Here is a 56,695-nt window from a genome sequence, read left to right on the forward strand (position 1 = left end):
GGCGATCAATCTGAGCATGATGGCTTCCGCAGCGCACAGAGAAATTCGAAAATTTGTCGCTGATTACGATTACATCGTCATAGACTGCCCGCCTGCAATCCAGTCGGTTGCACCGTCTGTGGCCCTGCTTGTTTCCGACCTTGCCTTGATTCCGGTCGGTGGTTCTGGAGGGAATTTGTGGGCTATCGAAGAAGCAAAGAAACTTGCAGCAACGGCAATGGCGAACAATGAATCTTTGAAGGTTCGCACACTTCCTAACATGTACCAGAACATCTCGATCGTCAAACAGGTCTTCCAGCACTTATCCGAAGACCCCAGTGTTCCCATGCTGAAAAGCCGGCTTGGACTGAGGGCGGCATTCAAAGAGGCAGAGACTACTGGGCAATCGGTACATACCATTTCTGGCGGGAAAGACGCAGTGCGCGAAGTCAATTCGCTTGTCGACGAAGTTCTGGCACTTATCTAAGGAAAATTGGAATGGCTGGAAAAAAGAACTTTTCTGGATCGCTTGTAAAAGGGATCAACCGTGATGGTGCCATGCGCGCGTCGCTTGACGACCGCTTCTCGCGTGCCGAGGAATTGATCAGCGAAAAACCGAATGGCTTGCTATCGAGCAGTCCATCGAATCCCAATGATGCTGTGAATAGCGAAGGGCGTATCCATAACGACGCCGCACCACTGACGCTCATATCTTCCGCGGCGACAGCGTCACCTACGCCGGCACATCCCACTGCACTAGCGGACAGCCTCGACAACCTGGCAGCAAAGGGTGTCCGACAGCGGTTTGCCGCTTTGCCGATTGAAGCTATTCAAAGTAACCCTTTGAACAGTCGAAGCTATTACAATCCGGAGGCAATTGAAGCGAGGGCAGTCTCGATTCAGAAAGAGGGGCAGTTGGTTCCTGTCCTTGTGACACCGGATGCGCATCGCCCTGGCAAATATCTGCTAATTGATGGCCACTATCGACGCCTGGCAATGCAGTCGATCGGGCGCAAACAGATGGACTGCTGCATTCTTGAAGATTTACAGCCAGTGGATTTCTACCGCTTGTCCAAAGCGTTGAACCACGAACGTGAAGGTGAAACCGTTCTAGACGTTGCATTAGGCTTGCAGAAATTGAAAGACAACCAGATCGCAATGACGGACGAAGATCTGGTATCAATTGCCGGCGAGAACGCCACGAAAATCAGTAAACTGCTGTCGTTGCTAGAGTTGCCGTCTCCCGTCAAGGAAACTATCCAAGAGCATCCTCACCATTTTGGAATCAACACGGCCTACGAACTGACCCTATATCAAAAGGCAACAGATGGGCGAATGACCGAGCAACTGGCTCGTCGTATTGTCGACGAATCATTGACGTTTCGAAAAGTGGAGTCGATCCGAAAAAATGCGGAGCTTGGCAAGCGTCCAAAGAAACAACTGTCGCGACAATACAAGATTGTCGCGAGCGACGGGAGAGAGCTCGGTACGTTGAAAGAATGGGATTCGGGACGCGTCGTCCTCGACGTCAAGTTTAACGACCAGAAACAGCGGGACGCACTTCTGACCGATATCAAGTCGCAGTTTGGTCTCGACGGCGCCTCACTCATCGCCTGATTCCTCTGACCGAACTCAGTCGCAGCAGTTGGACATTATCCTAGGCCCAGTACCATAACCTGCTACCTTTTCACTCGTCGATATCGTCCGGCGTGGGCGAGTCTGACCGCGACGCGGCGGCCGCCGCGCCACTCAGCAGAAACTGCAACAAGTCCCCGTCGCTTGGTTCACCCCACGTAACGTGAGCGAGCCAGTTAAAAAAACTTTTTTCGGCAACCACAGACGGCTTGCGCGACTTCGAGATCTTTAACTGTTTCAAAGAAACGCTGTCGTTATAGTCTGCCAGCAATTGTGTCTGATCTTCTACGGCAAGTTCGTTGAAATACGATTTCGCAAGCGGCAGTCGATGGGCAATAAAGCGTTCTTTCAGTTCCTTAGGGGAAAGCCCAGCGGCACCGGCCATATTGCCAGTCGCGTCCGCGCCGCGAGATTTACCATTGACGTTCACCTCAGTGGCTTTTGGTGCTCTTCCTGCGGTAACACTTCCCCATCCTTGAGACAGTGCACGACGGAAATAGGCGCCAACATTATCGACAGGCGGCGCGTTCCGCTTGCCCATTCGTTCTTTTAGATAAGCGATCGCCTGCTGCACTCGGTCGACGCCATATTCGTTAATAAGCTTGCGTGCTTCCGATGGAAGAACGCCAAGTTTGGTCACTGCTTGGAGCACTGCCGGGTCCACATCCTCTTCGGACTTCGCTTCGGGTTTTCTGGTGATCGTGAACTGCACTTCCGCTACCGATCGACCATTTTTGTATTCGATCAACTCCACGGTATGGTCAGTAACTTCGTTGACCTCCTTCATGGCCGGAATCAGGATTCGACTCTTGAAGATTTTATATTCGCGATAGGAGCTCTTGTTCGAATCCTGCCCCAGAAAAAGCTCGCGAAACGTCTTCACCGGAATCTTGCCTGTACGGCCAATTCCCTCATAGCGCACAACGTTTTCCCATAGCGTCAGCGAATGACCGCGTTTGAATTGCCGGGTGATCCGCATGTCGATCATTGCGTACATCACTGGATTCAACAGCAATTCACGAATCTGGTCGGAGAAGTTGTAGCGTAGTCGCGATCCATCAATTTCCGCTCCGGATAACAGGCCCGATGCTTTCCAGATGCTGCGACTGTCGGGCATCAAATGATCCCAATTGACGACCGTACCGACGAGCGAGTTAATCGTCGCCTTGACGTAATTGCGGTTGTTGCTGTTCAGCCCAACGTCGTCGATAAGATTGCGCAGTGAGTACTCAAACGTCAACCGCTGATCTTCCGCATTTTGTGCGATTGCATTTTTGATCAACGCGTTGAACATCTTTGCTTGTTGCAACGTGATGGCGCCCGACTTCGGTGCGATATGAACCGCCTGGACCGCTTTCTTGAACGGTTCCGGTGGCTCCGCCGCCTGAAACAATGCGATCTGCGTTTCTTTGCTCGCTCGACTGCCGCTTGCCATGAACTCAACCTCGATATGCGCCGCCACGCATCTTTTGGCGCGGCCAAGGTGACATTATCGCCGATATCGTGCACCAATTGGAATGAATCAGCGGCGCGATTCTCGAACCATAGCCGTTCACCTCAAACGGGAAAACCAGCTGGCGAATTCTTGTAGGTAATTGATATTGTTCTACTATTTTAAAAATGAGATATCACGCGCTGCGAGGCATTCTAACAAGACACGAACCATAGATATGTACCTCAAGCACACGCAAGTGGATTCACGTTATTGTTCGGCGGGCGCTCTTCCACTGCGGTTTCCGCCAAGCGCTTGTTTGATTGACCATAAACCTTCACCTAAGTGCTACGGGTATCCCGTTCGACCGCCGTACCACTTGGCAAAACGAAAAGCAGAACGGGATAAGGAGCAAACAAGCGCACCGATCCAACTGCGACTTTGTGAACCATAGATATTCACCTTTCCATTGGAACGCTGCTCTCTGGAAGCACAGCGGCGTTATCCAAGTAACGCTGTCCTGCAAAGCATCTAAGCGAATCTGTGGTTTTTTCCAGTGGAAGCGACCAAAGTAGTACCCGTAAAGTGATGCGATTTGACGAGTGTCGCTTAAGAATCCATTCGCACAGTCCCTCTAAGCCTGTCGCAAAACGTGATTTCTACTATTTTTTGAGAGGAAATGATCTTAGCCTCGCGGTCCTTTGGCTATAGCGGTAGTGTCGGCCGCTTTACCATAACAATGCACCTTTTGTTCGTACCATAGACATGTACCTTTAGATGGCGAATGCCCATGAAATCGAAGATGTCACGTCTTAGCCCTTTAATTTGAAGGGGAGTAGTCGCCTGTGAGGGACCATAAACGTTCACCTTTACGTTATCCCATAGCTGTTCACCTGTGAGACCCCTTTCAAACCTAGAAATAACATCAAATTTATTTCTTATTACTATGTTTTTATACAATATTTTTCGTCTTACGGCACAGAAATACATCTCCGCAGAGGAAACACACCATAGCTATGCACCTTCGCTACACGGGCTACTTTTGCCGGGGTCATGAAACCAACGTGAACTTTCCCTGCTAAGTAGCTGTTTTTAATTCATTTTTGGAATGCAAGCACATGAGGGTGAAGGGTTATGGTTCTGTACAAATGCACACGTTGGGTTGTGTTTACCTAAGACACTTTACTAGTTTAGTAAACCTTTAGCGCCAATAAGGCATTGAATTTAAAACGGTAATCGTGCTAAAGGTGAACGTCGTTGGTATGGCAGGTTACCTTCGATGGGTGAAAAGAGCTGTGGATATGGTAAATAGGTGCACGGCACTGGTCCGGAGGGGGGTGTGTATATGGTTAATACGTATATCTCTATGGTAGGCACTCGGATCGTGAAGATCCGTTAGGTGAATAGGGAAGTGACAGGGCTGCTGGAATCATCGCGTGCAAAAAGTGGCTGCTCGCACAGTTTTGAACCATAGACATGTACCTATCAATAACCGACGGGAAGACGGTTCACGGCCGCTCGTACTAAGAGGTAGAATAACGCGCTTGCTTTACTGTAAGTGAACGAGTCCCAGGCGGCATGGGATATGATCGCGATGCGGGTAAGTTGGTTGAGCGGCGGCAATGAACAAGGATGGATGGGAATGACAGACACAATCAAACCGACGCGCGAGGAAGCCGAGAAGGCGGTGCGGACATTGATTCGCTGGGCCGGTGATGATCCGGATCGCGAGGGCTTGTTGGATACGCCGTCACGCGTCGTTCGTTCCTACGACGAATTTTTTGCCGGCTACGCTATTGATCCTGCCACTCTGCTTTCCACGACCTTTTCCGAAGTTGATGGGTATGACGAAATGGTCGTGCTGAAGGACATCCGCTTTGAGAGCTATTGCGAACACCATATGGTGCCTATCATCGGCAAGGCACATGTCGCCTACCTGCCAAATCAGCGCGTTGTGGGCTTATCGAAGCTAGCGCGCTTGGTGGATGCTTATGCCAAACGTTTGCAGATCCAGGAAAAGATGACGGTGCAGATTGCCGATACCTTGAATGCGACGTTGGAACCAAAAGGGGTCGCTGTCATTTTGGAAGCTGCGCACCAATGCATGTCAACGCGTGGTGTACACAAAGCGGGATCGACGATGGTTACCAGTCGAATGCTCGGCGCTTTTCGCGAGGATGCTTCCACACGCCGCGAGTTTCTCTCCATCGTGGGGAAAAACGCATCAATACTGGCTCCATACGCTTGATCGTTTTCGGAGTCGGCATCTATTGATGCCGGTATAAAGGATGGCAGAGTCCTATACCATCGGCATCATCTCCGATACCCACGGCCTGCTTCGTCCTGAGGCGGAATTTGCGCTGGGCGGCGTCGACCACATTCTTCATGCCGGCGATATCGGGAATGCGGAAATTCTGCAACGGTTGTCGCGCATCGCGCCCGTCACTGCGATTCGCGGTAATAACGATATTGGTCTTGACTGGGCGGACGCTATCCCCGATGTGCTGGAATGCACATTTGGTCGTCACACTGTCTATCTGATCCACAGTGATAAAGATTTGCCATTTGATCCCGCAGACGCCGGAGTGCACGTGGTTGTATCAGGGCATTCACACAAGCCCCTTATTCGAGAGCAAGCAGGAGTTCTGTTCTTAAATCCTGGTAGCGCCGGCCCACGCCGCTTCAACTTGCCCATCAGCATCGCGCGACTGTCGCTTTCCAACCGCGGCGCTCAAGCCGACATCGTCCTGCTCGACATCCCCCGAACCGGCACTTCCATTACATCGACTGCAACGCGCCGTACGTCGGGCTCGTCTCGGCGTACGACGTCCTCCTGAGCAAGATACAAGACTGCCCAGGTATTCGTGTTACGAATAGCAGGGTCCGGTTGCGCACGTTTTGCCTACGTGCGTTGATCCTGTGCAGAGTTATTTCGGTACAGGTGAACGTCAATGGTACGACTTCATTAAATATCCCTCAGTCTGCCAACCATAGATGTTCACCTTCGATGCACTAGTGACTTTTGCAATAACCGGTCTCGCTAAGAATGGTGCATGGGACACTGACTTTGACAATGTCGCCCAAACGGCTTTAACGCATAGATCGTCTGAAAATGGGTGCGGTACTGGCGTGGTATCGGCACGCTTTTGTTGTCATTGGGCATCGCGACCCGTAAAACTTGATAGGTGTAAACCCTTTGTTAAATTGTTTGGTCAATTACACAAATTTATATGTTAACCGCAAAAACACGCCCCAAAAACGGTAAAAATCGACTAGTCGTTCTTGGCATCCAGGAAGATCACCAGCTAAATTGTTAAATATCTTTTCTGGAATATCAGTTATTTTTTTTCAAGTCATTGTTCTTAAATAATTTTTCGTTATTTCTCGTTTGCGAAATTATGTATTTCATTTTTGTACCCAATCGTGTATCCAATCGGCGACACGGTTTTTTTTTAGTTTCCGTAATTGCAGTGGCAAGCTATCTTCTCATCCGGATTCAACACTATGCCGTTTGGAGAGATACGGAAAATGAAAAACAAGCTCCTGATGTCGACTCTGTCGCTCGCAGTGCTCGGTGCAGCTGGCGCCGCACACGCACAGAGCAGCGTGACGTTGTATGGCGTGATCGACGAGTCGCTCACGTACGTGCACCACGCGTCGGGAAGTAACAATCTCTGGGCGCTGGGTAATTCCAGCGGCGGTAACCTGTCGGGTAGCCGTTGGGGTTTGAAGGGTACTGAAGACCTGGGTGGTGGCCTGAAGGCACTGTTCACGTTGGAAAACGGCTTCAACCCACAGAATGGCACGCTGGGTCAAGGTGGCGCAGAGTTTGGCCGTCAGGCATTCGTCGGTCTGCAAAGCGATACGACTGGCACCATCACGCTCGGTCGCCAATATGATCCGGTGATTGACCTGGTGCAAGGCATCACGGCCGACAATTACTTCGGTTCGGCTTTCGCAACCGCAGGTGACGTCGACAACTACGACAACAGCTTCCGTGTGAACAATGCGATCAAGTACACGTCGGCTGTGTACTCGGGTCTGCAGTTCTCGGGTATGTACGCGTTCGGTAACGTTGCCGGTAGCCAAAGCTCGAAGCAGTCGTACTCGGGTGCCGTGTCGTACGCGAACGGCCCGTTCTCGATCGCCGCTGGTTACATCAAGTCGTTCAACACGGCGTCGACGGCCCGTTCGGGCTGGTCGAGTTCGTCGGACGGTCCGTTTGACAGCTCGATCAACACGGGCTATTCGGCAGCGCATTCGATCGGTATCGCACGTATTGCTGGTCAGTATGTGTTTGGCCCGTTCACGGCCGGCCTGGGTTACAGCAACGCGAAGTACTCGAACGACGCATCGTCGGGCTTCACGACCTCAGAGAAGTACAACACCGGGCAAGGTTTCCTGAACTATCAGGCAACGCCGGCCATGTTGGTGGGCGTGGGCTACAGCTACACGAAGTCAAGCGGCGATACGTCGGCGACGTACCATCAAGTCTCGCTGGGCGCGGACTACAACCTGTCCAAGCGTACCGACGTGTACATGACGGCTGCCTACCAGCACGCCAGCGGCGAGACGCGTTTGAACGCAACGACCGTGACGTCGGCTGTTGCGTCGATCGGTTCGTACGGCTACAACGGTACCAGCTCGCAAACGCTGGTCAACGTCGGCCTGCGTCACAAGTTCTAAGTTTGTAATCCGACAAACCGCGGCGTCGACGATGCCGCGGTACTGTAGGCATCGCGTACCAAGATGTGTCCTTGTGCGCTGTTGCCACAGCTCTGAAGCGCTCGTGTTCAGTTCGAACCGGGCGCTTTTTTATCGACGTTTCAAAGATTTCGATGTTTCATGGGAGGGCCCGCGGCAGCGATAAGAACGCACAAACACAGCATGAGGCGGATAGTATTATTCGCCAGGTCTGCCGGATACCATAGCAGTTCACCTATCGCGCCACGTTACGCGAAAAGAGGTCAGCCAACGCGCAATGCGCTGGCAAGGGCCGGTTCCCACAGGAAACGCGTTGTATGTTCCAGCATGTTTTCCGGGCGCGTTGGCAGATGTGCCTGTAAAGCACGCAGCGTTGATGTCTGCACTGCTTGTGCGAGAACGTCGTTTGCCAGTGCTTCGACGTCGGCACTGTCTGTGGTGACCGCCTCCACAACCGCACCGAAGTGAATGATCAAGTCCTTGATCGTCATGCCGGGGCGTAACAGCAATTCGGATAGCATCGACACCATGTTCTGATTGCCGATCGTGCCCGGCAGCGCATTGAAAAACACTCGTGAACGCCACAACGCCTCATCCCGTGGTACGGTGGGAACGCTGCGAATAAACGTCTCGTCGAACCGTCGGCAAATGCCGCGATATTGATCGCACAGAAACGCACGAATCGGAGTAGACGGGTCCGAGCTGATTCTCAGGAAAAATGCTATGCGATTTGCCGTTTGATCTTTGCGCGTGAACTCTCTCGCCAACGGCAAAATGATTGCCGCGATGACGTGAGTCGGACGGATGTGTTCACCGTTGACTTCTTCCAGCGTGTCCAGGAGCGCACCACGCTCGGCGTAGAGCGGATCCAGTACCCGCGCCAGCATCGCCTGACAGAGCGCCTCCTTTATTCCAAAATGGTAATTGATGGAGGCGAGATTAACCCCTGCGCGCTCTGTGATTGCACGTAACGTCAAGCCTTCCGAGCCTTCTTCAGCGTAGACTTCCTCCGCAGCATCGAGGATTTTATGTTTTGTGGACGACTGGTCCCGAACAGACATGCCTGCCACCTCCGGAAGCGCACCATTATAAAAAATGTTTAAGCAATTATTATTCCAACAATATCAGAAATGCGCAAACAACTTAATCAGGCGTACGTTTGTACACATTGGAAAAAGCCGTTTAATTATCAGTTAATCGCGGTGATCTTGATGGATCACCGCATGGTCTCTCACTGCGGGAATGGCGCATATCGAAAGAGGCGCGGTATCCATAAACAGGAGGATTTTTTTGAACGACGGCAGCGTGGCGTTCAATGCTCATGCCCTCGATATCTCAAGCGTGTGTCGCGTTGAAGCTGGTCCGGCCGATTCGCGCGCGAGTCCGCCAATAGTGGGCTTTTGTCAGGAGAGGTGAGCACAAACAACGGTACAATTCCGAAGGTCTGTACCGTTTGCTCGGTTGCCGCTTTTTACGCCATTTTGGCGCCCGTGGCCGACGCACATCGCCGCTCTGACTCAACCACTGCCTCCGTGATGCCTGTCAACTCGTCTACATCCGACTCTCCCAATAACGCGTCCGCCGTATCGTCGGCAACCATTTTTCACAATAGTCGCTGCAGCACGTCGCGCAAGACGCTGGCGTTGTTGCAGGAGCGAGGTATCGCACCGGTTATTGTCGATTACCTGAAAACTCCGCCGACACGCGCGGCCTTGAAGTCGATGATCGAAAAAGCCGGATTGTCCGTCCGTGGAGCGATACGCGACAAGGAAGTCCTCTTTGGGGAGTTGGGGCTCGCGGACGCCAGTGACGGGGCGTTGCTGGATGCAATGGTGGCACATCCTATTTTGATCAACCGGCCGTTCGTCGTGACGTCGAAGGGTGTTCGTTTGTGTCGTCCGGTGGAATCCGTACTTGAGATCCTCCCTTGATGCACGGGCATCGACGCGCAGCGAAGGTGTTGCATGCCGCAACGCCACTGCTGTATACGTCGCCATTTTCAGGCTTTTCAAGCCCTTGTTTCTACGTCTTTTCTAGATAATCCTCTCATGTCCGATACCCAACATGCTGTAGCGACGCTGAGCCGCTTGCTCGCGGATGCGCGTCAGTCTCACCAACAGATTCCCGCTGATACGGTGCTGCCTACCTTGGACGATGATGCGGCATGCTATGCGGTTCAACAGGCCGTCTTTGCACTGACCGGTGAGAAGATTGCCGGCTGGAAAATTGGCGCCAAATCACCGGACGCGGCACCGGGCGGTGCGCCGCTGGCGTCGCACGGCGTGCACGGACCCGGTGTGGCCCTCGCGTTCGACGATTTTCCGCCGGTGGGGCTTGAGTTGGAGATTGGCTTTCGGCTTGGCAAGACCTTCGCCGCGCGCAAGGCGCCGTATTCGGACGACGAAGTACGCGCGGCTATCGCGGAAATGGGTGCGACTATCGAATTGGTGGCCACCCGTTTCGCGGGTTGGCCCGACGTGGACAAGCGGGCTACCAGCGCTGACTTCAGCACGCACGGCGCACTGATCGTAGGCAACTTCGTGCCTTATCGCGACGATTTCCCCTTTGTATCACCGCAGGCGCACTTCCGAATCGGGAGCACCGATATCGTGGCCGCGCAAGTGCAAGGCAAGATCAGCAATTCCGCTGGCGATCCGCGGCGCCTCCTGTCGTGGGCGGTGAATTACTGCACGGCACAACTCGGCCTGGATCTGACGCCAGACATGGTATTGACCACGGGGACGTTTACCGGAATGTACCTTGCGCAACAGAAAGGTGAAGTCCGTGGCGAGATTGTCGGACTGCCCCCGGTCGGTTTCGAGTTGGTGTGATAGCTACGCGTGGGCGACGATGCGACAGGTGAACGCCCATGGTGCCCACTTGTTTATACACGGGCCAGTGTTCAACCGTCGAGTGCCGCAAGGTGCAGCGTATGAGAGCGGCCAATCCACATTGGACTGTCGCGATGATCGCGTAGGGCATCGCCGGTGTTAGGATGCACGAATACATCCAATTCGCCATGGTGCAGTGTCAACCAACTCACGATGGCGGCCATGTGGTCTGGGGCAAATGCCAACTGATAGCTCCACTTCGGGTGTGGGCCGACCGTCTTTTCATGGAACCGTCCCATCTCCAGTTGGTTACCAAGGTGCTTCAGGATTTTTTCTCGTAAATGCCAGGCCGTATCCCGGCTGGTTTCATCGAAATAGACATGTGCATGCCAGCTCTTGATGACTTGGATGGCGGAATCGGAGAGGGCGCTTGATGAGAGGTCGTTCATAGTGGGTGAAGAAGCGTGATGCGCCACAATGCAAGAGGCAACGCCATGAGATCCGCCAATAAGCGTAGACGACAATCCTGGCGGCCACGACGCGTTGCTACGGTTTTTCCCATTATCCCAGGAAGCCTTGGAACGGTATTAAGTACGAAAGCGGTCGGGAGCGGGGTAAGTCGTATTGCCCAGCTCCGTGTGCGTCTGCGGCTGGCGGCGCAATGCCTCGCATTGTTGCCGCTGCTTGCTGCGTCATTTGCGGCCAAAGCGTCCGATGTCACGGCGGCCTCCGGCTTGCCCGCGCCCGACGTGGTCGAAACCATCGTAATGGTGCGCCATGGTGAGAAACCGATGCAAGGGTTGGGGCAATTGAACTGCCAAGGGCTGAACCGTTCACTGGCGTTACCAAAAGTATTACAAAGACTGTATGGTAAGCCCGATGTGATCATCGCGCCGAACCCGGCCATATTGAAATCGGACCTGGGTCGTTCGTATGCCTACGTGCGGCCGCTGGCGACCATCGAGCCGACGGCCATCGTCAACGGCATGCCGGTGGAGGTAACACTTGGCTATGACGACCGGGACGGGCTTGTGGACCGATTGCTGGCGTCAGACCTGCAAGGTAAGACGGTCTATGTCGCCTGGGAGCATCGCATCGCCGAACAGGTCGCCAAGACGTTGATGAAGCGGTTAGGGACTTCCGAGGACGTTGTGCCACGCTGGGGCGGGGGAGACTATGACAGCATCTACGTGGTACGTGTGACCGGCGTGACGGGGCAGACCCGGACCGCGCGGTTCGCGCATGACCATCAGCACCTAGACGGCGTGTCGACGCGTTGTCCGTGACGCTCCTCGGACGAGAGGTCGCGGTATTTATCTTCGGGTGAATGGGTCTGCCAGCGCGTGTCACGGGTCATTGACGTATAGTCGGGATATGAACAAACGTCTCGCCAGTCTGGCCGCCATCCCGTCGTTCATGCCGTTGGCCGGTGCGGTCCTGCTGCTCGGCATTGCGATGTCATTCACCGCGCCTTATCTGTCGCTTTTCAGCATTGAGCGCGCAGGAATGACCCCGCTCCAGTTGGGCATCTTCATGACCGTCAATGCCGCTAGCGGCGTGGTCGCCAGTACCATTGCCAGCAGATGGTCCGATCGGCGGGGAGGACATCGTGCATTGCTGATAGGGGCATTACTCGCCGCGGCATTGGGCTATGTGTTCCTTTGCTTTATGACCAACTATATCGGCTTGCTGGTGATTGGCGTTGCATTCCTCGGCACGGGTGGATCCGCGATTGCGCTGGTGTTTTCATTCAGCCGTGTCGGCCTGCCTTTTCGTAGTGACGCAGAACGGGCGTTTACAACCGCATCGTTGCGGACAGTCTTATCGATGGCATGGGTATTCGGGCCGTCCGTTGGCGCGTTGATTCTTGCCGCTACCAATTTCTACGGCCTTTTCCTTTTTGCAGCCGCGAGTTTTGCCGGATGTGCGGCTATTGTCTATCGCATGCGACCGGTCTCCGTATCGATATCAAAGGGTGCATCCCAGGGATTTCAGGCCACGCGGGCCGCGATGCCCGCAGCTGCTGATCGACCTGATCATGCCGCGATGATCCGCCCTGGTGCGGCGGCGATCGATATGCCCAGTCGTAGCGGGGCGACTGGCGAGAACCCCATGGATGCAACCTCTGTTTTCGCTGCGGGGAAGGTGGACGATATCGGAGGAACCTTGGAAGCGCCTGCCACGGCGGTAGCAGGCCGCGTGGACAAGGCAGCATTGTGGCGCGCGATCGTGGCGCTGACGCTGTTAGGGCTTGTAGCGAACGCGACGATCATCGTGCTGCCGCTGTACATCGTTCAGGGCATGCACGGCACGCGCATCGACGTTTCCGTGATGCTTGGCCTGGGCGCGCTGTTGGAAATACCGATGATGTTGGCCTTGGGAGCCCGTAGTGATCGCTTGAACAAGTTGAAGTGGCTGGCGGCCTGTGCGGCGGTGCATACGGTGTACTTCATTGCCGTCGCACTGGCCTGGCGCATCGGCATCTTGATTCCCATGCAGGCATTGAGCGCGTTCGTCGTGGCGGTGACGTCCTGCCTGGGCATGGTGTATATCCAGGATCTGATGCCCGCGACCCCGGCAGCGGCAACCGCCTTGTTCTTCAACGCTGCGCGGGTCGGTTCGATCATGTCAGGGATTCTGTCGGGTGTAATGGTCGGCACATTCGGCTATCAGGGCACCTTCCTCGGATGTGGGGTACTGGCGTTCATTGCGCTGTGGCTGTTCCTCAATCCGTCCTGGTTCAAGGACGTCTTGCGTGCCTGGCGTCGAGACGGCTGGCAGGGTATTGCTGGCCAATGCGAAGCATGGTGGGGACGCATCAGGCATGCACTTCGCGGTTTAGCGCACCGCCGGCGGCGTTAAAGCGGTGCCTGACGCGGACCGTGACGGGGCCCTGGTATGCAACTCGTCCGGCGCCCATGGTTCGAGTACTGTCCCGGCGATGCGTTCGACGGCACTGCTGAGACGTTGTAACACCGGCGAACGCAACGCCCATCGCTGCCAATACAATGGCACATCAACACCATCATCGCGCCCTGAGCGCGTGATTTGGCGCAAGATACCGTCCGCGATCAGGGGCGCCGCCATTTGTATCGGCAACATGCCCCAGCCCAGGCCGAGTCGGAGTGCCTCGATGAAACTGCTCGTGGTAGGGATGCGATAGCAGGGCGCAGCGCGGCTTCCAGGAGTGCTGTGTTTCAGGCGACTTGCCATGGCGCCAGCGGCATCACGGGTCTGGTCGGCAGATTTTCTCAGCATATCCGCGGCTACGGACATCGCGTCCCCGGGGGCGGCGGGTACCCAGGAGGTAAGGAAGCGCGCGTGCAGCGCATCCTTCTTGTTGAACTGGATAAACGGCGCGCATGACAGGGCGGCCCAGGAATCGATATCCGGCCCGGGTGTTTCCAACACAGTCAGCCAGCGCCGGTGAAATTCGGGTGCCGCAACCGCGATGTAGCGCATGACGCCGAGCGGCGTCGCAGTGCAGCCTTGGACCGGTTGCGGCTCGGCCGTGACCGCACCGATGACGCTGCCGTCACGCAGTAGCGCCGTTGTATGGTCCTGATCGTCCACCTGGATATGCAACACGATCGCCGGACCGTCGTCCTGCGCACTCGCCACCGCATTGGGGACTGCCATGAACCACGTATCCAGTGAGTCGGCATTAACGACCACGGGAATACGCACTGGCGGGGCGGCACCGCCGGTAGCGTGCGGATCACCGTCCAGCCCCGACAGACCTTGCAAACAAGCCAGTGCCTGCAAGGTCTCCGCTTCGAGCATGTCAATCTGCTCGGCGTGCCGCGCCAGTTCCGCACCAGCTTCTGTCGCCACGCAGGGCGTGCCGCGTTTGATCAGGACCTGGCCCAGGCGTTCTTCCAATTGCCTTACACGCTGAGAAATGGCCGGTGCCGTTACATGCAAAATGCGGGCGGCGCCATCAAAGCTGCCCTCGCGTAGAACGGTGACAAAGGCACAAAGTTGAGCGCGGTCGATCTGCATGGCAGGTTGGTTGGGCGGTGATGCGGTAAGACCGGTGGCTACTTAAGAAACGCTAAGGTGGCATAACAGACTTTGCGTTGTCCCGGCGCCGGCGTGCCGCTATGCTTGCCAATTATAGAAGCGTTCCCCGGTGCCTTGTGTGCCGCTTGTATTTTCTTCCCGATGCCTGCGCTGTTTTCGATGAATCTTCCGCTTTTCGAAGCCACCCGGCACATACTGCCTTCGCTTGCTTCTGGCTTTGGCCTGACAGCAGGCCTGATCGTGGCGATTGGTGCGCAAAACGCCTTTGTCTTGAAGCAAGGCGTCCAAGGCCGACACATCGGTCCGGTCGTGTTGCTGTGCTGTGTGTATGACATAGCCCTGATCGTGTGCGGACTTGCCGGCATGGGTACGGTGATTCTGGCGCATCCCGCTTTGGTCGACACCGTACGCTATCTCGGCGCGGCGATGTTGGCTGTCTATGGTTTGCGCAGTTGGCTTGCCGCGTGGCGTGGCACATCGGCTCTATCAATGCAGGCGGTTCCGGAATCCCTGCCACAGGCCGCGCCCCCCTACTGGTCCGCGCCGGTCTGTGCTGCCACCGGTGCCGCAGGGGCGGTATCCGCACGCCAGGCGGTCATCCGGCGCGCCGGCCGGCATGAATCGCCATCCGGCTCGCTGCGCGCGGTCTTGCTGAGTGTAACGTTGCTGACGTTGCTGAACCCGCATGTCTATCTGGACACGGTCGTCTTGTTGGGAGGGGTGGGCGGAACGTTGCCCTGGCCCGAGCGAGGTTGGTTCGGCGCTGGTGCGATGGTCGCCTCCTGCGTGTGGTTTGTGCTGCTTGGATATGGCGCGCGGCGGTTGAGCGGGTGGTTCGCACGCCCTGTCGCGTGGCGTGCGCTCGATGCGATGATCGGTTGTGTGATGTTCATTATCGCGGCGTCGCTGCTGATGGCGCACTTCTGACGCCGGAAGACACGCGACGCCGTGTGTCAATTGCGCATGCCGCGGACTGCTGGAAAATGCCGCACGATGCGCCGGTTACCCGCTACTGATTTACTTTTCGCTGTTGGCGTTGGCATCGGTGGCCGGCTGTCCGCTGTAGAATCGATGATGCATATCGGCCAGGCCAAGTGTATCAAGTACTTCACGCAATCGATTGGCGGGACGGGTACGCGGCAGGTCCTTGTATTGCGCGATGATCAATTCGTTCTTCATGGAATGTTCCCACCCCACGAGTTCCGTGACGCTGACCTGATAGCCGTGCGACTCTAATTGCAGGCAACGCAATACATTAGTGATCTGGCTACCGAATTCCCGTGTATGCAGGGGGTGGCGCCAGATTTCCGTCAGTGGGTTCGACGCCAACGCGGCGCCCTTGTGCTTGCGCAGTACCGATGCCACCTCGGCCTGGCAACAGGGCACCACGACGATCGATTGGGCACCCTTGCGCAGCGCAAAATCAATGGCGTCGTCCGTAGCGGTGTCGCAGGCGTGCAGTGCCGTGACGACGTCTACTTTCTCCGGCAAGGCACGACTTTTCGTGGCATCGGCAACGCTTAGATTGAGAAATGACATCCGATCGAAACCGAGCTCGCTCGCCAATTCGCGTGAGCGTGTGACCAGTTCTTCCCGGGTTTCGATACCATAGATATGCGAGGCGTCGTCGATGGCCTTGAAAAACAGGTCGTAAAGTATGAATCCAAGATAGGACTTCCCCGCGCCATGATCCACCAGCGTAACCGCACCGCGCTGCTGTTGAATGTCAACAAGCAACGGCTCGATGAATTGGAACAGGTGGTAGACCTGCTTCAGCTTGCGCCGACTGTCCTGGTTCATTTGACCGTCACGGGTCAGGATGTGCAACGCTTTCAACAAGCCGATCGACTGTCCCGGACGGATTTCATACTTATCCTGCCGGTCGTGTTTCTCTTGCTTGACCTGCAACTTGCCGGATTTATCGGCTGTGCCTGACAGGGACGCGCGGGAGGGGGCGGATTGCTTAGCCATCGGAATGCGGGAAAACATCAGGGAGAAGGACCAAGCACGCCAGCGCAAAGCAGGCATGCATGCTACGACAGGGAGGGTTTCAAGCCGTCGAAGCAGGAGAATGTCACATTTTAACAAACTGCGGACCTACCCCCGATGGATCGGGATGCCGTGTTGCGATGTTGTCTGGTTTCCAAACAAACGGCTGAACCGACGAGCACGTCGTGCAGCGGCATGGCGGGCATCGTTTGTCGGGGTCTCATTGTGTGCGATGCCTGAGCCGGACGGACACACGGACCTGTCACGACCCATCGCATCACACCTGAATGAATTGTTCATAGCATGATCGAATGACAACGTGGGTACGCACCGTCTGGTGAAGTTGTCTGTTGTTTTTTTGGTTTGACCAGCATGCATATTCACCGCATGCTCCGATCAGAAATATCCGGGACGTGTCGTATGTTCGCATTCCCCATCGCGAATAGACAGGTCGGGAGTCGTTGCGCCATTTCATAATTATATTTTCGAGATAAGTCATCTGTTATGACTGATTCGTTAATAGCGTTATGGGGCACGGGTGCGGATAAGCAGTGTCGAAAGGTGAAAAGCGGGGCGAATCGCCTTCTGCTCAAGTGATGAGTGGGTCGACTGATTCAGTAAAGTTCCCTGCTGCTTCCGCGTGACGGTATCGCGTGGTGACGTGGCGAATGGCTGCCGCTCGTTTGGCATGCTTTGATTGGAGTGCATCTTGAAAAACATGGAAATGCGTACGGTAAAAAACGCGGCTGCCACCGCAGTGTTGTTGGCGCTAGGATCGATGGGGCTGCCCGCGCAAGCACAGGAAGTGTATGTGCAGGGCGGTACACAAGGTGGTGGATTGGGTGCGTCGTGGGGCATCACGAGGTATTTTGGTGTTCACGCGGACGTTAATGGTTATAACCTCTCCCATTCGTTTAACGCGGGTGGTAATAAGTTCGATGGCAAACTGCAAGTAAGGCACCTGGGCGTGTTTGCCGACGTATTCCCATTTCCTTCTTATGGTTTTCGCGTGACGGCCGGTACGTTGATCAATCGTGATCGGATGAATGCGACCGCGGTGCCGACAAATGGCAACTACTACGTTAGAGGCGTTGCCATTCCAGCTGCGCTTGCCCAAGGCCAGCAATTGAGCGTCAATGCCCGTTTCCCGACTTTCATGCCTTATGTGGGTCTGGGCTGGGGGCATCAGCCTGTGCACAAGGGATTCGGTTTTGTCGCGGATATCGGTGTCGCGTACGGCCGCCCGCGTGTCGGTTTCCAAGAACCGTCTGTCCTTACCACGTACATAGCGCGTTCCGCGATCGATCAGGAAGAAGCCGATATCCGTAGCAAAATAGAACGCTATAAGTGGTATCCGATTGTGCAGATCGGCGTCAGCTATCATTTTTAAAAACGATACATTCGCCTGCGAATCGGCGAAATACGGCATCGATCCTTACTCTCATGCGTTGCTGCAACAAGACGCGCGGCCTTTCTGGCGGAGTAGTGATCGGTGCCGCTTGCCATTTGGGATCATGTAGCCTGGAACGAATTGTGCGTTGACCGTGCTGTCTGCTTGACGTGTCGTGAGTGCGGCACATGGCAGTGGTGACCAGCCCATGAAGAACGTTGGTGCATCAAGGCGTTCGGAAGCAAACGGTGTGTTTCCGATGCGATGGCAACCTCAACCGTCATCCGAGTAACGTAACGCATTACGTAACATTCGGGAACGTCATGTCCCATGGGGCAGATGGCCCCAGGTGACAAGGCCCTGTTTGCGTGCCGCGTTTGCTCGTGTGTCAGCCCGGAGTGCAAGCTGCGATGATTTTGTCCGAATACTGCAAGGCGACCTTGTTCTGTCTCGTTTTCGACGGTCCCGGGCCGCGTACCGTTGTCTATATCCAGGCTGGCACCAAGGTTGCCGCCATTCGTAAGGCAATGGACGTCATGATTTGTCTTCACGACGTCGGCATCAGTGAGGTTGCGATGACGCATGTCGCGTCGTATCACGATTTGCTCGCCGAAGGTCGTGCCGAGGTCGAGAGTTTCCGCATTTTCGAGGCGCGCTGGTTCAGCGACGGTACGGAAGAATGGGTATGTTCGCCGCTGATCCTGAGTAACGATTCGACGTTGCTGGGCGCATGGGCCGCGTTGCAGTATGAAATTGCCGCAGGATATGTCGAGCAACTGCCACCGCGCTCACTGCTGGATTCAGGCAAGCCGCCAGTGTCCTAAGCGCGAGCGCACCGGGCGAGCTCTCGCGGCTTTGTCGAAGCGAGAAAGCATCGCGTGTAGAATCGGGTCGTGCAGCGTCATCCGGACGCGCACGGTAATCGCGCCCGCACCGTGGATGCGCGTCTCTCGAGACTGCCATGCTGAAGCCTATCCTTCTGGTTGAAGACAATCCGCATGACCTCGAGTTGACGCTTATCGCACTCGAGCGCAGCAACCTTGCGAATGAGGTCGTCATCGCTCGAGACGGGCAAGAGGCGTTGGATTACTTGAGCGGAGAAGGTGGTTGGGCCGGCCGCGAGCCGGGCAACCCGGCGGTTATCCTTCTCGATATGAAGCTGCCCCGGGTAGACGGATTGGAAGTCCTTGCGGAAGTGCGGCGTCGTGGTGACTTGGCGTCTATTCCTGTCGTGATGTTGACGTCATCTAAGGAAGAGCACGACTTGTTGCGCAGTTATGCCTTGGGCAGCAACGCCTACGTCGTAAAACCGGTGGATTTCCAGGATTTCATTTCGGCTGTGTCCGATCTCGGGATTTTTTGGGCAGTGCTCAATGAGCCGCCACCCGGGTCGTTACGGGTGACGCGCTCCGCGCCGCGTGATAGCGAGGCTTAGTACCCAGTGATCCAAGATCGTGCGCTCAAGCGCGATAAATCGGCAGACGTACTGTGAAAGTGGCACCATGGCCAACGCCGTCGCTTGCAGCGGTTACGGTGCCATCGTGGCATTCGACCAGATTGCGCACCAGCCACAGCCCGAGTCCCAGCCCTCCAATACGTCCCGCATTCGTGCTGCCTAGCTGCTGGAACCGTTCGAAAATGCCATCCAGTGCGTCCGGGTCGATGCCCACCCCATGATCACGCACGCGCAGGCACGCCATGCCATCTTCCACTCGCACGGACACCTCCACGGGACCTTCGCGACTAAATTTCATGGCATTGGAAAGCAAATTCCAGACAATCTGCCGCAGGCGGCTTTCATCGCCAAGCACCACGCATGATTGCAACGCCGGAGTGACAAGATCGAGGCCCCGTGCTTGTACGTCCGGTCGCATTTCTTCCGCGACCAATCCGGTTAATGCCCCAAGGTCGAGCGGGATGCGTCGCACGGACATCTTGCCGCTAACGATGGCGCCGGTGTCCAGTAAATCGCCCACCATCAGCGATAGCTGACGCGCGTTGCGTGCAATAACGTCAATGCCCTGGCGAATTTTTTCGGGATCATGCACCCGTTCCAGCAGTTGCGTCCACGACAGAATCGCGTTGAGCGGAGAGCGGAGTTCATGACTGACTGAGGACACGAATCCGTCCATGGTGTCGACGCGGTCATCGCTGCGCTGGCGCGCACTGCGCTCCTCGCTGAGTTGCGATTCCTGCGCCAGTTCCAGTTCCTTGCGCTGGGTAATATCCAGCATCAGCCCGAGCACAGCCTCCAGCACACCGTCTTCGGTGTATCGCCCAGATCCGCGAACAAGAATCCAGTGCAGGGAGCCATCGGGTCGACGCGTCCGGCAATCGATTTCGAAGAAAGTACGTGCGGACAGTGCGTGATAGATCGCATCGCGCATCCGTTGCCGATCGCGCGGATCGATAACCGATTCGAACAATATTTTCTCGGTTAACTCGGCATCCCGCGTCAATCCGAGATTGATTTTACATTGCGCGGTGCAGATGATCGCGCCGCTATCCGGCTGCCATTCCCAGGCGCCTAGTTCCGCAAACGACATCGCCTGTTCGAGCCGATGTTTTTCATCGGCAAGCTTTGCATTTGCATCGGCGACCAGCTGTTGCCGCAGTTGTGCCAGCGAACGTAGCTGCGCGCGCTCACGTTGGCTGCGCTCGGTTCGCGCCATTTCTTCCGTGACGTCCCAGACACGAAGCGCGATCCAGTGCGGTTCCCTATCCGTTCCGAAGGACTGATCGGTATCCGGAGGCGAGACCTTGCCTTCCCGTGTGTGCTCGAGCGCGGGTATCAACGTGGCCTGGATTGTCCAATAGCGCGGCACCAGCGCGCTTTCTTCGTTCGATGCATATGGCGTGGCGTTGTTTGCGTTTTCCAGAGTCGGATCGACAACCGGAAAGCGGGTCGTCTGGGCCGTGGAATCGTACCGGAAGTACTGTGCGCTGACCGGACGTCTTGTGCGATGGAGTTTGTTGAAGGTCGCCATCAACCATTCGGCGCGCGCCTTTCGTTGTGCGTGCGGGCCCCATTGATTGACGTCGAAGATCGAATGACCGATCAGCGTGTCGCGCGATTCTTGGACAGTAGCCAGATACTGGTCATTGACGCGAACCACCCGATAATGGTTATCTAGAATCACGTATGCATCGGGCAGGACATCGAATATGTCGAGGCTGGCGGTGATACTGGCTCGCGATTGCCGTGCTGACGCGGCAGGCGCCACGACGAATGCGTCCGTGTGCCTTGAAATGGGCTCGGTTATCCCCGTGCGGCCGTTCATCTGACGCCACCCAGAAATTCCCGTATTGTCGATGTCAACCATGCGCGATCGTCTGGAATACGTTGCGGGTTACCGGCGCGGTGTCCATGCGGCGATGGTATGACGCGTAGCGCGGCACTGCGGGCATTGATCAGCAGTGGCAGTTCTGCTTGATTGTCGCTGACCTGGAAGTAACGATCCGTTTCTCCCGGTAATAGCAAAACGTGCGCGGTAATTGCCGCCATCGCGGCGGCGAGGTTTCCTTGATCACGGGGGGTGTCAGCGATGTTGCCTGCATGCCAGGTTGAAAGTTGCGCAAGCAAGTCGTTGGCATCGCGACGGCTGTAGTATGTGTCCCAAGCGCCCTGAAGATAGGATTCGAGGGAATCGAACCCGGCTTCGCGCCAGAGGGCATCGCGAAAGAACGCGTGGGACGTGACCCAACCTGCATAAACCCGTCCCATGGCCTTAATACCCCGTATGGGCGTCGTTGCGAAGTGGCCGTCCTGAAAGGCTGCATCGGCGGTCAGCGCAGCGCGCACGCCCTCCAGGAACATCTGGTTGTACGGGGAGCAACGTGCGGCGCCACAGACGACCATGATCCTTTCGACCATGTCCGGGTAGCGTGACGCCCAGTGATATGCCTGCATCGCGCCCATTGACCAACCATAGACCATTGCCAGCCGCGAAATGCCCAGTTGTCGCAGTAACGCGTGCTGGGCATCGACAGCGTCATGGCAGGTCACCAAAGGGTAGTCATGCAATGGCAGGCCGGCATTGGACGGTGACGAGGACAGGCCGTTACCGAACAAATTTGGAATGACAACAAACCAGCGTGACGTATCCAACCCTTCGCCGTCGCCAACGAGCCAATCTATCTCGTGGTCTTGGGCGGCGAATGACGTGGGGTACAGAATAACGTTGGATTTATCCTCATTCAGCGACCCGTAGGTCCGATAGGCGAGGCGCATAGACGGGAACACACGCCCCGACTGCAGGGGCACGTCCCCCAGGTCGAAAAAATGGGCCGTACCGGACATTGTCAGGCGCTGATGGCCGATGCGTCCGCGAATGACGTGCCAGTGTCCGGCATCGTGGCGGGGGCAGTGGCCGTCGGGCCCAGTGTCGACGTAACGGCGGCGCTGAACGGTGCCTGTGCGCCGGCCGATGGCGGCATGGCGGACGCGGCAGGCGCCGCGCCCACTGCCGCCATGCCGCCGTTGGCACCGAGTTGCGTGGCGCGCTGCATGGCTTCCACGGCCGCAACCGCTTCGTCGCTGCTCTGTGACAACTCCGCGCCATGGGCACGAATTGCCGCGATTAATTCCGCAGGGGTAATTTCATAACATACCGTCCGCAGCGTTCCCGCCTTGCGCTGATCGATGTCGACCATCAGCACCGTCTTGCCATCCGGCGAGGCTTGCAGCCGGACCTGCCGGCAGGGCAGCGTCGGATCGGCGAGATACTCTGAAAGAAGCGACATCGCGCCAACTGCGCCATTCTTGGTAGACATGACTCTATTCCTATATGACTGACAGAAGACGCGATGCATTGCCGCGCAATGTTGGCGCGTACCGTAACGATGACGTGACGCGGTTCGCGCCACGGAATCAACATTGTCCGGAAGAAATGTGACGCTTTCGATTCCACGCCGGTACGCGCGCCTGCGGATGACGGGGTCAAGACAGATGACGCCACCCGTTTTCACCGCACCGGATCCGCAAACCCCCCGTTTTGCCAGATGCTGGTCTACGACAGATCTACCCGAACCGGTATCCTATATTACGACAGCCATCGCCGCCTTGCCACGTCGCATTAAAAAGCGTGCGGAGCCATCATGCAATGCCGGAATGCTATTGCCAACCTCGGCCAATCAGCCAGGGATCGGCGTGCGACTTCTGTATGGATGTACAGTATAGCCGAATTGCGTCAGTGGGAGATGGCCTCGTCGATCAAACGGCATCGGGTAGCGTCAGCGACCGATGCACGGCGATGCCGGCTGCGGTGCCATCGCCCACCGCCAGCGAGACGGCGTACGAGACGCGCGCAATATCCCCGCAGGCAAAGACGCCGCGTATCGACGTTTGCTGCGACGCATCGGTGAGCACGTATTCGCCTGTGCGGCTCTGGCAGATATCGCAGCCTAGTTGCCGTGCAATCGGACTGCCGAGGCGCGACGGAGGCACCATGAACAACATCGTCAGCGGGACAGTACGTTTGTCCGCCAATTGCACCGATGCGCCGCTGCCTGCTAGCCCGGTCACGCGTTCCTGTTCGATCAAGACTCCGCGCGCGGTCAGTGCATGGTTTTGTTCGGGAGGCAGGATGAAAGCGTCGTTCGTGAACAACGTCACGGGCCCCCAGTCCGCGAGTAATAGTGCTTGTTCGACCGCGTCGGGGCCGAACGCCAGCACGCCAAGCGGCGTCTTGTCCAGCGCGTAGGCGGTGTAGTAAGGGCTCAAGCTCACCGTCTTGCCCCAGCGCTCGGCAAGCCCGGGAAGTTTCGGTAATGCGTCGACACGTCCCGAGGCGAGGATCAGGCGCCGCGTGCGGTACTCGGTCGTGCTTGTATCCACGACAACGAACAGCTCGTCCTTGGCATAGGCATAGGTGGCCGAGGCACCAATCCATTCCACGTTCGGGTAGCGTAACAGCCGTGCTTTCGCCGCAGCGGCTAACGTCGCGGCCGGGCGCTCGTCCAGTCCGATAAAGTCGTGCGATGTCGTGGAAAACCTGTCGCGTGGGCGTCCCGCGTCGAACACTAGCACCCGGCAATGTGCGCGGGCCAATTGCAAAGCCGCGGCAATTCCCGCATAGCCGCCCCCAATTATCGTGACGTCATATGGCATTCTGGCGCTGGCAAGCATATCGCTTCTGGAAGCTTTTTAACGACGTTACTCTAAATCGCTTCGCATAACCAGTATCCATCCGGAGAATGTGACGTAGCAAAAACTTCCAGTTTTCGGGTTCCAATTCGTGGTGCATCTCCTGAATTCACACCAATTTACAATTCACCTGGTAAGAATGGGTAAATGCCTTTACGACGCCACTAGGCTTGTCGCATACTTGCGCTTCGGCTTGTCCCGCCGAATGTTTCTGGGAATTACCCGTTTTCTTCCCGTGATGTTTATCGATGTCCAAGGACACTGGCTGTCGGCGCATGCAATGCTGCGACTCGGCGGGTCCAAGGCCGCGACATCGTGGGTTTTTACCATCTCGCACCGATGCGTCGTCGGCAGGATGGGGTGGTGCTATCGCGGTCGGTATGGTCCCGACGCGAACGTCCTGGCCTCTCTTGTTCGGATCGTTACCGTCCACGCCCTGGATGCGTGCGGGTGTCCGGTCCCCTTTTGTCACCGCGTGCGCTGACATGCGCCATGCAAGGCTATTTTACAGCCCGCGTATATTGTACGAGTGGGTTTTGGGGTGATCCGAGGCGCATCGTTGCATTGCCGATTTGACGCAATGACTGCTTTGCCACCTGATACGCTATCTTCCGCTACATCCGCTTCTGATTCCCTGCCGTCTCCGCCGCCCCATGGTCAGGTCGCGGCGAACGTCGTAGCCGTTGTATCGCTGCCCAATCCCGAACGGTTTGCCGATCCGTCTCGTCGGTTGAAGCGTGTAGCGGGGATGTGTGCGCTGGCGGCGTTGTGTACCAGCTATTTTGTGGCTGCATCGCAGTCCACCCGCAAGCAGGCCGACGACGACGCCGTCATATCGATGCAGCGTCTGGACGACGAGACCGTCGCGCAGCGGCGCGGCATACAACCTACGTCGTCAAGTGGCGCTAAAGAGGGTTCTCGGCGCGCCGTGACCGGCACGACGACGATGCCGGTGCTTGATGCCATGCACGCGGCTGCTGCTGCTGCGGGATTGGAGGTTCGCTCGACTATTGTGGAGAGTAGCTTCGATGCTTCCGCGCGGCAGGCGGGTCTCGACCCCGCCACCGCGTTGAAAGTCGCACATGCATTCAACGGTGCGATCGATTTCCGCCATGATTTGCGCAAGGGCGACACGATTACCTTTTTGTTCCACGCCACTGACAGCGCGACAGCCCCGGCGCGCCCGGCCGTTCCTGTGCCGGATACGACATTACCGGTTGCCGTGAAGATCGGCGACGGCAAGGATGGGGCAGAAGTTTTCCTATATCAGAAGCTGGGCGGTGAGCCGCTCTATTACGCGAAGGATGGCACCAGCGCCAAGCCGGCTTTTTCACGGTATCCGGTGGCGTTCACGCGGGTGTCGTCACCCTTTTCCTTGCGGCGTCTCGATCCGGTCACGCATCGTTGGCAGGCCCATGAAGGGGTTGACCTCGCTGCGCCATACGGCACGCCAATTCGCGCGACCGCGAATGGCCGTGTCGTCTATGCTGGCTGGAAGAGCGGATATGGCAAGGTCGTGGAGATCCAGAACGCGCCGCCTTATTCGACACGCTTCGCGCACATGTCCCGCTTTCATAAGGGGTTGCGCGCCGGGCAGACCGTCAAGCGAGGCAATGTGATCGGCTATGTCGGTACGACCGGTTGGTCGACGGGGCCGCACCTGCATTACGAGGTGCGCGTGAACCAGGTTGCGATGAATCCGCTAACGGTGCCGCTGCCCCGTGATACCCGTCTTGCCGGCGACGACAAGCAACGCTTTGTCGCGCGGGCAAAGGCACTTGCTGCCTTGATGTAGCCAGAACGGTTTGTGCCTAGTCCCGATTTGCCTGCACGACGGTGAGCGCCGCCATATTGACGATCCGTCGCACGGTGGCGCTGGAGGTCAGGATGTTGACCGGTGCATTGACGCCCAACAGGAACGGACCAATTGCCACGTTACTGCCAGCAGTGGTTTTCAGCAGATTGTAGGCAATGTTGCCCGCATCGACGTTCGGGCAGGCCAGCAGGTTGGCCGATCCTTTCAGACGCGAGTTCGGCAGGATGCGGTTACGCAGCGACTCATCCAATGCCAAGTCGCCGTGCATCTCGCCGTCGACTTCAAGGTCAGGTTGCTGTGCGTTGATCAGAGACAACGCTTCGCGCATCTTCGGACCCGAGGCGGAACTGGCGGACCCGAAATTCGAGCGTGACAGCAGCGCGACCTTCGGCAGCAGGTTCAAGCGTGCCATTTCGTTTGCGGCCATGATCGTGAACTCGGCAATCTGTGCGGCCGACGGGTTGTCATTGATATGGGTATCGACGAGTGCCACCGTGCGTTGGTCGAGCAGCAGGATATTCATTGCCGCATAAACGCTGGCACCCGCTTTCTTGCCGATAACTTGATCGACGAAGCGCAGGTGGTCGTGATAAGCGCCCACGGTGCCGCAGATCATGCCGTCGGCATCGCCGAGCTTGACCATCATCGCGCCGATCAAGGTCAGGCGACGCCGCATTTCCACGCGGGCCATTTCTTTCGTGATGCCGTCGCGGCACATCGCGTCCCAATACGTGACCCAGTATTGGTGGAAGCGTTCGTCCCAGTCCGGATTCGTCACCTCGACATCCACCCCGAGCTTCAGCCGCAAGCCATATTTCTCGATCCGTGCGAGCAGTACCTCGGGCCGTCCAATCAGAATGGGTTGCGCCAGTTTTTCGTCGACCAACACCTGTACCGCACGCAGTACACGCTCGTCTTCGCCTTCGGTGAAGACGATACGGGCGCGGCCGCTTTGCTTGACGATTTGCTTCGCCGCGGCGAACACCGGCTTCATGAATGCACCGGAGTGATAGACGAATTGCTGCAATTGGTCCGCGTAGGCTTCGAGGTCATGGATGGGGCGGGTGGCCACGCCGCAATCCATCGCCGCTTTTGCAACCGCCGGTGCGATCCGCACGATCAAACGTGGATCGAAGGGCTTGGGAATAAAGTATTGCGGCCCGAATGACAGGTCGAAGCCGCCATAAGCCGCCGCCACGACTTCATTAGCTTCCTCTTCCGCCAATGCGGCAATCGCATGAACCGCGGCGATTTCCATTTCGGTGGTGATGGTGGTGGCGCCCACGTCCAGCGCGCCGCGGAAGATGTACGGGAAGCACAGTACGTTGTTGACCTGGTTCGGGAAGTCCGAGCGGCCTGTGGCGATCACGGCATCGGGCCGGGCCTCCAGCGCGAGCGCGGGCATGATTTCAGGCGTCGGGTTCGCCAGCGCGAGGATCAACGGCTGCGCAGTCATTTTCTTCAGCAGCTCCGGCTTCAGGACGTTCGCCGCCGAGAGACCGAGGAATACGTCCGCGCCATCGATGACATCGGCGAGCTTGCGGTGCGGCGTGTCCTGTGCGAAGCGGTCCTTGTCCTCGTCCATCAGCACTTCACGGCCCTTGTAGACCACACCTTCGATATCGGTTATCCAGACATTTTCGCGGGGCAGGCCGAGTTGCACCATCAATTCGAGGCAGGCAAGCGCGGCGGCGCCGGCGCCCGAGGTGACAACCTTTACTTTGTCGATGGACTTGCCCACCACCTTGAGGCCGTTCAGGAACGCGGCGCTGACCGTGATAGCGGTGCCGTGCTGATCATCATGGAAGACCGGGATGGCGCAACGCGCGCGCAGTTTGCGCTCGACAACGAAGCATTCCGGGGCTTTGATGTCTTCCAGATTGATGCCACCGAACGTGGGTTCGAGGCCGGCTATGATCTCGACCAGTTTGTCCGGATCGCTTTCATTGATCTCGATGTCGAAGACGTCGATGCCGGCAAACTTCTTGAACAACACGGCCTTGCCTTCCATCACCGGTTTTGACGCGAGCGCGCCGATATTGCCGAGACCGAGTACCGCCGTGCCGTTCGTGACGACGCCTACCAGGTTCGAACGGCTGGTGTAGCGGTGCGCATTCATCGGGTCCGTGACGATTTCCTCGCAGGCGGCCGCCACGCCGGGCGTATAGGCGAGGGCGAGATCCCGTTGCGTCACCAACGGCTTGCTGGCCGAAATCGCGATCTTCCCCGGGATGGGCAGTTCGTGGTAGTCCAGTGCGGCTTGGCGATCGGCGTCGTTCATCGTGCGTCCCCTGTGAATGGCTTGAATGAGGTGCCAGTGTAAGGAGGGTGCGCTGACGCGGTATTTTGAATTAGTATGACGCCATCATCGTTTCATGATGGGTCATGTCGACGTCCGAATCCCGTGAATTGGTCCGAAAACTCAGCACGCGCTTGCGCATGCGGCATCTGCTATTGCTGCTCCAGATTCGCGAGCACGGTTCGGTCACGCGTGCCGCGGAGCAAATGGCCACCGGGCAACCAGCGCTGACGAATGCGCTGGCGGAGATTGAGGCGTTATTCGGTGCGCCCTTGTTTGCCCGGTCGCCTCGGGGCATGCGTCCGACGGCATTGGGCGATATCGTGCTTGAGCGGGCGCAGGCGATTCTGCACGACCTGGACCGCATGGCGCTCGACGTCGGTGCCTTGGCGGCGGGCGCCGCGGCGCAGTTGCGCGTGGGCGTGATTCCATTCGTTTCGAGTCAACTACTGACGCAGGCAGTACGCGGGATGTTGTCTGAAATGGATCGACGTATCACGGTGACTGTTGATGAAGGTAATAGCGATGCACTGATAGCGCGATTACGGGACCGCTCGCTGGACCTGATTGTCGCGCGCGCGCGTCCGTTGCGTGCGGCACCATCGGGTGGTACAGACGATCTTCGCTACTTACCGCTGTATCAACAGCAGCCAAGACTGATCGCCAATCGGCGCCTTGCCGCGCGCCTGGGTCGCCGGACACTTGACTGGCACGCGTTGTCGGAGTTGGAGTGGGTGATGGGTGCGAGCGGTACGCCAGTGCGAGATGAAGTGGCGCGGTTGTTCACCGCTGCGGGGGCGCCGGTGCCGGAACCGATTATCGAGACCTATGCGTCCAAGTTGATAGGCGATGCGATTGCCGACGGCGAGCGAACGGTCGCGCTGGTGCCGGCCGATATCGCGCAGGAACTGGTACGCACGGCGGGGGTCGCGATCGTTCCATGGTCTCTGACCTGGGCCTTGCCTCCGATCGGCGTCTGGACGCGTGCCGATAATACGCGCGCGACGCGTGGCATCGATGCCAGCTTTATCGCAGCATTGCGCGCGGCGGTGCGTGCCGATGCCAATGCCATGGCCGTTGGCCTGCCCGTCTGAGTGAGGCAATGCCCCCATGCCGCCAGGTTCCAGATGCTCGGCAGGTGAGGCGCACCTTGCTTCGTGTTTTGTCGAGGCATGACGCACAAAATGCCTTACACGGACGGCGATTGATGCAACTGGGCCAACAATGCTTCCGTCAGCGATCGACGGGTAAAGACGGTGCGCTGCACCATACCGACTTCGCGCTCCGGAGCCCGTTCCGGCAAGCGAATGATGCGCAATTGCGGGTCGCGCAGCCACCCGCCGTTATGCAGCAACGGCAGGATGGCGACGCCCACGCGACGGCGAATCAATGTCACGATCGTATCGATCGCGTTTAACTCGAGATATTCATTTACCTTCCATCCCAAACGCTGCAAGGTCAGGTCCACCAGGACGCCGGTGCGCACGCGTCGATCAAAACGTATGAACGGATGACGAGCGAGTACGGTTTCGCCGCTGTCTTCTGAAACATCCGGATGCGCTAGCAGCACCATCGGTTCGGTGTAGAGTTTTCGCCATTCCAGCGTAGGAGGGAGCGCATGATCGGGTCGTCCAACCACTGCAGCGACGTCGAGGTCGCCACGCTCGACCATCTGCGCCAACTCGTCCGAACGCAACGACAACAGTCGTACATCGAGTTCCGGATGGGATGTTTTCAGCGCATGCACGGCAACCGATAGCGCACCGATGACCGATACCACCGCGCCAATCGCCACTGGGCCGCTCAGCGTGTCTTCGGAGGGGGCGTAGAGCGCGTCGATGTCCTTCAGGATGCGCGCGATTTTCGGCAGTAACTCCCTGCCTTGCCGGGTCAGGGTGATCTGCCGAGCACTGCGGTCGAACAGCGGTCGTGCCAGGGATTCTTCCAGGCCGCGCATCTGTTGGCTCACGGCAGCCTGCGTCAGCGCGACACGGTCCGCAGCGCCGGAGAACGAGCCCGCCTGCGCAACCGCACAGAATGTTTTCAACATTTGGATCGAGGGCATGCGGATCAGGTCATCGTCGAAAGCGGCAAGTACATAAGATAATCTTAAGTGTTCAAAATAAAATATTAATTTTTTTTGCCGCCAAAATTGCGTTACTTTGTCGATCTATGAAGCACTAAGCCGTCTTGTCGAACAGGTGACCCCATGCAGTCGATGCAATTCAACTGGAACAATCCCTATCCCACGCCTCGTACGCCTATTTTCGCGCGTAATGCGGTGTCCACATCGCATCCACTGGCGGCGCAGGCGGGGCTGCACATGTTGTTCAAGGGCGGTTCCGCCGTCGATGCGATCATTGCCACCGCGGCCGTGCTGACAATCGTCGAGCCGGTATCGAACGGGCTCGGGAGCGACGCGTTTGCGATCGTGTCGGACGATACCGGTCTGCATGGTTTGAATGCATCCGGCATCTCACCGGCTGCGTGGAATCCAGAATATTTCAAGGCAAAGTACGGCGTGGACGGGAAGGGCCTTGCCAGGCAGCCCGAGCGAGGTGTCGACGCGGTGACGGTGCCAGGCGCGGTGAAGGCGTGGGCCACGTTGCACGAGCGCTTCGGTAAGTTGCCTTTTGCCGATCTGTTCGAGCCGGCGATCGCGCTCGCCCGTCGCGGGCATACGATCGCGCCGATGGTCGCGAAGAAGTGGGCGGCGGCGGTGCCTTTATTGGAAAGCCAGCCAGGTTTTTCCGATGTGTTCATGCCGCACGGCCGCGCTCCGCAGACCGGTGAGCATTTCACGATGCCAGCGGCGGCGCGGACGTTCGAACGCATCGCGCAGAGCCACGGGCGCGACTACTACGAAGGTGAAATTGCCGAGTCGCTGGTGTCCTTCCTGCGCAAACACGGCGGGGCGCACACGATGGATGACTTCCGCGCCTTCCAGGCGGAATGGGTTACACCGATCAGCCAGGACTATGCGGGCTATGCGTTGCATGAGATTCCGCCGAATGGACAGGGGATTGCCGCCTTGATCGCGTTAGGCATCCTGAAGCATCACGATGTAGGTGCTTACCCGGTGGATTCGCTGGCGTCGCAGCATTTGCAGATTGAAGCGATGAAGCTGGCCTTTGCCGATATCTATCGCTATGTGTCGGACCCACGATCAATGGATGTCACACCGGAACAGATGCTCGATCCGGGTTATCTGGCGTCGCGAGCGAAGTTGATCGATATGGACAAGGCCAGCGCGCATACGTTCGGCCGCCCGCCCGCGGGCGGCACCGTGTATCTGACCGCTGCCGACGAGAACGGCATGATGGTGTCCTTTATCCAGTCGAATTATATGGGCTTCGGCTCGGGCGTCGTGCATCCGGAATGGGGCATCAGCTTGCAGAATCGTGGTGCCGGTTTCTCGATGGACCCGATCTCGCCTAACGTCGTCGGGGGCCACAAGCGGCCATTCCATACGATCATTCCAGGATTCCTGACGCATCAAGGCGTGCCGCGGATGAGTTTTGGCGTGATGGGTGGCGACATGCAGCCGCAGGGTCATATGCAGACGGTGATCCGCATGCTGACCTATGGTCAAAATCCGCAGGCGGCATGCGATGCGCCGCGCTGGAAGGTCAACCGCGATTTCACGCTGGATCTCGAAAGCACCATCCCCGCTGCTATCGTCGAGGGATTGCGGGCGAAGGGGCATCAACTGAAGTCGTTTGACGATCCATACATGGACTTTGGCGCCGGTCAATTCATCTGGCGCCTGTCCGAAGACCGGGATCATGGTTACGTTGCGGCCAGCGATTCGCGGCGCGACGGTCACGCAGTGGGCTTCTGACGATGCGGGACGCGGGACTGGTCAGGGACGACGCGCTGCAAGCTGCACCGTTCACCACAGCGGTGGCGCAGGCGCCCGTTTTGGAGGTACGGCATTTTTCGCTGAAGTTTTCGCGCGATCCGAAGATGCCGAATCTCGTCGATGACGTCAGCTTTGCGATTCATCGCGGCAAGACGTTGTGCATCGTTGGCGAGTCGGGCTGCGGCAAGAGTGTGACGTCGTTGGCCATGATGGGGCTGTTGCCGTCGCCGCCAGCGAATATCGTCTCCGGCGAAGCCTTGTTCGAAGGGCGTGATCTGTTCACGCTCGACGAGCGTGCCTTGTCGGATGTGCGGGGCAATCAGTTGGCGATGATTTTCCAGGAACCGATGACCTCGTTGAATCCGGCTTTTACGGTGGGACATCAACTGGCGGAGGGGATTCGGCGTCATCGTGGCCTGGACCGCGCGGCCGCGCGTGAACAAGCGCGGCTGATGCTTGAAAAGGTACGGATTCCCGCGCCTGAAAAACGTCTGGATGCCTACCCGCATGAGTTGTCCGGTGGGATGCGGCAACGCGTGATGATCGCGATGGCGTTGGCGAACGAGCCGCATCTTCTGATCGCAGATGAGCCAACCACGGCATTGGACGTCACCATCCAGGCGCAAGTGCTGCAATTGGTGCGTGGCCTGCAGGCAGAGACGGGTACCGCCATGATATTGATCACGCATGACCTGGGCGTGGTCGCGGAAGTTGCCGATGACGTCGCGGTCATGTACGCCGGGAAAATTGTCGAATACGGCAGCGTTCAGCAAATTTTTGAGAATCCGCAGCATCCCTATACGATTGGTTTGATGGGTGCGATCCCGTCGATCGGCAAGCGTTCCGGTGAGCTGGCGACCATTCAAGGTGCGGTGCCGTCGCCAGATGCGATGCCGCGGGGATGCCGCTTCGCGCCGCGCTGCCCGTTTGCCGCGGAAAGGTGTATCGACGCCGTGCCCCCCTTGGCGCCGGTCGCAATGGCCGGCGATACGTCGCCCGTGTCGTATGCGGATGCCCTCGAAGCGACGGCCGCACCTCATCGCGCGGCATGCTGGTTCGCACCGATCGAGCAGTTTTTCCCGGAGGAGGGAGAGGCATCGATCAGTGTGTCCCGGGTCGGACCTCATGCAGGAGCGAGCGAATGAAAGCGCAGGATACCCAACGTGGCAGTGTAATGATCGATGCGTCATCGACACCGCCGCTTTCCGCCGCGCCGACTATCCTCGAAGCGCGTGAACTGACCAAGCGTTTTGGCGGTGCGCGACACATGTTCACGCGCACGCCTACCGTGCATGCCGTGAACGGTGTGTCGTTTTCGGTCGTGCAGGGCGAGACGTTTGCAATCGTCGGCGAATCGGGTTGCGGCAAGTCCACGCTCGGACGTTTGTTGTTGCGCCTGATCGAGGTCACGGATGGTCGTGTGCTGTATCGCGGCAAGGACATCACGCATTTGAACGGTGCGGCGTTGCGCGGCTTACGTCGCGAAATGCAGATTATTTTCCAGGACCCCTTCGCTTCGCTGAATCCCGGCATGACGATCGGGCAGTTGATTGGCGAGCCGATCGCGCTGCATGGTTTGGCGAAAGGGCGTGATTGTACGGAGCGGGTGGCGGACTTGTTGCGCACGGTGGGTTTGCAACCGGCCTATGCGGACCGGTTTCCCCATGAATTCTCGGGCGGCCAGCGGCAACGTATCGGCATTGCACGGGCATTGGCGGGTGAGCCAACGCTGGTGGTCGGCGACGAGCCAGTCTCCGCGCTCGATGTTTCAGTGCAGGCACAGGTCATCAATCTGCTTGAACGATTGAAGCACGACCTGTCATTGACATTGGTCGTGGTTGCCCATGATCTGGCCGTGATCCGGCATATGAGTGATCGCGTTGCGGTGATGTATCTCGGTGAGATAGTTGAATTGGCGCCGGTGGATCAACTGTTCGACACCCCGTTGCACCCATACACGCAGGCCCTGCTACAGGCAATTCCGGTTACGAGTCCGGCGCAGCGCGCAGATGGTCCGCGCCGCACGCTCGGCGGTGAACTACCGAGTCCGACCGCACCCCCGCCGGGTTGCCGTTTCCATACGCGTTGTCCCCATGTGCGGGACGTGTGCAAACACGAGCGGCCCGTCAGCCAACGTGCGCAAGGAGACGGGCGTGGCGTACATCACGTCGCTTGCCACTTCTGGCGCGAAATCCAGGATGCTGGCGGCGGTGTGCCGCTGGCATCGCATCAATCGGCCACATTGTCGCGTCGGGTTGCGTTATATCGCGCGGCGCAGCAGAAGATTTCGGTAACCCATACCACGGGATGAGCGGCACATGAGAAAAGTGAAATGCGAAGTCAAGGTCGGGATGGTGCTGGCGGCGGCCATCCTGTATAGCCAGGGTGCGTTCGCGCAGTCAGGCCAGACGCTGCGTATCGGCATTCAGGATGATATCGGGACGCTGGATCCGGCTAAGAGCACGCAAGTGGTCGAGCGCATGGTATTCAACTCGCTGTGCAGTTCCTTGGTGGACATCACGCCAGACTTGAAGATCGTGCCGAAGCTTGCGACATCGTGGTCGCAGAGTGCCGATGGCAAGACATTGACCTTCAAGTTGCGTCATGGCGCTACCTTCCAGGATGGTGAGCCATTCAATGCCGCCGCGGTCAAGGCGAACCTGGACCGTTATCGCACGATGCCGTCGAGTAATCGTCGCAGTGAACTGGCCTCCGTGGACTCCGTGGATGTCGTCTCCGACGATACCGTGGCTATCAAGCTGAAGGCACCGGATGCCGCGTTGCTGGCAACGCTGACCGACCGCGCCGGCATGATGCTCGCCCCTAAGACGTTGGGCGATGCCGCCGGCGTAGCTGCACATCCTGTCTGTTCGGGTCCATACAAATTTGTCGAGCGGGTTCAGAACGACCGCGTGGTACTGGAAAAATGGGCCGGTTATTGGGATGCCGCCGCCTATCCGATCGAGAAAGTCATCTTCCAACCGATGCCGGATACGACGGTACGCCTGGCAAATCTGCGTTCGGGCTCATTGGATATGCTGGAGCGTCTGGCGCCATCCGACGTGGCCGCCGTCAAGAGCGCGGCAAACCTGCAGTTGGTCAACGTCAGCGGCTTGGGTGAATACAATCTCACCTACAACATCGCCAATGGCAAGGGCGCGACGGCGGCGTTGAAAGACAAGCGTGTGCGCCAGGCGTTCGAACTGGCGATTGATCGCGATGCGATCAACAAGATCATAGGTGGCGGTATCTTTGCACCCGCCAACCAGGCGATACCGCCAAGCAGTCCGTACTTCAACGCCGCGCTGCCTATGACGAAGCGCGATGTCACGAAGGCGAAGGCGTTGCTGAAGGAAGCCGGCTATACGCACGTGGACGTGGAATTGACATTCGGCAATAACACCGTGTCGAGTCAAATGGCGCAGATGCTGCAGGCGATGGTGTCCGAGGCCGGCATCAACTTGAAACTGCGGCCGACTGATTACGCGGCCGCGCTCAATGCCGCCCATAACGGTGATTTTCAGGTAATGTACCTTGGCTGGTCGGGACGGACGGACCCGGACGGCAACCTGCATCAATTCGTGACTTGCAACGGTAACCTGAACTATGGGCACTACTGCAACGCCGAAGTCGACAAGCTGCTTAACGAGGCAAGGACCAAGCAGGATGTGGCATCGCGCAAGCCACTATACGATGCAGCGCAAAAGATCCTGGCCGATGAAGATCCCCTGACCTATCTGTATTACCAGCCCTGGCCTTTCGCGTTATCGAAGAAAGTGCAAGGTTTTGTCGCCTATCCTGATGGCTTGATCCGCTTGCGCGGCGTCAGCATCAAGGGGTAATCATCTCGTGCTGCGCATACTTGCAAATCGCGTGATGGTGGCGGTTCCCACGCTGATCCTGGTGTCGATGCTGATTTTTGGGTTGCAGAAGATGTTGCCCGGTGACCCGGTGTTGGCGATGGCGGGTGAAGACCAGAATCCGCAGGTCATTGCCGTGCTGCGCGCGCAATACCATATGGACGATTCGGTGCCGCTGCAGTATCTCTACTGGGTCAAGGGCGTGCTGCACGGCGATCTGGGCCACTCGCTTCGCACCGAGGTAGCCGTGACCACGCTGATCGCGCAGAAGCTGCCGGTGACGATTCAGCTCGCCGTGATGGGAATGCTGATTGCCGTGTTGATCGGCATTCCACTGGGGGTGTTGTCTGCGGCAAGACGTGGCACGGCCCTGGATCATGTCGCCAATGTCGTCGCGTTGTCCGGGATGTCGATTCCGAACTTCTGGCTTGGCATCCTGCTGATTTTTATCGTCTCCGTGAAGTGGCAGTTGTTACCCTCTTCCGGATACGTTTCACCCGGGCAAGACTTCTGGCTCAGCATCAAGACGATGTTGATGCCGGCGTTCGTGCTGGGCGCCGCTCTGGGCGCACAACTGATGCGCCATACACGCAGTGCGATGTTGAGTGTGTTGCGTGCCGACTATATCCGTACCGCACGGGCCAAGGGCCTGCGTGCGCCAACGGTTGTCATCAAGCATGGCTTGCGTAATGCGATGATCCCGATAGTGACGGTGCTGGCACTCTTATTTGGCGAGCTGCTGGCTGGCGCGGTCCTGACGGAGCAGGTGTTCACGATTCCGGGTTTCGGCAAGCTGATCGTCGATGCGGTTTTCAATCGTGACTACGCGGTGGTGCAGGGCGTGGTGCTGGTCACCGCGTTGAGCTTCATCGTTGTCAATTTGTTCGCGGATGCGTTGTATATGTTGTTGAATCCTCGTTTGAGGCGCCAATGATGGCCGCCACCAAGACTTCTTCGTCCCCGTCTCCTTCTCCTTCGTTGCTGCCCCCACCTTCCTCTCAGGGCAAGGGCAATGGACCGAACGCGAGCCAGTCTCCACAGCCACGCGCGCAAAATCGTGCATGGCGCAAATTCAAACGCAACCGCGCAGCGGTTGCAGGTGGCGTGATCGTAGTGTTGATGGTGCTGGTTGCGTTTCTCGCGCCCTGGTTGTCGCATTACGATCCGGTCCAGGCCAGCTTCATGGACGTACGGCAGGCGCCATCCGCGGCGCATTGGTTCGGCACCGATGAATTGGGACGCGACGAACTGACCCGAATGATCTGGGGCACCCGTGCATCGTTGTCCGCGGGCGTCGTGTCCGTCGCGATTGCCGTGCTGATCGGACTGCCACTGGGCCTGCTGGCGGGATATTTCGGCAAGGTCGTTGATGGGGTGATTTCGCGCATTGCCGATGCGTTGCTGTCGATTCCGTTTCTCATCCTTGCGATTGCTCTCGCGGCCTTCCTCGGGCCTAGCCTCACCAATGCCATGGTAGCCATCGGCGTATCGGCCATGCCGCGTTTCGTCCGACTGACCCGTGGCCAGGCCATCACCGTCAAGGCGGAAGAATACGTGGAAGGCGCGCGTGCCATCGGCCTCGGGCACGGTCGCATCATCATCCGCTACATTCTGCCGAATGTATTGCCGCCTATCATCGTGCAGGCCAGCCTGACGGTTGCCACCGCGATCATCGCGGAAGCAAGTCTGTCCTTCCTGGGCCTTGGTCAATTGCCGCCGGCGCCGTCTTGGGGGGCGATGCTGAATACGGCAAAGGATTTCGTCAGCCAGGCACCCTGGATGTCTATTTTCCCTGGCATTGCGATCTTTCTCGCCGTGTTGGGCTTCAACCTGCTGGGTGACGGATTGCGGGATGCACTGGACCCGCGCGAAGGCTGATGGACGTGTCGATGCGCTTCGGGATCTCGCCTTGCATTGGGCCGTTATCGGGGTCGACCTTCGAAAGTAACGCGCCATACGCGCGTTGCACCTTGTTCGCATACAGCGTCCGCCGCGCCTGCCTATCCGCACGACTGCCAGCGTTATAGGCGCCCACGGCATTCCATGTATTGCCGTGGCGCTTTACATTCTGGGCAAGGATTTCCGCGCCCGTGATGATCGATACGCACGGGTCCTCCAGTAGCATAGTCGATGTGATCCCTTGCTGTTCCAGTCGCGGCAAGTGAATAGAGTTGATTTGCATCAATCCCAAATCGCGTGATCCATCGGCATTGATATTGACCGTGTTGTTGTGTAACCGAGACTCGACCGTACCAATCGCGATCAGGAGCAATGGGTTGACGTGGTAGCGACGTGCGGCGTGATTCCAGCAACGCGTAAGGCGTCGCGCGGCTTCCGGCACCGCCGAACCTGCCATGAGCGATTGCGACAGTTGTCCGCCGGCTGTTGCGGCTGCTTGCAATCGTGTCGCGCGCGTTGCCAGTGCCACCATATCAGGTCCTTCGAGCGAGAAGGGCGCCCCCGTCAGTAACGCGCCCGCGAAGATCGGCGCCGTCTTTTGCGCGCTCAATACATCCTGTCTGTCCCGCCCTCCTTTATTGCCGTGATACGTGCTTGCCATCAAGCCGCATGCGGCGATGATGGCGGCAGCAGTCATGCCGGATACGCGACGCGCCGTCCAGCGTAATGACGCGCGCCGCTGTTGGGACAGTACCGCAGCCCGATGTATGAGGCGGCGTGGACGCCATCGGCGTGACAAAGCGGCAAACTGCATGGGTAAGCGATGACGCATCGTGAGGATCTCCGGTGGGCGGCGTCTGCAATGGCGCGCTGCGAAAATCGACGTGACGCGAAGGGCGTTCGGTCGCGAAAGAGAAACAGGCGCTACATCGTTCTTATTGCCTAGACATAAAAACATGTCCGACTAGCCTAACCGTGGATTGCGATCCAAACGAGGGGATAGCGTCCTAAATCGAATGATTTATCGTATTGCATCCCAAATAATGGGAAGTGATCTCATTATATGTAAATTGATCTGCAGGCTGAGTACAATTGCGTTATAAGACACATCCCATCGCATAGCCGTCATCGTCGAACGGCCGTGCGCCGCGGCAAGATTGAAACAGCAAGGGGGACGAATGATGTTGGACGATGCAGCGGCGCGGGCAAATGCACCCGTGGACAGGTCTGCACCCTTATCGATGCCGGGCGGCTCGGAACGCGCGCTCGCACAGGCGGCACTCCTGGCGCTGGACTGGGGCACGTCGTCGCTGCGAGCCTATGTGCTTGATTGCGCCGGACAGGTGCTGGCATGGCGACAGGAGCCGTGGGGCTTGATGCAGGTGGGCGAGGTCAGCGGCAAGCAGGGCGTGGCGGGATATGAGGCGCTGTTCGAGCGGATCATCGGCGATTGGCCCGGCTTGGCTGCCGATATCCCGGTGATTACGTGTGGCATGGTGGGCAGTGCGCAGGGCTGGCAGGAAGTACCTTACCTGCCGGTGCCGTCCGCCGCGGCAGATCTGGCGCGACAACTGGCGCCTATCAGGCATGGCAACGGCCGCACGATCTGGGCGGTCCCGGGATGGCGTGAAGCCGGACGATTGCCAAACGTGATGCGGGGCGAAGAGACGCAAATTCTAGGTGCGCTACTGCAGTGGGACGCGCTGCAAGGCGACGCTGAGTCGGGGTTGCCGCAAGTTGGCCCGGATGCCGCCGACGTCCTCTTATGTCTGCCCGGCAGCCACTCGAAATGGGCGCGAATGCAAGGCGATCGCATTCGGCACTTCGACACGTTCATGACAGGTGAAGCGTTCAGCGCATTCAGTCGACACACGATTCTGGCGCGTACCATGACGGTGGGCGCTGCCGCCGATGCTGCCGCATTCGAACGTGGCCTGCATACGGCGTTGGCGGAAGATGGCAAAGGGGTGTTGGCAAACGTGTTTTCCTGTCGCACGCTCGGACTGTCCGGCGAGTTGGATGCGGCGCAACAAGCCGATTACCTGTCCGGTTTATTGATTGGTGAGGAAATTGCAAGCATGCGCGCGTCCTTCGACTGCGGCATTGCCCTGGTGGGCGACGCGGCACTATGTCGGCGGTATGCCACTGCCATCCGGTTTGCCGGCGTCAGCCATGACGTGCCCATTCTGTCCGGTGCGACGGAGCGGGGACTGTGGCGCATCGCCGTCGAAGCGGGCTTGATACCAGAGACGCGTTCTTCGACTGGCATTGCGCCCGTTGCCTCCATCACTTGAGTTAAGGATTTGCGCATGACACTCCATTCCACGCACCCGATGTTGGATCGCGCCATGCAGGCATGCGGCATGGTGGCCATTCTGCGCGGGGTGAGGCCCGATGAGGTGGTCGACATCGGTCAGTCGCTTTACGAGGCTGGCTTCCGGATCATCGAAGTGCCATTGAATTCACCCGAGCCGTTGCGGAGCATCACCGCATTGCGCCAGGCCTTGCCCGAAGAGGTAATGGTTGGCGCGGGGACGGTGCTGTCGCCGGACGATGTGGCGAAGATCGCGCAGGCCGGTGGCCAGATCATCGTCATGCCGCATTCCGATACGGCCGTGATCCGCGCCGCGCGGGATGCGGGGCTTGCCGTGGCCCCAGGGGTGGCAACGCCGACGGAAGCGTTCGCTGCACTGGCCGCGGGTGCCCACGTCCTGAAAATGTTTCCGGCGGAGTTGCTTGGGCCGGCCGTCGTCAAGGCATGGCGCGCCGTCATACCGAAGAGCGTTCCGCTCCTACCCGTTGGCGGTATCACGCCGGACAATATGACGTCCTTTCTGGAGGCGGGCGCGCAGGGATTTGGCCTTGGCTCCGCGCTGTACAAGCCGGGCCTCGATGCCGCCGAAGTGGGTCAACGTGCGCACCGCTTCATGACGGCATGGCGCACGACGCAGCCGGCCGTATGAGACAAGGCTGTCGGCATTGCCGACCAAGACGTCGCAATTGATCGATCAGGAGACGACATAACATGAAAATCACGAAAATAACATCATTCATCGTGCCGCCGCGATGGCTGTTCATCAAGGTGGAAACCGACGAAGGTATCGCTGGTTGGGGCGAGCCGATTGTCGAGGGACGGGCGCATACGGTGGCCGCGGCCGTTGACGAATTATCGGATTATCTGATTGGCAAGGACCCGCGCAACGTTCAGGATCATTGGAACGTCTTGTATCGCGCCGGGTTTTATCGTGGCGGTGCAATCCACATGAGCGCGCTGGCGGGTATCGATCAGGCGCTATGGGATATCAAAGGCCGCGCGCTGGGTGTGCCGGTGCATCAATTGCTCGGCGGCCCGGTGCGAGACCGTATCCGCGTGTACTCGTGGATTGGCGGAGATCGTCCGGCGGATACGGCGGCGGCGGCGAAGGCCGCAGTGGGACGCGGATTCACGGCGCTGAAGATGAACGGCACCGAGGAATTGCAGTACGTCGATACTTTCGACAAGATCGATCTCGCGGTAGCGAATGTCGCCGCGGTGCGCGAAGCGGTGGGACCGCACGTGGGGATTGGTGTTGACTTCCACGGTCGAGTGCACAAACCGATGGCGAAGGTGTTGATCAAGGCGCTGGCGCCGTACAACCTGATGTTCATCGAAGAGCCCGTGCTCAGCGAGCATCATGAAGCGCTACGCGATCTGGCCGGTTTGAGTGCGACGCCCATTGCCCTGGGAGAGCGTCTTTATTCGCGTTGGGATTTCAAGAAAATCCTCAGCGATGGCTATGTCGATATCATCCAGCCCGACGCATCGCATGCGGGGGGCATCACGGAGACGCTCAAGATCGCGTCGATGGCCGAGGCGTATGACGTTGCGTTGGCGCTGCATTGCCCGTTGGGGCCGATCGCATTGGCAACGTGCTTGCAGATTGACGCGGTTGCATACAATGCGTTTATCCAGGAGCAGAGCCTGGGTATCCACTACAACAAGAGCAATGACTTGCTGGACTATGTAAAAGACCCGTCGGTTTTTGACTATCGTGACGGTTATGTTGCCATTCCGCAAGGGCCTGGGTTGGGTATCGAAGTGAACGAGGAATATGTCCGGGCGCGTGCCGCGGAAGGGCACCGTTGGCGGAATCCCGTTTGGCGTCATGCCGACGGCAGCGTGGCTGAATGGTGATGGTGCGGGATACGTCCATGCAGGCGCAGGTCGTGCACGCGGGGGACGACGACAGCGCGATGGACTGCGGCCGGCTGGCGTCCTCCCTTGTGACGGAAGCCACCGATGGCGAGAACCTGTCGCAAGCGCCCTCAACGTTGAGGGCGCGTCCCGCATTGCCCGCGGCGACACCTCCTGCCGGTGCGCAAACCTTGCTTCGCGGCCTCGCCGTACTCGACGCGGTGGGCAACGGCATACGCTCATTGAAAGCGTTGGGTGAGCGGCTGGGCACCACGCGCAGTACCACGCACCGGCTTGTATCCACGTTGGTGGTCGAGCGCTACTTGCGGGTGAGCGGTGGCCAATATTTCCTGGGACCACGCGTGCTGGAGCTTGGCTTCCAGGCGCGTGAGCAGATCCCGTTGGCGGCGCTCGCGCGGCCCTATCTGGACAAGCTTGCGGCATTGACCGGGGACACGATCCATCTTGCCGTGCGTGACGGTGAGGACGTGCTCTATATCGAAAAAATCGCCGGACGCCAAGGCTTGCAGATGCGCTCGCGTGTAGGGCAGCGCATGCCCATCGCGTTGACCGGGGTTGGAAAGGCACTGATTCTCGATGATTCCCCCCAGCAATGGGAAGCGCTGTTTCGCGGCGCGGCGATACGTGACGATGCTCATGCGCGGGAGCGTGGCCGTGACGACGATGCTGATACCGCGGCAACTGTCGCGGCGTTGGCATCGCATCGAACCGGCGTTGCCCACGCGCGCGGCCGTTTCGAACCAGATGACGCTTTAGCACGGATCGCCAGCGCCTGGCATCCGCGCGCCGATGTGGTACTGCCCGCACATACGCGACCTAGCGTAGAAGACCTGCTGGCGCGGATGCAAACCTACGCTGCCGGTGGTTATGCATTTGACCTTGAGGATAACGAACCCTCCATTCGCTGCGTCGCCGCCCCGGTTCGTGATGCGAGCCATGCGATTGTTGCGGCGATCAGCGTATCGAGCACCACCCCCTATATGCCGCATGAGCGCATGGCGGCGCTCCAAGGCGTGGTGATTGACGTCGCCCACGCATTATCGGCCGAACTGGGGTGTCCGACAGGCCGCTAGGGTGCGTCATTGGTGAATCGCGTATGGGTGTCGGCGATTGGCCGCGTGGCATCCACAACGCATTGCGTGAAGCATTCCAACATCTTTTTGCGCGGTTGAACGTTCCGTTCGAGTATGCCGATTTCACGATGGAATGTTTCTTGGCCGAGTGATAGCACACGCACCGCATCACCAAGGCGTAACGAAGCCGCCATCGGTACCAGCGCGACACCAACACCATGCGCCACAAGATCGACGATGGCCTGCAACTCGTCCAACTCGACAATCTCCTGCACATTGATGCGAGCGCGGCGCAGAAAGCGATCCACGAGACGGCCTCCGAACGAGCCCGTGTCGTAGCGGATAAAGGGTTGAGACCGAAGCGCGTCACGCCAAGCGGCCGCCTGCATCGTCGCGGGTGCCAGTACGACATAGGGCTCACGCCGCAGTGTACGCCAGCGCAATTCAGGGGGAATCGCAAAGGGTGGCTTGATCAGCACGGCCAGGTCGGCATCGCCTCCATCGACCATCGACAGCAGGTTCAACGACACGCCTGGTATCAGACGGACACGCCAGGCAGGCGCGGCATCGCGAAAACGCTGCAACGCCGGGACGAGGAAGGAAACTTGCGCCGATGCGATCGCGCCTACCCGTAACTGTCCCCCCTGCTCATTGTCTTCCTCGGGATGCGCGAGTCTGGCATAGACAGCCAGCAGTTCTTCCGCCACGGTGACGGCGCGCTTGCCGGCGGCATTCAATCTGGCGGACCGCCCCGTGCGATCAAACAGGGGGAATCCAAGTTCCTCTTCCAAGCGCTGCATCTGGGCGCTGACAGCCGATTGCGTTACGCCGATATGCGCACCGGCGCTCGCGAACGTGCCAAAGCGCACCACTGCAAGAAAGGTTTTCAGTTCGCGCATCATCGCGGCTTGCGTTAATGAGCCGCCGTCGGTTTACGATATTCCTCGAGCGTCATTCCCAACTCCTGCGCCGCTTCCCGGTCGTAGGCATCGGACAAGCGCTCGCGCTCGGCTGGATCGTCGACGCCAAGCCGCAGGAGATAGCGGTAGGGATCGAGGTTGAACATCCGCGCCTGCTGTCCAATCGCGCGTTCGATATGAAAGCGGCGCGTCTCGTCTTCGCTGACATCGTGCTGCCGTGCATCCGATATCGCGGCCATATCAATACGATTGGCAATTTTGGGGTTTTTTTCGAGAAACCGACGGGTGGCTTCGGCCAATTGTTCGGGACTCATATAGCGGGCCTGTGGAGAGAGCAATGCACCAGGGAAAGATTCGCGCTACCGCCATCGGTTTCATTCGATAATGCGGCACGCCCATGATACTGTACAAACATACAGTGAAATAAGCAAGTGCCATCCGTAGCGGGTGCCGCGCGCTACACCGTGCTTTCGCGGATTGTGCAATCGGTGCGGGTTTTGACGCTAGGTTGCAATGCGGCACCGATGCCGGGTGCATCCGGCGCCAGCACGACGCCATCCTTGATCACGGGAAGCGCTGTCAGCAAATCGCCGTACCATGTCGACAGCGACGCACGGACGACTTCCTGGAAGATCGCGGTACGCGCGTGCAACGCCAGGTGCAGACCGGCGAACAACGCAATCGGACCGGTGCAGTCGTGCGGCGCCAGCGGCCGTGCATACGCTTCCGCCAACGCCGCAATCTTCCTCGCGCCAGTGAAGCCACCACACCAGACCAAATCGAGCATCACGTAGTCCACGCCATCGGCGGCCAGCAGGTTGCGGAAGGCGGGCAGCCCGGACAATGTCTCGCTTGCGCAAATCGGCGCGCGCGTGCGGCGCCGGATGTCGGCAAGGGCATGGGCGTCGTCCATTTTCGATATCGGGTCCTCGACCCAGAAGATGTCGTATGGTTCGAGCGCCTGGCAAATGCGTAACGCCGTGGTGGCATTCCACAAGCTATGCAGCTCGCACATGATCTCGATCTTATTGCCCACCCGATCGCGGATGTCCTTGAACGGCTGGAGGCCGAGCTGGATCTGCTCCGTGCTGAGTTGATTCGCACTGTCCCCCGTTGCAAATCGGTCGAACGGCCAGATCTTCATGGCGCGATAGCCTTCCGAGAGCAGGCTTTCGGCCAGACCCCCCGCGTCGCGTTCAAACGCGATCTGGTCGTCATATGGCCCGACTGCCGCATCGTCGCCACCAATGACACGGCGACCGGCACCGCTGGTGTTGTAGTCATAGCCTGCGCAGGTGTTATAGACCGGGATGGACCGACGTGCGGCGCCGCCCAGCGCCTCGAAAACAGGAATGCCATGGCGTTGGCCGTGCAGGTCCCACAGCGCAATATCGATCGCGCTGGCGGCGCGAATTTCCGCCCCCGCACTGTGATACCCCACATAGGGCGCGCCCATCACGTCCGCGATTGCCGCAATGTCCCGCGCATCCTTACCCAGCAATTGCGCGCTGGCCACTTCATGGATAACCGCTTCCGCGGCCGTTGCGCCGCGAAACGTTTCCCCCAGGCCTACTCGCCCGTCATCCGTTTCTACTTCCACCCATAAAAGCTTCGGGCGCTGCGCGAGACGAAGCGTCCGTATCTTCGTGATCTTTGCCATGTCTCCCCCTATTTTTATGATAAGACATCGTATCACGCGTCGATTTTTTGGCTTATCGGGGTACTACCTGCGTCTGGCGCGATTCTTTTTTATAGCGTTCTCACGAGTAATAAAAACACTTGACGAGAACGGTGTTGTGTCGAAGTGATTTTGGTGGAAACCGTCGTCATCGGCTACAATCGCGCTGCCATGAGCACAAAACGTCCGCCCCGTTCGCCGCAGTCCCATGCGGCCACCGATGTCACGCACGACGTGCCGTCGCCTTCATCCGCCCCGTCGTCGGTGTCCGCACCGGTACTTGCCGAATCGCCGTCCGCCGCGCCATTCGATGGCGATTTCACGCGCGTTGCCCTGATTGATGTCGCGCGTCGCGCCGGCGTGTCCACCGCGACGGTGTCGCGCGTGTTGAATGGTACGGCCATCGTGCGCGAGGATAAGCGCACCGCCGTGCGCAAGGCCTGCGAAGACCTGGGCTACGTCATCAATGGAGCGGCACGCGCGTTGTCGTCACGTCGGAGCAAGACTATTGGCGCGGTTGTCCCGACGCTGAAAACGCAGACGTTCTCGCGCATGCTGACGGCGTTCCAGCAACGTGTGCATGACGAGGGGTACACGCTGTTGTTGGCCAGTTCACAGTTCGATCCGCAGCTCGAGCTGCAGGAAGTGACAAATCTGCTCGAACACGGCATCGACGCATTGATGGTGGTGGGGCACACGCACGATCCGAAGATGTGGCAGCGCATTGCACGAAGCCGTACGCCCTGCATCCAGACGCTGTCCCTGGACCCTGACCATCCCAGTCTGGGATTCGACAACGCGGAAGTCGGACATCAGATCGCCGATCATCTTGTAGCGCTCGGTCATCGCTGCATTGGTGTGATCGTCGGGACGCCGTCGACCAACGATCGTGTCTCCGAGCGTAACGCCGGCATTCGCAAGCGGCTGGCGGAAGCGGGCCTGACGTTGCCTGACGATCGCGTCATCGCGGATGCGTTCAGTCTGGAAGAGTCGCGCGAGGCGATGTTGCGGCTGCTGGCGCAACCAGGCGATCGACCCACGGCGATCATCTGTGGCAACGACCTGCTGGCGTTTGGCGTGTTGCTGGCGGCCCGGGCATCGGGCCTGCGGGTGCCGGAAGACGTCTCCATCGTCGGCTTCAATAACTACGACTTTGCCGCCCATTTGTCACCGCCATTAACCACAGTCAGCGTCGATCTGGTTCAGGTGGGCACGGATTCGGCGGATTACCTAATGCGCGAACTACGTGGTCGCCCGCGTATTGCTTTGCCGCGTGTACGGACGGAATTTGTCATACGCGGAAGTACCGGTCCTGTACCTGTCTGACCGGAACGCGTCGCCCAAGGAATGCATATATCGGGTAAATCACCGTCGCAACATCACGTGTGGATTTGGTATGGCGACGGCGGGTTGTCAGAACGTGTAGCGCTGCCAGGCGGCTTCGCGCACGGCCTTCAACGCCGTGGCGCGTTCGCGCAGTAAGTTCTGGGCCGTTCGCAGGTCGGTCAATTCGAAGCGGATGGTGTCACCGGGCGCGCACTGCGCCAGTTTACCCAGATCCGCGCCAATCACCTGGACAATTTTAGGATAGCCGCCGGTGGTTTGACGTTCCGCCATCAACACAATGGGCTGACCGTTTGGTGGCACCTGCATCGCGCCGAAGGTAATGGCCTCCGAGAGGATGTCGCGCTTGGTCGCACGATCGAGTACGGGTCCTTCAAGGCGATATCCCATCCGGTCCGACTGCGTGGTGATCGTGTAAGGTTGGCCAAGCAGTGTCTCGCGCGCGTGATCGTCGAAATGGTCCCATTCCCGTCCCGGCATGACGCGCACGGTGTCACCTATCCGGTCCTTGAGCAGGGCGTTCAGGACCGTGCTTTCGAACGGCAGCGCCGGCAAGTCGATCTCGTGCGAACAGGCGCGCAGTGTGTCGCCCGCTTTCAACGCGCGTCCATCAAGTCCACCGACGCGGCCGCGTAGATAGGTGCTGGCGCTGCCCATGAAAATCGGTGCGTCAAAGCCGCCGCGTATCGCCAGGTAGCAACGCACGCCATGTACGCGGCGGCCAAACGTCAAGCGTTCGCCGGCACGCACGGCGGTAGGTTCGGCTTGATTGACGGGAATACCATCGATCTCGGCGGACAAATCGGCCCCGCATAGCGCGATGACGGCATGTTCCGTGAAGTGCAGTACTGGCCCGAGCATTGTGATTTCAATCGTGGGCGCATTCTCGTCGTTGCCCAGCACGACGTTCGCCAACGTCTGCGACAACGTATCCATTGCACCAGACACTGATAAACCGAGATGTTGGTGGCCGTATCGGCCCCGGTCCTGGAATGTGGATAACATGCCCGGTTTCACGACATCGATCGTCATACCGGTTGCTCCCTGGCAATCGCCTTGAACGTATCGCTATCGATAGGTACGAACTTGACGCGGTCGCCGGGCGACAGGAGAAAAGGCGATTCCGCCTTCGGGTTATAGAGCCGAAGCGGCGTCCGGCCCAGCAGATGCCAGCCGGTGGGCAGGTCGAGCGGCATGATGACGGTCTGTCGATTGGCGATCGATACCGTGCCCGCGGGAACAAGCATGCGAGGACTGGCACGCCGGGGCAGTGCGAAGCGCTGGTCCCACAATCCGAGATAGGGTGCACCCGGTGCGAAGCCGACCATGAAGACGCGCGCATCGGCACCGCTATGCGCGGCGATGAGCGCGTCGCGGTCCATGCCTGTCGAGTGCGCGACATCATCGAAGTCAGGCCCGTATTCGCCGCCATAGCACACCGGCACCTCGATAACGCGCGCGGTTATGTCGGTGCCTCCGTCATGTGCCGTGAGCAGAACATGCATTTCGCGGCACAGCGCGTCGAACGGTATCTCGTCGGCATTCACGTCGCAATCGGCGGCGTGGTGTGCATGTCCGCACACGATCTGTTCCGGAAGATAGTGAACCGCAACGCCTGCGAACATCGGCACGACATCGACAACGCCACGAATGGCTTTGGCGCGAACGCGGTCTGCGAAGCGGCAGGCGTGCTGGTTGACGTCAAGTGATATCGTCTGGCCGAATTCCACGATCAGACAGCAGTCACCCGATGGCATCAAGCGCGGCGCCTCAGGTGTACCGACGGGTAGCGGTGCGGACGTGGCTCCTATCGCTTGGCCGGGCGGCACACTGGCACCGGCGGCCGGGGCGATCGACGGGGCCGCTTCGATTTCTGGCATGGGTTTCCTGAAAAGAAGGGGAAACAAAACACGCAGCGTCTATTCTGCCACGACGCTTCTGCGCCATGCGCCTACTTCGCAAACAGCGAGTTGATGTTTTTGAATGCCTTGAATTCCAGTGCGTTACCTGACGGATCGAGGAAGAACATCGTCGCCTGCTCGCCGACTTCACCCTTGAAGCGGATATAGGGTTCGATGACAAACTTCGTGCTGGCGGCGACCAGGCGATCTGCCATTTGTTGCCACGCGTCCATTGATAGCACCACGCCGAAATGCCGTACCGGCACGCCATGGCCATCCACCGCGCTGGTTTTGTTGTGACCACATTCCGATGGCGCCAAGTGCGCGACGATCTGATGTCCGTGAAAGTTGAAGTCGATCCATTCGTCGGAACTGCGTCCTTCGGAACAGCCTAGGACCTCGCCGTAGAATTGACGTGCGACCGCGATGTCATGGACCGGGAAGGCAAGATGGAATGGCGGAATGGCGGCGGTTGTTTCGCTCATGATTGTCTGACCGGTTTACGTCGGCCCTGGTAAAAGCATTGGGGGTGTCGCGCGAATTTTTCGCGGAACGCAGTTGACAAGCGGCATTCTATCAATGCGTTTTACTGTTGAAAAACGATATTATTTAGTAATCGAGTATCAATAATATTGATGAATCGATGCTTCCAACGTGGGATGGCGCAGGCGTTGACGCCACGGCCAGCGTCAACGCCCATGTCACGTAGGTTAGTGCAGAATCTGCTCAAGGAAGCCGCGTGCGCGTTCGCTCTTCGGCTGGGTAAAAAACGATTCAGGGTCCGACTGCTCCACAATATGGCCTTGGTCCATGAAGACGACGCGGTCGGCCACTTCTCGGGCAAAGCCCATTTCGTGTGTCACGCACAACATCGTCATCCCTTCCTCCGCCAGCGTGCGCATGGTTTCCAGCACTTCTTTCACCATTTCCGGGTCTAACGCCGACGTTGGCTCATCGAATAGCATCACCTTCGGCTGCATGCAGAGGGCACGGGCGATTGCGACCCGTTGCTGCTGTCCCCCCGACATCTGTGATGGATACTTGTGCGCCTGATCGGCAATCCGGACCTTTTCGAGATAGTGCATCGCCAGTTCCCTTGCCTCCGCCGCTTTCATGCCACGGCCGTGTATGGGAGCGATCGTGCAGTTTTCGAGGATGGTCAGATGGGGGAACAGGTTGAAGCTTTGAAATACCATCCCGACGTCGCGGCGAACGGCGGCAATATCCTTCGTATTGTCGGTCAGTACGTGGCCGTTGACTTGAATCAGGCCGCCATCATGCTTTTCCATTCGATTGATGCAACGGATCAGCGTCGACTTCCCGGAACCCGACGGTCCACAGATGATGATCTTCTCGCCTTTCTGCACATCGAGGTCGATTTCGGAGAGCGCCTGGAACGTGCCATAGCGCTTGTAAACGGCCTCCAGCAGCACGATCGACGACCGGCGCCGCAGGGGAGTGACCGCCGGAGCGGGGGTTTCTAGTATCTCGGACATCAGGTACTCCGCGCAATCTCAGGAACAAAAGCCGACAAGTAAACCCGCCGCCTGTCGAGGTGTACGTTGGTTTGGGTGGCAAGCCATCCGGCCTGACCCGCCGAACCCACACAGGGATTCCCCTTATTATCCGGATACAAAAGAACGATGCAAAACGTAACATGTTACGTAATGGCCGGGCATGGTATTGCGTGCATCCAATGTTGGATATCCGCCGCAAGTATGCGTTTCCGAGCGATTGTCAGCATCGCTTGAAAATCAGCGGGCGAGGACGGCAGGCTCTTCGACAAAACCGGTGCGGCATTGCGATGTCGGATATCACGGGTAACACGCAAGGCGGCATCAAGGTGTCTAGGATGTGGAGGAGGCGTACGCGAGGCGTGGAAACAGGCCGATTGGCCGACTCGTGTGGGGGCAGGGGCTGCGTTAAAGTTTGATGCGTCAAATGCATTAAAGCAAACACGACCAACCGGCAAAGGGGATCCTCTTGGAACCTGTACGGAACAATGACGTGGCGCGGCTCGAGCCCGCGGTTACGACGTCGCGCACGCGCGTGATTCTGGATACCGATCCTGGTGTCGACGACATGCTGGCGATGTGCATGCTGCGTGCTACCTCGTCGATCGACTTGCTGGGCATCACCACGGTGTTTGGCAACGCGCCGCTCGATCAAACCACGCGCAATGCCTTATTGCTTGCGGAGCGTTTCGACTTGCGCTGCCCGGTCGTGCGTGGCGCTGCCGTGCCGATGCCTGGGGCGCCAGCGCCACGCTATGCGCTAGATGTGCATGGCCGCACGGGGTTGGGCGACGAAGACTGGCCAGATCCGCAACGGACGGTGGCATCCGACGACGCGGCCGGCTTTATTATCGAGACTGTCCGCCGCTTCCCCGGAGAAGTCGTGCTCTTGGCGGTGGGTCCGCTGACCAATCTTGCGCAGGCGTTACATCGGGCACCCGATCTCGCGGTATTGGTAAAAGCGGTCGTTGTCATGGGCGGTGCATTTGGCACCGGAGGCGTGACGGGCAACATCACGCCAGCGGCAGAAGCGAACTTCTACCAGGACGCGATCGCTGCAGATCGGGTATGCGCGGCCCGATGGCCATTGACCGTCGTGGGGCTGGACGTTACCGCGAAGTCGGTGCTGTCGTCGCAAACCCTACAGGAGATGCGTGATCATGGAGGCCCGCATGGGGCCTTTATCTGGCGCGTATCCCGCGCCTATGAGCGCTTTTATCAAGGCAAGGGGATCCCCGGCATCTGCCTGCACGATCCAGCTGCCCTGGCCTATATCGTGCAGCCATCGCTTTTCACGGGCCGCATGGGGCCGGTGCGCGTCATCACCAATGGCGAGGCAATGGGCCACAGCATTCAGAAACCGGCCGGCCAGGGTTTCGGTCCAAGCGTCTGGGATGACCGTCCCGACCAGCAGGTTCTGATCGATGTCGATGTTGCGGCATTTGTCGCCTTGTTCCGGCGCCTGTGCGGTTGATGGCGATGGAACAAGGAGAGGACACTCTAGGCAACGTCGCGCAGGATCCTGGCGATGGTTGAAAACACCTGGTCGATCTGTGCTTCGCTGATGATCAGCGGAGGCGAGATTGCCAGGATGTCACCGGTACAGCGGATCAGCAGGCCGTGCTCCAAGCATTTGACAAATACCTCATAGCCGCGTGCACCCGGCGCGCCTTCACGAGGTGTGAGATCAATGCCGGCCACCAGACCGAGGTTGCGAATGTCGCGCACGTGCGGTGCATCGCGCAGTGCATGGGCGGCGGCTTCGAAAGGCGCTTCGAGTGTGGCGGCGCGTTGGAATAAGCCATCTCTCGCATACAGGTCGAGCGTGGCAACCGCGGCGGCGGCGGCCAGCGGGTGGCCGGAATACGTGTAGCCGTGGAAAAGTTCGATCGCGTTCTCTGCCGCGCCCTGGACGATGGCATCGTGTATGGAACGGCCAACGGCAACGGCGCCCATCGGCACGGCGGCATTGTTGATGGCCTTTGCCATTGTCAACAGGTCCGGCGTCACGCCAAAGCGATCGCTGGCGGTGGCGGCACCCAGGCGTCCGAACGCGGTGATGACTTCATCGAAGATCAGGAGGATGCCGTGCTTGGTGCATAGTGCGCGCAACCGCTCCAGATAGCCCCGCGGCGGAATCAGGACACCGGTTGACCCCGCCATTGGCTCGACGATCACCGCCGCGATCGTCGAGGCGTCATGCAACGCGACGAGTCGTTCGAGATCGTCGGCAAGGTGCATACCCTCCACCGGCTGGCCTTTTGTAAAGGCGGCAGCCGGATCGTACGTATGCGGTAGATGGTCGACATGTGGTAGCAGGCTGTTCGCGAACATCTTGCGGTTACCGGCAATGCCACCCACGGACAGGCCGCCGAAGTTGACGCCGTGATAGCCGCGCTCCCGCCCGATAAGGCGGGTACGTTGTGGCTCGCCGCGCGCACGATGATAGGCCAGCGCGATCTTCAACGCCGTATCCATGGATTCGGACCCGGAATTGGTGAAAAAAATCCGGTCCATCCCATCCGGCATAAACGCGGCCAGCTTCGTGGCGGCTTCGAAGGCAATCGGATGGCCCATCTGGAAGGGCGGTGCGTAATCCATTTCCGCCGCTTGGCGCGTGATCGCGTCGACGATCTCCTGGCGTCCGTGGCCGGCGTTGACGCACCACAAACCCGCCGTTGCATCTAATACCTGTCGATCATCGATTGTCGTGTAGTACATGCCTTTTGCCGCCTTGAACAGGCGCGGCGCTGCCTTGAACTGGCGGTTGGCGGTGAATGGCATCCACAAATGCGACATGTCGGGCGCGACGGACGACACGGAAGAGGATGGCAACGATGATTCAGCGGTGGTGCGCATGGTGTGTTCCTTTTTGCATATCGATCATCGTAATAAACCAATTTGCGTAAGGCCCGATACGGTGTGCTTTCTTTGGGCACGCCGTACTGTGTTAATTCTCAGGACTGTACTGCATATATTTCGTGTTAACCACCTAAAGATTTCTTTCATAGCTGACGATAACCTGTCATTGGCAAACCCGGAGCGATCCGGCGACGCAAAGCTATAGGGACTCCACGTGCTGGAGTTAGCCAGTTGCCTGCCGCCCTAACCGGCAGGCCAATCGATGTCGCGCAGCCCACTCCATGCGGAAGACCGCGAGGGCGCGTGCATCAGGAGGCAGAGAGGGACATCGTGCGTCATTCCGTTCGTATCACGGCCGGCACCGGCCGGTTTTTCAAGATGACCCGTGCTGCTTGGAGAGGCGTGCTGGCTGCCTTGACCATGATTGTCGTGGCGGGACAAAACCCGGTCCATGCGGCAAGCACGACGACGGCCACGTCGTCACAAACCATGTCACTGACCGTGCCTGCCTATTTCGATCCGGTGGGCAAGGGCCTCGGTCTTTGGAACGATCTGGCGACGACAGCGTCGAAGGTTTCCACCACCGTCATCTTGAATCCGAATAGCGGTCCGGGCAAAACGATCGACATCAGCTATACGGTCGCGATTGCCAAAGTGCATGCCGCGGGCGGCAAGGTGATCGGGTATGTCTCGACGCAATATGGCAAGCGATCGTTGTCGAATGTCGCTACCGACATCAACACATATCTATCCTTCTATAAGGTGGATGGCATCTTCGTGGATGAGATGACGTCGGATGGTACGACGGCCCACATCCAGTATTACCAATCGGTCTACAACTACATCAAGGGATTGTCGCCATCGCTGTCGGTGATGGCTAATCCGGGTACCGATATGGCGGAACAATACGTCACGTTGCCGACGGCGGACCAGTTCGTCACGTTCGAGGACACCGCGAAGAAGTATGCGAAATATACGCAGCCAAAGTGGCAGGCCAACTATCCGGCCAGCCGCTTCGTACATATGGTGATCAGTGCCGCAGCGGCGGATATGCCTGCCATTGTCTCGTCTGCCGCGACGCATCACGCTGGCAGTGTATTTGTTACTTCCGCCGGCATGCCCAATCCGTACAAGAATCTAGGTACGTATTGGAGCGACCTGGTGGTAAAAGTGTCTGGAATGAAATAGCGCGGCGGCATGATCGAGTGCGCGGGTGCCTCGATCAGATGGCGGTGGGTATGCTACGCCAGTTACTTTCGGAGCCTGCCGCGCGTTTCAGGCGGCATCAGGAAGACGAGCAATGGGCACGTGTTCCCTTCCGCTAGCCGTGAACCGGAGCGCCTGATTGCGCCTGGCGGGTTCGCGCCGTTGCGGCCGGATGACGGCGGCAACGCACGCGCAGACCTTTTAAGCGAGCGTCAACGTAACGTCGATGTTGCCGCGCGTTGCGTTCGAGTACGGGCATACTTGGTGCGCCTTCTCGACGATGTCTTGCAGCGTTTCGCGTGCCAGGCCCGGTGCGCTGATCTTCAACTCGACCGTGATGCCGAATCCGCCTGGGATCTGGCCAATGCCCACGCTGCCGTCAATCGACGTGTCCGCTGGCAGGGCAACCTTATCCTGGCCGGCGACGAATTTCATAGCGCCAATGAAACATGCCGAATAGCCGGCAGCGAACAATTGTTCCGGGTTCGCGCCTTCGCCACCGGCACCGCCAAGCTCACGCGGTGTGGTGAGTTTGACGTCGACGAACTTGTCGGACGTTGTCGCGCGGCCGTCACGGCCACCGGTTGCTGTGGCGTGACCGGTATAAAGGACTTTTTCGGGAGAGGCCATGGTGTTGCTCCTTTGCTGTTGAAAACGACGATCGTGAACCACCATCTTATTTAGTGAGAGGCAGAATCACGTCCTGGAAGACGAGAGGACAGTTCAAGCGTATTGCACGCAAATTAAATCGATTACTATTAAAACGTACACTATATGAATCTAAGACAACACTGGCAAGCCGCTGCTTAGCAGCTTACTTCTCAGCTGTTGCGCGTCCCAATTCCGATCGGAGCGCTTCCAACTGTTGCTTCAACCCTGCGAGTTCGTCGATCGAGCAGGCCGTTGCACAGAGGACATGCTCAGGAACTTGCTCCGCCTGAACACGCAATGCCGTGCCTTCAGACGTTAAACCAATCAACACCTGACGCTCGTCATGCAACGCTCGAGTACGGGTCAGCAGACCGGCGTTTTCAAGACGTTTCAACAATGGTGTCAAGGTTGCAGAATCCAGGGATAGCCGATCGCCGATAAACGACACGGTGACATCATCGCGTTCCCATAACACCAGCATGACCAGATACTGCAGATACGTCAGATTCAGACGCTTTAGCAATCCCCGATACAACTTGTTCATCGCTAAGTTCGTTGAATAGAGCGAGAAGCATAGTTGATTTTCCAGCGCAAGGACGTTCAACCGTTTCTTATTGGTTGAGGCTTTCGCTCTGGCGGTGGTGTTTTTCGCGTCCATGAAGCAGATATTACATAGTGCACGATCAAATAGCAAACTATTTTTTATGCCCGTTTTGTGTGGTCTCTCGTCAAACAGTTGGCCATTTGGGGAAGCTTACCAGCAAAGAACGCAATCGCTAAAGTTCGCTATGTGTCATGCAGGTCACAAACGATGGCCGCCGCATCTAGTTATTTAAAAGTTAACGGGAGTAACAATGGAAGATAAGACATTCCGAAAAAACATCAACGATGCCAAAATGGCGTTTGCTGCTGGGAAGGTGCCGACACAAGGCAACTTCAGTGACCTGATTGACACGGTGGCGAGTGCCGGGTTCACGAAAGGCATGATTATGATGTTTGCTGGATCCAGTATTCCGGATGGTTGGGCTTTATGCGACGGGTCTCGTGACGGTGTACCTGACTTGACCGGGCGATTTATCCTCGGTGATGCGCTACCCACCGCGTCGCCGGGTAAAGGAAAGCAATCGAACCATAAGTTCACGTTTGAAAATCCACAACTTTCGGTCTCGCCGCAGTCCTTCAGTGCAATGTTAGTAGGTGAGACAAGCGAGCATGCGCTCGTGGAGAAAGAGCTCCCCGAGCATTACCACTACGACGGCGTTCGGCAAGCCGTTCAGAAAAGCGGGCCAGCGTCGACTGAGCCATTTCCGGAAGGACTCGCGGAGTACGGCATTGACAATATTCCGGGCAAGGTCCTTAACCCGCACAACGCCGTATCGACTTTGAGCCAGGGGTCTTATCCGAGGATGACTATTCGGGGAAGTCACGTGCCGTTTATCCGTACATCATCGACCGGGAAAGATCATGGGCACAAGCATCAGATCAAC

General features: G+C 58.3%; 50 protein-coding genes, 1 pseudogene and 1 riboswitch (2 of these 52 running past the window's edge). Of the genes and pseudogenes, 29 read left to right on the plus strand and 22 right to left on the minus strand.

The window, feature by feature from the left end; all coding sequences use genetic code 11:
• Window positions 1-466 carry the 3' portion of an AAA family ATPase gene (locus tag SJQ66_RS01955; RefSeq protein ID WP_024905315.1) on the plus strand. 185 nt of this gene lie to the left of the window's left edge, so the window shows 466 of its 651 coding nt (coding positions 186-651); its start codon lies beyond the left edge, outside the window; its stop codon occupies window positions 464-466.
• An 11-nt stretch (window positions 467-477) separates the two neighbouring features.
• Window positions 478-1,596: a ParB/RepB/Spo0J family partition protein gene (locus tag SJQ66_RS01960; RefSeq protein ID WP_024905316.1), complete on the plus strand. Its 1,119-nt coding sequence runs from the start codon at window positions 478-480 to the stop codon at window positions 1,594-1,596.
• Window positions 1,597-1,666: 70 nt separating this feature from the next.
• Here the strand turns inward: SJQ66_RS01960 and SJQ66_RS01965 are convergent, their stop codons facing one another.
• Window positions 1,667-3,049 carry a replication initiation protein gene (locus tag SJQ66_RS01965; RefSeq protein WP_320533825.1) on the minus strand — a complete coding sequence of 461 codons (1,383 nt, stop codon included), beginning with the start codon at window positions 3,047-3,049 and terminating at the stop codon, window positions 1,667-1,669.
• A gap of 1,633 nt (window positions 3,050-4,682) precedes the next feature.
• Between SJQ66_RS01965 and folE the strand changes: the two genes are divergently transcribed.
• The 3 genes from folE to SJQ66_RS01980 all read left to right on the plus strand — a co-directional run bounded on the left by folE (window position 4,683) and on the right by SJQ66_RS01980 (window position 7,732).
• Window positions 4,683-5,294: a GTP cyclohydrolase I FolE gene (gene folE, locus SJQ66_RS01970; protein WP_046153892.1), complete on the plus strand. Its 612-nt coding sequence runs from the start codon at window positions 4,683-4,685 to the stop codon at window positions 5,292-5,294.
• 40 nt (window positions 5,295-5,334) lie between these two features.
• Window positions 5,335-5,883, plus strand: a complete 549-nt coding sequence (locus SJQ66_RS01975; RefSeq protein WP_081765156.1) for a metallophosphoesterase family protein — start codon at window positions 5,335-5,337, stop codon at window positions 5,881-5,883.
• A 691-nt stretch (window positions 5,884-6,574) separates the two neighbouring features.
• Window positions 6,575-7,732, plus strand: coding sequence for a porin (locus SJQ66_RS01980; protein WP_024905320.1), 1,158 nt, complete (start codon window positions 6,575-6,577; stop codon window positions 7,730-7,732).
• Between the two features lie 281 nt (window positions 7,733-8,013).
• Here the strand turns inward: SJQ66_RS01980 and SJQ66_RS01985 are convergent, their stop codons facing one another.
• A complete protein-coding gene (locus tag SJQ66_RS01985; RefSeq protein WP_320533802.1) occupies window positions 8,014-8,811 on the minus strand; it encodes a TetR/AcrR family transcriptional regulator in 798 nt (265 codons plus the stop codon).
• Between the two features lie 351 nt (window positions 8,812-9,162).
• Here SJQ66_RS01985 and arsC point away from each other — a divergent pair, with 351 nt between their 5' ends.
• Both arsC and SJQ66_RS01995 read left to right on the plus strand, forming a co-directional pair.
• Complete coding sequence (gene arsC, locus SJQ66_RS01990) at window positions 9,163-9,681, plus strand: arsenate reductase (glutaredoxin) (protein WP_024905322.1); 519 nt, start codon at window positions 9,163-9,165, stop codon at window positions 9,679-9,681.
• Window positions 9,682-9,798: 117 nt separating this feature from the next.
• The gene (locus SJQ66_RS01995; RefSeq protein ID WP_024905323.1) at window positions 9,799-10,581 is read left to right on the plus strand and encodes a hypothetical protein; all 783 of its coding nucleotides are present in this window, start codon (window positions 9,799-9,801) and stop codon (window positions 10,579-10,581) included.
• A 71-nt stretch (window positions 10,582-10,652) separates the two neighbouring features.
• On the opposite strand, the gene SJQ66_RS02000 is transcribed toward SJQ66_RS01995, so the two are convergent.
• Window positions 10,653-11,030 carry a DOPA 4,5-dioxygenase family protein gene (locus SJQ66_RS02000; RefSeq protein ID WP_024905324.1) on the minus strand — a complete coding sequence of 126 codons (378 nt, stop codon included), beginning with the start codon at window positions 11,028-11,030 and terminating at the stop codon, window positions 10,653-10,655.
• A 45-nt stretch (window positions 11,031-11,075) separates the two neighbouring features.
• Between SJQ66_RS02000 and SJQ66_RS02005 the strand changes: the two genes are divergently transcribed.
• Both SJQ66_RS02005 and SJQ66_RS02010 read left to right on the plus strand, forming a co-directional pair.
• On the plus strand, window positions 11,076-11,867 hold the full coding sequence (locus SJQ66_RS02005; RefSeq protein WP_320533803.1) for a histidine phosphatase family protein: 792 nt from the start codon (window positions 11,076-11,078) through the stop codon (window positions 11,865-11,867).
• An 88-nt stretch (window positions 11,868-11,955) separates the two neighbouring features.
• Window positions 11,956-13,443 carry an MFS transporter gene (locus SJQ66_RS02010; protein WP_024905326.1) on the plus strand — a complete coding sequence of 496 codons (1,488 nt, stop codon included), beginning with the start codon at window positions 11,956-11,958 and terminating at the stop codon, window positions 13,441-13,443.
• On the opposite strand, the gene SJQ66_RS02015 is transcribed toward SJQ66_RS02010, so the two are convergent.
• Window positions 13,420-14,583, minus strand: coding sequence for a LysR family transcriptional regulator ArgP (locus SJQ66_RS02015; protein WP_320533804.1), 1,164 nt, complete (start codon window positions 14,581-14,583; stop codon window positions 13,420-13,422). The two genes, SJQ66_RS02010 and SJQ66_RS02015, sit on opposite strands and share 24 nt — an antisense overlap.
• A gap of 180 nt (window positions 14,584-14,763) precedes the next feature.
• On the opposite strand from SJQ66_RS02015, the gene SJQ66_RS02020 reads away from it, so the two are divergent.
• Entirely contained in the window at window positions 14,764-15,531 is a 768-nt protein-coding gene (locus SJQ66_RS02020; protein WP_046153897.1) for a LysE/ArgO family amino acid transporter, read from the plus strand.
• A gap of 90 nt (window positions 15,532-15,621) precedes the next feature.
• On the opposite strand, the gene SJQ66_RS02025 is transcribed toward SJQ66_RS02020, so the two are convergent.
• A complete protein-coding gene (locus tag SJQ66_RS02025; protein WP_081765161.1) occupies window positions 15,622-16,575 on the minus strand; it encodes a class I SAM-dependent methyltransferase in 954 nt (317 codons plus the stop codon).
• 736 nt (window positions 16,576-17,311) lie between these two features.
• On the opposite strand from SJQ66_RS02025, the gene SJQ66_RS02030 reads away from it, so the two are divergent.
• The 3 genes from SJQ66_RS02030 to SJQ66_RS02040 all read left to right on the plus strand — a co-directional run bounded on the left by SJQ66_RS02030 (window position 17,312) and on the right by SJQ66_RS02040 (window position 19,418).
• Window positions 17,312-17,983: a hypothetical protein gene (locus tag SJQ66_RS02030; RefSeq protein ID WP_096335631.1), complete on the plus strand. Its 672-nt coding sequence runs from the start codon at window positions 17,312-17,314 to the stop codon at window positions 17,981-17,983.
• Between the two features lie 410 nt (window positions 17,984-18,393).
• The gene (locus tag SJQ66_RS02035; protein ID WP_024905331.1) at window positions 18,394-18,807 is read left to right on the plus strand and encodes a hypothetical protein; all 414 of its coding nucleotides are present in this window, start codon (window positions 18,394-18,396) and stop codon (window positions 18,805-18,807) included.
• A 137-nt stretch (window positions 18,808-18,944) separates the two neighbouring features.
• Entirely contained in the window at window positions 18,945-19,418 is a 474-nt protein-coding gene (locus SJQ66_RS02040) for a response regulator (RefSeq protein WP_046153882.1), read from the plus strand.
• A gap of 25 nt (window positions 19,419-19,443) precedes the next feature.
• On the opposite strand, the gene SJQ66_RS02045 is transcribed toward SJQ66_RS02040, so the two are convergent.
• From SJQ66_RS02045 to SJQ66_RS02060, 4 genes and pseudogenes are all read right to left on the minus strand, one after another.
• Window positions 19,444-21,306 carry a sensor histidine kinase gene (locus tag SJQ66_RS02045; RefSeq protein WP_244141714.1) on the minus strand — a complete coding sequence of 621 codons (1,863 nt, stop codon included), beginning with the start codon at window positions 21,304-21,306 and terminating at the stop codon, window positions 19,444-19,446.
• Window positions 21,261-22,283, minus strand: a complete 1,023-nt coding sequence (locus tag SJQ66_RS02050; RefSeq protein WP_046154110.1) for an alpha/beta fold hydrolase — start codon at window positions 22,281-22,283, stop codon at window positions 21,261-21,263. Before SJQ66_RS02050 ends, SJQ66_RS02045 begins: the two co-directional genes overlap by 46 nt.
• 248 nt (window positions 22,284-22,531) lie before the next feature.
• Window positions 22,532-22,756, minus strand: a pseudogene (locus tag SJQ66_RS02055) (hypothetical protein); the annotation flags it as partial.
• Window positions 22,757-23,195: 439 nt separating this feature from the next.
• Complete coding sequence (locus SJQ66_RS02060) at window positions 23,196-24,110, minus strand: FAD-dependent oxidoreductase (protein WP_201779168.1); 915 nt, start codon at window positions 24,108-24,110, stop codon at window positions 23,196-23,198.
• Window positions 24,111-24,708: 598 nt separating this feature from the next.
• Here SJQ66_RS02060 and SJQ66_RS02065 point away from each other — a divergent pair.
• The gene (locus SJQ66_RS02065; RefSeq protein WP_024905337.1) at window positions 24,709-25,923 is read left to right on the plus strand and encodes a peptidoglycan DD-metalloendopeptidase family protein; all 1,215 of its coding nucleotides are present in this window, start codon (window positions 24,709-24,711) and stop codon (window positions 25,921-25,923) included.
• 16 nt (window positions 25,924-25,939) lie between these two features.
• On the opposite strand, the gene SJQ66_RS02070 is transcribed toward SJQ66_RS02065, so the two are convergent.
• Window positions 25,940-28,225, minus strand: coding sequence for an NADP-dependent malic enzyme (locus tag SJQ66_RS02070; RefSeq protein WP_024905338.1), 2,286 nt, complete (start codon window positions 28,223-28,225; stop codon window positions 25,940-25,942).
• 104 nt (window positions 28,226-28,329) lie between these two features.
• Between SJQ66_RS02070 and SJQ66_RS02075 the strand changes: the two genes are divergently transcribed.
• Entirely contained in the window at window positions 28,330-29,337 is a 1,008-nt protein-coding gene (locus SJQ66_RS02075; protein WP_024905339.1) for a LysR family transcriptional regulator, read from the plus strand.
• A gap of 95 nt (window positions 29,338-29,432) precedes the next feature.
• On the opposite strand, the gene SJQ66_RS02080 is transcribed toward SJQ66_RS02075, so the two are convergent.
• Window positions 29,433-30,308, minus strand: a complete 876-nt coding sequence (locus SJQ66_RS02080) for a LysR family transcriptional regulator (protein WP_320533805.1) — start codon at window positions 30,306-30,308, stop codon at window positions 29,433-29,435.
• A gap of 144 nt (window positions 30,309-30,452) precedes the next feature.
• On the opposite strand from SJQ66_RS02080, the gene SJQ66_RS02085 reads away from it, so the two are divergent.
• From SJQ66_RS02085 to SJQ66_RS02110, 6 genes are read left to right on the plus strand one after another with little or no spacing between them, the layout of a single operon-like run.
• Complete coding sequence (locus SJQ66_RS02085) at window positions 30,453-32,084, plus strand: gamma-glutamyltransferase family protein (RefSeq protein ID WP_046154112.1); 1,632 nt, start codon at window positions 30,453-30,455, stop codon at window positions 32,082-32,084.
• Between the two features lie 2 nt (window positions 32,085-32,086).
• Window positions 32,087-33,250, plus strand: a complete 1,164-nt coding sequence (locus SJQ66_RS02090) for an ABC transporter ATP-binding protein (protein ID WP_320533806.1) — start codon at window positions 32,087-32,089, stop codon at window positions 33,248-33,250.
• Window positions 33,251-33,279: 29 nt separating this feature from the next.
• On the plus strand, window positions 33,280-34,416 hold the full coding sequence (locus SJQ66_RS02095) for an ABC transporter ATP-binding protein (RefSeq protein WP_320533826.1): 1,137 nt from the start codon (window positions 33,280-33,282) through the stop codon (window positions 34,414-34,416).
• Window positions 34,417-34,456: 40 nt separating this feature from the next.
• The gene (locus SJQ66_RS02100) at window positions 34,457-35,947 is read left to right on the plus strand and encodes an ABC transporter substrate-binding protein (RefSeq protein ID WP_407691466.1); all 1,491 of its coding nucleotides are present in this window, start codon (window positions 34,457-34,459) and stop codon (window positions 35,945-35,947) included.
• A 7-nt stretch (window positions 35,948-35,954) separates the two neighbouring features.
• On the plus strand, window positions 35,955-36,899 hold the full coding sequence (locus tag SJQ66_RS02105; protein ID WP_024905345.1) for an ABC transporter permease: 945 nt from the start codon (window positions 35,955-35,957) through the stop codon (window positions 36,897-36,899).
• Window positions 36,899-37,843: an ABC transporter permease gene (locus tag SJQ66_RS02110; RefSeq protein ID WP_320533827.1), complete on the plus strand. Its 945-nt coding sequence runs from the start codon at window positions 36,899-36,901 to the stop codon at window positions 37,841-37,843. The genes SJQ66_RS02105 and SJQ66_RS02110 overlap by 1 nt, the downstream gene beginning before the upstream one ends.
• Here SJQ66_RS02110 and SJQ66_RS02115 read toward each other — a convergent pair.
• Window positions 37,791-38,696 carry a lytic transglycosylase domain-containing protein gene (locus SJQ66_RS02115; protein ID WP_320533808.1) on the minus strand — a complete coding sequence of 302 codons (906 nt, stop codon included), beginning with the start codon at window positions 38,694-38,696 and terminating at the stop codon, window positions 37,791-37,793. The two genes, SJQ66_RS02110 and SJQ66_RS02115, sit on opposite strands and share 53 nt — an antisense overlap.
• A gap of 346 nt (window positions 38,697-39,042) precedes the next feature.
• Between SJQ66_RS02115 and SJQ66_RS02120 the strand changes: the two genes are divergently transcribed.
• The 4 genes from SJQ66_RS02120 to SJQ66_RS02135 all read left to right on the plus strand — a co-directional run bounded on the left by SJQ66_RS02120 (window position 39,043) and on the right by SJQ66_RS02135 (window position 43,132).
• A complete protein-coding gene (locus SJQ66_RS02120; protein ID WP_320533809.1) occupies window positions 39,043-40,158 on the plus strand; it encodes a 2-dehydro-3-deoxygalactonokinase in 1,116 nt (371 codons plus the stop codon).
• A gap of 15 nt (window positions 40,159-40,173) precedes the next feature.
• Window positions 40,174-40,827, plus strand: coding sequence for a 2-dehydro-3-deoxy-6-phosphogalactonate aldolase (locus SJQ66_RS02125; RefSeq protein ID WP_320533810.1), 654 nt, complete (start codon window positions 40,174-40,176; stop codon window positions 40,825-40,827).
• A gap of 62 nt (window positions 40,828-40,889) precedes the next feature.
• Window positions 40,890-42,038: a galactonate dehydratase gene (dgoD, locus tag SJQ66_RS02130; protein ID WP_024905350.1), complete on the plus strand. Its 1,149-nt coding sequence runs from the start codon at window positions 40,890-40,892 to the stop codon at window positions 42,036-42,038.
• 59 nt (window positions 42,039-42,097) lie between these two features.
• Window positions 42,098-43,132, plus strand: a complete 1,035-nt coding sequence (locus SJQ66_RS02135) for an IclR family transcriptional regulator (protein WP_407691467.1) — start codon at window positions 42,098-42,100, stop codon at window positions 43,130-43,132.
• Here SJQ66_RS02135 and SJQ66_RS02140 read toward each other — a convergent pair.
• The 3 genes from SJQ66_RS02140 to SJQ66_RS02150 all read right to left on the minus strand — a co-directional run bounded on the left by SJQ66_RS02140 (window position 43,129) and on the right by SJQ66_RS02150 (window position 45,712).
• Entirely contained in the window at window positions 43,129-44,034 is a 906-nt protein-coding gene (locus SJQ66_RS02140) for a LysR family transcriptional regulator (protein WP_320533811.1), read from the minus strand. The genes SJQ66_RS02135 and SJQ66_RS02140 overlap by 4 nt on opposite strands.
• Window positions 44,035-44,045: 11 nt before the next feature.
• Complete coding sequence (locus SJQ66_RS02145; protein WP_024905353.1) at window positions 44,046-44,366, minus strand: DUF6388 family protein; 321 nt, start codon at window positions 44,364-44,366, stop codon at window positions 44,046-44,048.
• Window positions 44,367-44,509: 143 nt separating this feature from the next.
• Window positions 44,510-45,712: a mandelate racemase/muconate lactonizing enzyme family protein gene (locus tag SJQ66_RS02150; RefSeq protein ID WP_024905354.1), complete on the minus strand. Its 1,203-nt coding sequence runs from the start codon at window positions 45,710-45,712 to the stop codon at window positions 44,510-44,512.
• A gap of 189 nt (window positions 45,713-45,901) precedes the next feature.
• On the opposite strand from SJQ66_RS02150, the gene SJQ66_RS02155 reads away from it, so the two are divergent.
• On the plus strand, window positions 45,902-47,056 hold the full coding sequence (locus SJQ66_RS02155) for a LacI family DNA-binding transcriptional regulator (RefSeq protein ID WP_320533812.1): 1,155 nt from the start codon (window positions 45,902-45,904) through the stop codon (window positions 47,054-47,056).
• Window positions 47,057-47,143: 87 nt separating this feature from the next.
• Here SJQ66_RS02155 and SJQ66_RS02160 read toward each other — a convergent pair whose 3' ends face one another.
• From SJQ66_RS02160 to SJQ66_RS02175, 4 genes are all read right to left on the minus strand, one after another.
• Window positions 47,144-48,106, minus strand: coding sequence for a 5-oxoprolinase subunit C family protein (locus tag SJQ66_RS02160; RefSeq protein ID WP_024905356.1), 963 nt, complete (start codon window positions 48,104-48,106; stop codon window positions 47,144-47,146).
• The gene (gene pxpB / locus SJQ66_RS02165; protein WP_024905357.1) at window positions 48,103-48,954 is read right to left on the minus strand and encodes a 5-oxoprolinase subunit PxpB; all 852 of its coding nucleotides are present in this window, start codon (window positions 48,952-48,954) and stop codon (window positions 48,103-48,105) included. Before pxpB ends, SJQ66_RS02160 begins: the two co-directional genes overlap by 4 nt.
• 71 nt (window positions 48,955-49,025) lie before the next feature.
• Window positions 49,026-49,460, minus strand: coding sequence for a VOC family protein (locus SJQ66_RS02170; protein ID WP_024905358.1), 435 nt, complete (start codon window positions 49,458-49,460; stop codon window positions 49,026-49,028).
• 225 nt (window positions 49,461-49,685) lie between these two features.
• Window positions 49,686-50,471, minus strand: a complete 786-nt coding sequence (locus SJQ66_RS02175) for an amino acid ABC transporter ATP-binding protein (protein ID WP_046154115.1) — start codon at window positions 50,469-50,471, stop codon at window positions 49,686-49,688.
• A 511-nt stretch (window positions 50,472-50,982) separates the two neighbouring features.
• On the opposite strand from SJQ66_RS02175, the gene SJQ66_RS02180 reads away from it, so the two are divergent.
• Complete coding sequence (locus tag SJQ66_RS02180; RefSeq protein WP_024905360.1) at window positions 50,983-51,963, plus strand: nucleoside hydrolase; 981 nt, start codon at window positions 50,983-50,985, stop codon at window positions 51,961-51,963.
• Window positions 51,964-51,989: 26 nt separating this feature from the next.
• On the opposite strand, the gene SJQ66_RS02185 is transcribed toward SJQ66_RS02180, so the two are convergent.
• The gene (locus tag SJQ66_RS02185) at window positions 51,990-53,348 is read right to left on the minus strand and encodes an omega-aminotransferase AptA (protein WP_046153297.1); all 1,359 of its coding nucleotides are present in this window, start codon (window positions 53,346-53,348) and stop codon (window positions 51,990-51,992) included.
• Window positions 53,349-53,509: 161 nt separating this feature from the next.
• A riboswitch (cyclic di-GMP riboswitch) is annotated at window positions 53,510-53,590 on the plus strand.
• 91 nt (window positions 53,591-53,681) lie between these two features.
• Between SJQ66_RS02185 and SJQ66_RS02190 the strand changes: the two genes are divergently transcribed.
• The gene (locus tag SJQ66_RS02190) at window positions 53,682-54,539 is read left to right on the plus strand and encodes a spherulation-specific family 4 protein (protein ID WP_320533813.1); all 858 of its coding nucleotides are present in this window, start codon (window positions 53,682-53,684) and stop codon (window positions 54,537-54,539) included.
• A gap of 219 nt (window positions 54,540-54,758) precedes the next feature.
• On the opposite strand, the gene SJQ66_RS02195 is transcribed toward SJQ66_RS02190, so the two are convergent.
• Both SJQ66_RS02195 and SJQ66_RS02200 read right to left on the minus strand, forming a co-directional pair.
• Window positions 54,759-55,187: an organic hydroperoxide resistance protein gene (locus SJQ66_RS02195; RefSeq protein WP_024905363.1), complete on the minus strand. Its 429-nt coding sequence runs from the start codon at window positions 55,185-55,187 to the stop codon at window positions 54,759-54,761.
• 184 nt (window positions 55,188-55,371) lie between these two features.
• On the minus strand, window positions 55,372-55,866 hold the full coding sequence (locus SJQ66_RS02200; RefSeq protein WP_320533814.1) for a MarR family winged helix-turn-helix transcriptional regulator: 495 nt from the start codon (window positions 55,864-55,866) through the stop codon (window positions 55,372-55,374).
• A gap of 196 nt (window positions 55,867-56,062) precedes the next feature.
• Between SJQ66_RS02200 and SJQ66_RS02205 the strand changes: the two genes are divergently transcribed.
• Window positions 56,063-56,695, plus strand: the 5' portion of a protein-coding gene (locus SJQ66_RS02205) for a tail fiber protein (RefSeq protein ID WP_320533815.1). Its footprint extends 81 nt past the window's final position; the window shows 633 of its 714 coding nt (coding positions 1-633); the start codon lies at window positions 56,063-56,065; its stop codon lies beyond the right edge, outside the window.

The sequence above is a fragment of the Robbsia andropogonis genome (genome assembly GCF_034047095.1).
GTDB lineage: Bacteria > Pseudomonadota > Gammaproteobacteria > Burkholderiales > Burkholderiaceae > Robbsia > Robbsia andropogonis.

What these genes read in the sequence shown, in the direction of transcription:
- SJQ66_RS02125 (WP_320533810.1), top strand. Translation starts at nt 40,174, where the DNA reads ATGACACTCCATTCCACGCACCCGATGTTGGATCGCGCCATGCAGGCA.
- SJQ66_RS02010 (WP_024905326.1), top strand. Translation starts at nt 11,956, where the DNA reads ATGAACAAACGTCTCGCCAGTCTGGCCGCCATCCCGTCGTTCATGCCG.
- SJQ66_RS02120 (WP_320533809.1), top strand. Translation starts at nt 39,043, where the DNA reads ATGATGTTGGACGATGCAGCGGCGCGGGCAAATGCACCCGTGGACAGG.
- SJQ66_RS02035 (WP_024905331.1), top strand. Translation starts at nt 18,394, where the DNA reads ATGATTTTGTCCGAATACTGCAAGGCGACCTTGTTCTGTCTCGTTTTC.
- SJQ66_RS02005 (WP_320533803.1), top strand. Translation starts at nt 11,076, where the DNA reads ATGAGATCCGCCAATAAGCGTAGACGACAATCCTGGCGGCCACGACGC.
- SJQ66_RS01995 (WP_024905323.1), top strand. Translation starts at nt 9,799, where the DNA reads ATGTCCGATACCCAACATGCTGTAGCGACGCTGAGCCGCTTGCTCGCG.
- SJQ66_RS02080 (WP_320533805.1), bottom strand. Translation starts at nt 30,308, where the DNA reads ATGCCCTCGATCCAAATGTTGAAAACATTCTGTGCGGTTGCGCAGGCG.
- pxpB (WP_024905357.1), bottom strand. Translation starts at nt 48,954, where the DNA reads ATGCCAGAAATCGAAGCGGCCCCGTCGATCGCCCCGGCCGCCGGTGCC.
- folE (WP_046153892.1), top strand. Translation starts at nt 4,683, where the DNA reads ATGGGAATGACAGACACAATCAAACCGACGCGCGAGGAAGCCGAGAAG.
- SJQ66_RS02110 (WP_320533827.1), top strand. Translation starts at nt 36,899, where the DNA reads ATGGCCGCCACCAAGACTTCTTCGTCCCCGTCTCCTTCTCCTTCGTTG.
- SJQ66_RS02200 (WP_320533814.1), bottom strand. Translation starts at nt 55,866, where the DNA reads ATGGACGCGAAAAACACCACCGCCAGAGCGAAAGCCTCAACCAATAAG.
- SJQ66_RS01960 (WP_024905316.1), top strand. Translation starts at nt 478, where the DNA reads ATGGCTGGAAAAAAGAACTTTTCTGGATCGCTTGTAAAAGGGATCAAC.
- SJQ66_RS02045 (WP_244141714.1), bottom strand. Translation starts at nt 21,306, where the DNA reads ATGGTTGACATCGACAATACGGGAATTTCTGGGTGGCGTCAGATGAAC.
- SJQ66_RS02095 (WP_320533826.1), top strand. Translation starts at nt 33,280, where the DNA reads ATGATCGATGCGTCATCGACACCGCCGCTTTCCGCCGCGCCGACTATC.
- SJQ66_RS02100 (WP_407691466.1), top strand. Translation starts at nt 34,457, where the DNA reads ATGGTGCTGGCGGCGGCCATCCTGTATAGCCAGGGTGCGTTCGCGCAG.
- SJQ66_RS02145 (WP_024905353.1), bottom strand. Translation starts at nt 44,366, where the DNA reads ATGAGTCCCGAACAATTGGCCGAAGCCACCCGTCGGTTTCTCGAAAAA.
- SJQ66_RS02170 (WP_024905358.1), bottom strand. Translation starts at nt 49,460, where the DNA reads ATGAGCGAAACAACCGCCGCCATTCCGCCATTCCATCTTGCCTTCCCG.
- SJQ66_RS02050 (WP_046154110.1), bottom strand. Translation starts at nt 22,283, where the DNA reads ATGTCCGGTACGGCCCATTTTTTCGACCTGGGGGACGTGCCCCTGCAG.
- SJQ66_RS02060 (WP_201779168.1), bottom strand. Translation starts at nt 24,110, where the DNA reads ATGCTTGCCAGCGCCAGAATGCCATATGACGTCACGATAATTGGGGGC.
- SJQ66_RS02015 (WP_320533804.1), bottom strand. Translation starts at nt 14,583, where the DNA reads ATGCAGATCGACCGCGCTCAACTTTGTGCCTTTGTCACCGTTCTACGC.
- SJQ66_RS01965 (WP_320533825.1), bottom strand. Translation starts at nt 3,049, where the DNA reads ATGGCAAGCGGCAGTCGAGCGAGCAAAGAAACGCAGATCGCATTGTTT.
- SJQ66_RS02185 (WP_046153297.1), bottom strand. Translation starts at nt 53,348, where the DNA reads ATGCGCACCACCGCTGAATCATCGTTGCCATCCTCTTCCGTGTCGTCC.
- SJQ66_RS01980 (WP_024905320.1), top strand. Translation starts at nt 6,575, where the DNA reads ATGAAAAACAAGCTCCTGATGTCGACTCTGTCGCTCGCAGTGCTCGGT.
- SJQ66_RS02155 (WP_320533812.1), top strand. Translation starts at nt 45,902, where the DNA reads ATGAGCACAAAACGTCCGCCCCGTTCGCCGCAGTCCCATGCGGCCACC.
- SJQ66_RS02040 (WP_046153882.1), top strand. Translation starts at nt 18,945, where the DNA reads ATGCTGAAGCCTATCCTTCTGGTTGAAGACAATCCGCATGACCTCGAG.
- SJQ66_RS01985 (WP_320533802.1), bottom strand. Translation starts at nt 8,811, where the DNA reads ATGTCTGTTCGGGACCAGTCGTCCACAAAACATAAAATCCTCGATGCT.
- SJQ66_RS02175 (WP_046154115.1), bottom strand. Translation starts at nt 50,471, where the DNA reads ATGTCCGAGATACTAGAAACCCCCGCTCCGGCGGTCACTCCCCTGCGG.
- SJQ66_RS02135 (WP_407691467.1), top strand. Translation starts at nt 42,098, where the DNA reads ATGGACTGCGGCCGGCTGGCGTCCTCCCTTGTGACGGAAGCCACCGAT.
- SJQ66_RS02090 (WP_320533806.1), top strand. Translation starts at nt 32,087, where the DNA reads ATGCGGGACGCGGGACTGGTCAGGGACGACGCGCTGCAAGCTGCACCG.
- SJQ66_RS02150 (WP_024905354.1), bottom strand. Translation starts at nt 45,712, where the DNA reads ATGGCAAAGATCACGAAGATACGGACGCTTCGTCTCGCGCAGCGCCCG.
- SJQ66_RS02140 (WP_320533811.1), bottom strand. Translation starts at nt 44,034, where the DNA reads ATGATGCGCGAACTGAAAACCTTTCTTGCAGTGGTGCGCTTTGGCACG.
- dgoD (WP_024905350.1), top strand. Translation starts at nt 40,890, where the DNA reads ATGAAAATCACGAAAATAACATCATTCATCGTGCCGCCGCGATGGCTG.
- SJQ66_RS02085 (WP_046154112.1), top strand. Translation starts at nt 30,453, where the DNA reads ATGCAGTCGATGCAATTCAACTGGAACAATCCCTATCCCACGCCTCGT.
- SJQ66_RS02000 (WP_024905324.1), bottom strand. Translation starts at nt 11,030, where the DNA reads ATGAACGACCTCTCATCAAGCGCCCTCTCCGATTCCGCCATCCAAGTC.
- SJQ66_RS02065 (WP_024905337.1), top strand. Translation starts at nt 24,709, where the DNA reads ATGACTGCTTTGCCACCTGATACGCTATCTTCCGCTACATCCGCTTCT.
- SJQ66_RS02030 (WP_096335631.1), top strand. Translation starts at nt 17,312, where the DNA reads ATGGAAATGCGTACGGTAAAAAACGCGGCTGCCACCGCAGTGTTGTTG.
- SJQ66_RS02020 (WP_046153897.1), top strand. Translation starts at nt 14,764, where the DNA reads ATGAATCTTCCGCTTTTCGAAGCCACCCGGCACATACTGCCTTCGCTT.
- SJQ66_RS02070 (WP_024905338.1), bottom strand. Translation starts at nt 28,225, where the DNA reads ATGAACGACGCCGATCGCCAAGCCGCACTGGACTACCACGAACTGCCC.
- SJQ66_RS02195 (WP_024905363.1), bottom strand. Translation starts at nt 55,187, where the DNA reads ATGGCCTCTCCCGAAAAAGTCCTTTATACCGGTCACGCCACAGCAACC.
- SJQ66_RS02160 (WP_024905356.1), bottom strand. Translation starts at nt 48,106, where the DNA reads ATGACGATCGATGTCGTGAAACCGGGCATGTTATCCACATTCCAGGAC.
- SJQ66_RS02075 (WP_024905339.1), top strand. Translation starts at nt 28,330, where the DNA reads ATGTCGACGTCCGAATCCCGTGAATTGGTCCGAAAACTCAGCACGCGC.
- SJQ66_RS02115 (WP_320533808.1), bottom strand. Translation starts at nt 38,696, where the DNA reads ATGCGTCATCGCTTACCCATGCAGTTTGCCGCTTTGTCACGCCGATGG.
- SJQ66_RS01975 (WP_081765156.1), top strand. Translation starts at nt 5,335, where the DNA reads ATGGCAGAGTCCTATACCATCGGCATCATCTCCGATACCCACGGCCTG.
- SJQ66_RS02025 (WP_081765161.1), bottom strand. Translation starts at nt 16,575, where the DNA reads ATGGCTAAGCAATCCGCCCCCTCCCGCGCGTCCCTGTCAGGCACAGCC.